Raw genomic sequence first — 56,923 nt, 5'->3', positions numbered from 1 at the left:
GCGCAGCCTCGGTGCGAGAGAGGCCGGGTACAACCCGTTCGGGCATCGGAGCGGCGCCGTGCGGGTCCACGAGACGGCCGTTGCCGTCGCGGGCCTCGCGGCGGCCGGATACGAGAACGAGGCGAGCGGGCTGTTGCGAGGAGTGGTCGACGCCGCCGAGGCCTTCGGCCACCGGCTGCCGGAGATGTACGCGGGGGAGCAGCGGGCCAGGGGCGGCGTGCCGCTGCCGCATCCGGCCGCCTGCCGTCCCGCGGCCGTCGCCGCCGCGGGTGCGGTCCAGCTGCTGGCCGTGCTCGCCGGGGTGCGGCCCGACGTGCCCGGGGGCAGCGTGGCGGTCCGGCCGCTGCGCAACGCCCCGCTGGGGGCCCTTCGTTTCACCGGGCTGCGCGTCGCCGGGCAGCCCTTTGCCGTCAGGATCAGCAGGCTCGGGCTCGGCATGGTCGAGGAAGCCGCCGGTGGCCTGCAGTTGGGGATGTGAGCGCCGTGCACGCCGGACTGACCGAAGGACCGCCCGCGGGCGTGGCCCAAGAGCCTGTTTATCGTCAGGCAGACGACTATGATCGCGTCATGCCCTACGACCCGTCGGCCTTTCCGCCCTTTGCCGTGACCGTCGACCTGGTCGTGCTGACCGTGCGTCGCCATGCGCTGTGCGCGCTGGCCGTGCGCCGTGGTGAGCCCCCGTTCCAGGGTCGATGGGCGCTGCCGGGCGGGTTCGTACGGGCCGACGAGGATCTGACCACGGCGGCCGCACGGGAGCTGTCCGAGGAGACCGGCCTGCATGCCCACGACCCCGCGGGCCCCGTGGTCCCGAATGCCGCGCACCTCGAACAGCTCGCCACGTACGGCGACCCCAAGCGCGACCCCCGCATGCGGGTGGTGAGCGTGGCGCACCTCGCCCTCGCCCCCGACCTGCCGGCCCCGCGGGCGGGAGGCGACGCGCGCAGCGTCCGCTGGGCGCCGGTGGAGGAGCTGCTGGATCAGGAGGCCGGCTACGGGCGCGAGGGCGAGCAGGCCGTTCCGCTCGCCTTCGACCATGCCCGCATCCTCGCGGACGGCGTCGAGCGCGCCCGCTCGAAGATCGAGTACTCCTCGCTGGCCACCGCGTTCTGCCCGCAGGAGTTCACGGTCGGCGAACTGCGCCGGGTCTACGAAGCGGTATGGGGCGTCGCGCTGGACCCGCGCAACTTCCACCGCAAGGTCACGGGCACTCCCGGCTTCCTGGTCCCCACCGGCGGTACGACGACGCGCCAGGGTGGGCGCCCGGCGCAGCTGTTCCGCGCGGGCGGGGCCACGCTGCTCAACCCGCCGATGCTGCGGCCCGAGGCGTAAGCCGCGGGGCGGCCGGGAGCGGCCTGCCCCACGGGTCCGTCCATCGGGGGTGACACACACCCCGGAAGAGCCGTCATTGCGTAGCAAATAAGACATACAGGGTTACGGTGCTGCGGTACGCCCTCCCGCCCCGCGCGCCGAGCCGGCCGTCGTGACCCCGCCGGTCACCGCTGATCCCGCGCGCCGAGCCGAATCACGTCACGCGCCCGCGAGAGAAGCCATGATCCAGGCCATCGGACTCACCAGCGCCCCCCGCCGCAACAAGCCCCTCGCCGTCGACGACCTCACCTTCGAGGCCCGCCCGGGGCGGGTCACCGTCCTGCTCGGCGAGCGGGGGGCCGGCAAGACCAGCGCACTGCGCCTGATGCTGAGGCTCGACCCCGGGCGCGGCGTCGCCCTCTTCCGCGGCCGCTCCCTGGACCAGGTGCCCCACCCCACCCGCGAGATCGGGATGCTCCTGGGCGACGTCCCCGGCCACCCCGGGCGGACGGCCCGCGGACACCTGCGCATGCTCAGTGCCGCCGCCGGGGTCCCCGCCGAACGCGCCGACGACGTCCTGGAGGTCGTCGGGCTCAGCGGGCTCGCCGACCAGCGCCTGGGCGGGTTCTCTCTCGGCATGGACCGCCGCCTCGGCCTGGCCGCCGCGCTCCTCGGTGATCCCCACACGCTGATCCTCGACGAACCGACCCACGGCCTCTCCCCCCGCGAGACCGCATGGCTGCACGGAATGCTGCGCGGCTACGCGGCCCAGGGCGGCGCCGTCCTCGTCACCTCGCGCGAGGCCATGGAAGCGGCCCGCCTCGGCGACCAGGTCGTCACCATCGACCACGGCAGGCTCGTCGCGGACCAGGAGGCCGCCGCGTTCGCCGCTTGCCGGTTGCGCCCGCGCGTCGCCGTCCGCTCGCCGCACGCCGCCCGGCTCGCCCATCTCCTCGGTGAGGAGGCGGAGGCGGCAGCGGGGCCGGGGAGCGCGCCCCCCGGCCCTCCCGTCGAGGTCGCGTTCGACGGGAGCAGCCTGCTCCACGTCTACGGCAGCAGCGGCGCGGCCGTCGGCGAGGTCGCGTACCGGCACGGCATCCTGGTGCACCGCCTGACCGAGGAGACCGGCGACACCGGCCCCGTGACCCCGCTGGAACGTGCCGACGGTCGTACCCCGGAGGTCGCGGGCGGCCCTGTCGGCGCGGACTCCGCCGGGGGCGAAGAACAGGTCGCCGACGCCTCCTCGTCCCGCACGCCTCCCCGTGTGCACAAACGCCGGGCCGCGCCCGGTCCCACCTGGCCGCTGCGCTATGAACTGCGCCGCTCCGCGGGGGTGCGCACCGGCTGGACGGTGGGAGTCGTGGCCCTGGCCGCCTCCTTGGCCGTTTCCGTGCTGCTCGCCCGTACCGGCAACCCGCCGGCGCTGCGGCTGCTCACCGGCTGGCCGCTCGCGTTCCCGCTCCCGCCGGTCGCCTTCGGTGCCGGGCTGCTGGGCGCACTCGCCTTCGGACAGGAGTTCCGCTACCCCGCCCTCGGACCGGACCAGGGTGCTGTCCCGCGCCGCCTGGGGCTGCTGGGTGCCAAGCTGACGGTCACCGCCGCAGCCGCGCTGTTCCTCGCGCTAGCCTCCGTCGGCATCGACGCCGCCGTCCTGCGCCTGCTCTTCGGGGAGCCGGTCGCGACCCTTCCGGACGACTGGGGCATCACACTGACCGGGTGGGCCGTGCTCTCGGTGGGCTGCGCCTGGGCCGGTCTCTTCGCTGCAGGGCTCTTCCGGTCCACCGGGCTGGGCCTGCTCGCCGTCCTGGCGGTGCCGGTGTTCGTGGTGCCCGTGCTGAGCGGACTGTTCGCCCGGCCCGCGGTGCGCTCACTGACCGGTCTTCCGGAGCGGCTGCGCTCGACGGCCGTCGTTCAGTGGCCGTCCGGGATGGACCAGGGCTTCACGGCGGTGCTGCGGCTGATGGCCCAGCCGGTCGGCTGGGCACTGGCACTGGCTCTTGCAGGGCTCGGAGGGGCTTACATCCTCGCCGTGTTGCGCGGGCGGCCGCGCTGAGGCTGTGCTAAAGCCGCGAGCCACGCAAGGATCCACGCAGAGTGACAATCGGTCCGGGGGTACGGAGGCCGTCGCCGGGTCATGACCGTGGCAGATGTGGCCAGGGCGCTGTCCGAGCAGCGAATCGACGAACGGGAGGCCGTGACACTCCGCATTCACTCTGCCGTGAGCAGTGCGGCCATATGTCCAATTGAGCGTCAATTGTCAGGTAATGGGCGATCACCCTTTCGTGTGCTTTTCACCAAAGACCTCAAGGGGCCAGAAGGTGTAGCCGACAAAGGAAGCGTGAGTACCCTTGCGCACACCATGATGACCGCGGCTCGCCCCGCCGATTCCGGCCTCGCCGGCCCGGGCGAGCTTGACCGCTACTCCTACGCCGAGGCCCCCGGGGCCGACCGTGGCGTCCCGCCCGCCTGGGAGGGCGAGGCGGAGCTCGGCCGCGCGGGCCGCCGTGCGGCCGGCAGCCGCGGCCGGGGCCTGCACGGCCAGCTCGTCCAGCAACTGGGCCAGATGATCGTCTCCGGGGACCTGGGCGCCGACCGCCCGCTGGTCCCGGAGGAGATCGGGCAGCGCTTCGAGGTCTCCCGCACCGTCGTCCGCGAATCCCTGCGCGTGCTGGAGGCCAAGGGCCTGGTCAGCGCCCGCCCCAACGTCGGCACCCGGGTCCGCCCGGTCAGCGACTGGAACCTGCTCGACCCGGACATCATCGAATGGCGGGCCTTCGGCCCGCAGCGGGACGACCAGCGCCGCGAGCTGTGCGAGCTCCGCTGGACCATCGAGCCGCTCGCCGCACGGCTGGCGGCGGGCCACGGCCGCGAGGACGTCCAGCAGCGGCTGGCCGACATGGCCGAGATCATGGGGCACGCCCTGGCCCAGGGCGACTCGCTCACCTTCTCCCGCGCCGACGCCGAGTTCCACTCCCTCCTGCTGCAGGTCGCCGGCAACCGCATGCTGGAGCACCTCGCGGGCATCGTCTCGGCCGCCCTGCACGTCTCCGGGGCCTCGTCCAGCGGCTGCGACCGGCCCACCGAGGCGGGCGTCGGTCAGCACCTGCGGATCGTCGACGCGGTGGGAGCGGGCGACGCGGCCGGAGCGGAGGCGGCGATGCGTCAACTGCTGGTCGCCCACCCGGAGGTCGAACGCGTCGTCCCCGCGCCGCGCGAGCACTGACCGGTCGGCGGGACCGTACGGACGGGACGGTTCAGCGCGGGACCGCTCATCCGGCGCGCGCGTACGGCCGTGCGCGCGCCGAGTGGGCCGTTCCGCGCGACTGCCGGAGCCAGGAGCGGTGATCTGCCCGATTCGGTGTCCTTTCGCTCCGTTATGGGGTGTGACTCGGGCCACGAGGATTGGGCGTAACGCTCTTTGAGGCAGCGCGATGACTAAAGAGGTGGTAGCCGCGGAGGGAATACAGGACTCCCGTGAGGCGCTGTGTTGCTCTGCACTACTGCCCGCGCCGTCGGTTCATCCTTGCCGGCGGTCGTCGGAACCGGTCGCCCGAAACGGCGGGCCGGGGCCGGAAGCCGTTTCCATCGTTCCGAGAGGTTGTTCGTGTCGGCCAGCACATCCCGTACGCTCCCGCCGGAGATCGCCGAATCCGAGTCTCTGATGGCGCTCATCGAGCAGGGAAAGGCCGAGGGGCAGATCGCCGGCGACGACGTGCGTCGGGCCTTCGAGGCTGACCAGATTCCGCCAACCCAGTGGAAGAACGTACTGCGCAGCCTCAACCAGGTCCTCGACGAGGAGGGTGTGACGCTGATGGTCAGTGCCGCAGAGGCGCCCAAGCGCACCCGCAAGAGCGTCGCAGCGAAGAGCCCGGCGAAGCGCACCGCCACCAAGGCCGTCGCCTCCAAGACGGTCACCTCCCGGCAGGCAGCACCTGCCGGATCGGCCGTCTCCGTCACGTCCGCCCAGTCGGGCGCGTACGGGGAGGACGAGGCCGGCGAGGGCGTGGCGCCCGCCAAGAAGACCGCCGCCAAGAAGGCAGTGGCCAAGAAGACGGTGGCCAAGAAGACCGCCGCCAAGAAGACGGCGGCCAAGAAGACCGCCGGCAAGAAGGATGCCGACGAGCTCCTCGAGGACGAGCTCCTCGAGGAGACCCCTGCCCCGGGCAAGGGTGAAGAAGAGGAAGAGGCCGGCGAGAACAAGGGCTTCGTGCTGTCCGACGAGGACGAGGACGACGCCCCTGCGCAGCAGGTCGCGGTGGCCGGTGCCACCGCCGACCCGGTCAAGGACTACCTCAAGCAGATCGGCAAGGTCCCCCTGCTCAACGCCGAGCAGGAGGTCGAGCTCGCCAAGCGCATCGAGGCCGGTCTGTTCGCCGAGGACAAGCTGGCGAACGCCGACAAGCTGGCCCCGAAGCTCAAGCGCGAGCTGGAGATCATCGCCGAGGACGGGCGCCGCGCCAAGAACCACCTGCTGGAGGCCAACCTCCGTCTGGTGGTCTCGCTGGCCAAGCGCTACACCGGCCGCGGCATGCTCTTCCTGGACCTCATCCAGGAGGGCAACCTCGGTCTGATCCGCGCGGTGGAGAAGTTCGACTACACCAAGGGCTACAAGTTCTCCACGTACGCGACCTGGTGGATCCGCCAGGCCATCACGCGCGCGATGGCCGACCAGGCCCGCACCATCCGTATCCCGGTGCACATGGTCGAGGTCATCAACAAGCTCGCCCGCGTCCAGCGCCAGATGCTCCAGGACCTGGGCCGCGAGCCCACCCCGGAGGAGCTGGCCAAGGAACTCGACATGACCCCCGAGAAGGTCATCGAGGTCCAGAAGTACGGCCGCGAGCCGATCTCCCTGCACACCCCGCTGGGCGAGGACGGCGACAGCGAGTTCGGTGACCTCATCGAGGACTCCGAGGCGGTCGTGCCGGCGGACGCAGTCAGCTTCACGCTCCTGCAGGAGCAGCTGCACTCCGTCCTGGACACGCTCAGTGAGCGCGAGGCGGGCGTCGTCTCGATGCGCTTCGGCCTCACCGACGGCCAGCCCAAGACGCTGGACGAGATCGGCAAGGTCTACGGCGTGACCCGCGAGCGCATTCGCCAGATCGAGTCCAAGACGATGTCCAAGCTGCGTCACCCGTCGCGTTCCCAGGTGCTGCGCGACTACCTGGACTGATCCACCGGATCCGGTCTGCGGGCAGGGCCCGGTCCCTCTTCGGAGGGGCCGGGCCCTGCCCGCTTCCGGATGCGGCGACCGCTCGCGGGGACGACGCTGGGTATGCGAAGAACTCCATTCGGTCAGGAGAGGTGGGTGTATGCGTGCCCTGAGCTACCCGCTGGTCGGGACGGCCGTGCTGGTCCTGCTGGCGCCGGGCCCTGTCCGGGGGGACGACCGCGGGGTGGTCGGCGGGCAGGCGGTGAGCATCGCGGACGCGCCCTGGGCGGTGGCTCTGGCGAGTCGTGACCGGTTCGGCCCCATCCGGTCCGGGCAGTTCTGCGGCGGGGCGCTGGTGGGGCGTACGACCGTCGTCACGGCGGCGCACTGCCTGAGCCGTGAGGTGCTCGGCGGTGATCCGTCGGACGCGAAGGACCTGCGCGTCATCGTCGGCCGCACCGATCTGCGGACCCGGCAGGGCAGCGAGCTGCCGCCGAAGAGCATCTGGGTCAACCCGGGCTTCGACCCGGAGACCAACGCGGGGGACGTCGCCGTCATCACTCTGGCCACACCGGTGCCGGACAACTACCCGATCACCATGGCGCAGGCCGGGGACGGTGCCTACGCCCCCGGTACGTCGGCTGGTGTCTACGGGTGGGGGGACATGATCGGCAACGGCAACTATGCGGACGGGCTGCGGGCGTCCCAGGTGTTCGTGCTGGAGGACGAGCAGTGCCGACGGGTGTATCCGGGCGGCCAGGAGGCCGTGTACCAGTCGTCGTCGATGCTGTGTGCGGGCGTGCTGCAGGGCGGGCGGGACGCCTGCCAGGGGGACAGTGGGGGGCCGCTGGTGGCGGACGGACGGCTGGTGGGGCTGGTGTCGTGGGGCAGCGGTTGCGCCCTGCCGCAGCATCCGGGGGTGTACACGCGCATCTCCGCGGTGGCCGCCCTGGTGCAGCAGCACAGCACCGACAGCCTGCTGCGGCCGCCTGCCGTGAACCCGCAGCCCGCCGCGCCGCCCGCAGCGGTCACGCCACCACAGGCCCCGCCGCCGGCCGCGGCGCCTCCGGCACCGCCCCAGACGGCTGTTCAGGGGCCGCCGCAGCCTCCCGTGCAGGCACAGGCCGCTCAGCAGCCACAGGGCGCTCAGCCGCCCGGGAAGACCCCGCGGTGAGGGTACGAGAGCGGGCGGCCTCCCCGTGGGGCGGCCGCCCGCGGCTGTCCAGCCCTGGGTGGCGGGACCTCGCTCGTCGTGGAATGCGATGTATCAGCGTTCCGAGAGGGACTCAGTGGTCCTCGTCGGACGCAGACGCCGGGACGGCGGTGAGCCGCTCCGTCTCGTCCTGTATCTCCGCGGCGATCTTCTTGAGTTCTGGCTCGAACTTGCGCCCGTGGTGGGCACAGAAGAGCAGTTCACCGCCGCTCATGAGAACGACGCGCAGGTATGCCTGAGCGCCGCACCGGTCGCAGCGGTCAGCGGCCGTCAGCGGGCTCGCGGGGGTCAGAACAGTAGTCACGTCGCCTCTTCTCTAGCTCGACGAGCTGTCGTACCAGGGTCAACATCCAACCAGGCCGAAAACGTTCCCGCTCGTGGCTTTTCCTCGAAACTTCCTTCCGAGTGAGCCGGATCTTGACGATTTGGCGGCGAATGAGCCGTATTGCGTGGGCCTACGGTTTCACGTCGCTGGGGGTTGTCGTCCGCCCCGGCTGGCTGCCGGGTTGTTCTTGAGGACGTGCCCGGAGCCTAAATGGTTCATGCCTCCAAGGGAACGTGATGTGCACGTCACCCCGGGGAGGTATCGAACATGTGATCTAGGTCTGGATTAGCATGGCCCTGGTTACGGGTGGCGGCACAAAGGCTCTACCAGGCCTCGGTACCCTCTGAACGGCGACCCGAGCCACCCATGTGCCCGAATGCGGGCCAGACAGAAATTCAGCGAGGAGCGAACCGCGTGACCGCCGAAATGTCCGTGCCGTCCACTGCGCTGCTGACCGGAGCAGACCGGGACGGCTCCAACTACACCGCGCGGCACCTGCTCGTCCTCGAGGGCCTCGAAGCCGTCCGCAAGCGACCCGGCATGTACATCGGGTCCACGGACAGCCGTGGCCTGATGCACTGCCTCTGGGAGATCATCGACAACTCCGTCGACGAGGCCCTGGGCAGCTACTGCGACCGCATCGAGGTCGTCCTCCACGACGACGGCTCGGTGGAGGTGCGGGACAACGGCCGCGGCATCCCCGTGGACGTCGAGCCCAAGACGGGCCTGTCCGGCGTCGAGGTCGTGATGACCAAGCTGCACGCGGGCGGCAAGTTCGGCGGCGGCTCCTACGCCGCCTCCGGCGGTCTGCACGGCGTGGGCGCGTCCGTCGTCAACGCGCTGTCGTCCCGGCTGGACGTCGAGGTCGACCGCAGCAGCAGGACGCACGCGATCAGCTTCCGCCGCGGCGTCCCCGGCATCTTCACCGAGTCCGGCCCGGACGCCCCCTTCGACCCCGCCAGCGGCCTGCTCAAGGGCAAGAAGGTGCCCAAGAACCGCACCGGCACCCGCGTCCGCTACTGGGCGGACCGGCAGATCTTCCTCAAGGACGCCAAGCTCTCCCTGGAGACGCTCTACGGACGCGCCCGGCAGACGGCGTTCCTGGTGCCGGGGCTGACCATCGTCGTGCGCGACGAGCGGGGCCTGGACGGCGCCGAGGTCACCGAGGAGACGTTCCGCTACGACGGCGGCATCAGCGAGTTCTGCGAGTACCTCGCGCAGGACAAGGCCGTCTGCGACGTGCTCCGGCTGACCGGCCAGGGCACTTTCAAGGAGACCGTCCCCGTCCTGGACGAGCGCGGTCACATGACACCCACCGAGGTCACCCGTGAGCTCGGCGTGGACATCGCGCTGCGCTGGGGCACCGGGTACGACACCGCGGTCAAGTCCTTCGTCAACATCATCGCCACCCCCAAGGGCGGCACGCACGTGGCCGGATTCGAGCGGTCGATCACCAAGACCGTCAACGAGGTGCTCCGCTCGGCCAAGCTGCTCCGCGTCGCCGAGGACGACGTCGTCAAGGACGACGCCATGGAGGGGCTCACCGCCGTGGTGACCGTGCGGCTGGCGGAACCGCAGTTCGAGGGGCAGACCAAGGAGGTCCTCGGCACCTCGGCCGCCTCCCGCATCGTGGCGAATGTGGTCGCCAAGGAGCTCAAGGCGTTCCTGACCTCGACCAAGCGCGATGCGAAGCAGCAGGCCCGGGCGATCCTGGAGAAGGTCGTCGCGGCCGCCCGCACACGGATCGCCGCCCGGCAGCACAAGGAGGCCCAGCGGCGGAAGACGGCCCTGGAGTCCTCTTCGCTGCCGGCCAAGCTCGCCGACTGCCGCAGCGACGACGTCGAGCGCAGCGAGCTGTTCATCGTCGAGGGCGACTCCGCGCTGGGCACGGCCAAGCTCGCCCGGAACTCGGAGTTCCAGGCCCTGCTGCCGATCCGCGGCAAGATCCTCAACGTCCAGAAGTCGTCGGTCTCCGACATGCTGAAGAACGCCGAGTGCGGCGCGATCATCCAGGTGATAGGAGCAGGCTCCGGCCGCACCTTCGACATCGACGCGGCGCGCTACGGCAAGGTCATCTTCCTGGCGGACGCCGATGTGGACGGCGCCCACATCCGCTGCCTGCTGCTCACGCTGTTCCAGCGCTACATGAGGCCGATGGTGGAGGAGGGGCGGGTGTTCTCCGCGGTACCTCCGCTGCACCGGGTGGAGCTCATCAACCCCCGCAAGGGCCAGGACAAGTACATCTACACCTACTCCGACGGCGAGCTGCGGCAGACGCTGCTGGAGCTGGAGCGCAAGAACATCCGCTACAAGGAGAGCATCCAGCGCTACAAGGGCCTCGGTGAGATGGACGCCGACCAGCTGGCCGAGACCACGATGGACCCGCGCCACCGCACGCTGCGCCGGATCAACATCAGCGACCTGGAGGCGGCGGAGCGCACCTTCGACCTGCTGATGGGCAACGAGGTGGCCCCGCGCAAGGAGTTCATCACCAACTCCGGGGCCACGCTGGACCGCTCGCGCATCGACGCCTGACCCCCGGCGGCCGGGCCGGCGTCCACCCCCGGGTGGAGAGAGATCTCCACCCGGGCTCCACCCCGGGCCCACCCGTGCTCCGATCCCCGCCGGGAGCCGGATCCGTAGCGTCGGACGTGTCCTTCCCGCGGTCCTGCCGCGGACGTCCCCGCTCCCCGGAGGCTCCCCCATGTCCGGCCTTGTCGACGTCGCCGTCATCTGCGCCGTCATCGCGATCGTGCTGGTACGGCAGCTGAAGCCGCGCAGGCTGGCCCAGGACGCCGGGCGCTGGTGGCTGCTGCCCGCCGTGCTCGTGGTGATGGCGGTGCGCCAGCCGGGCCTGATCGACGCCGGGCACCGGGCGGCCTCGGCCGGGCTGTTGGCCGCCGGGGTGCTGGCCGGGCTCGCCACGGGAACGGCCTGGGCCTGGACCAGCCGCATATGGACCGACGCCTCGGGAACGGTCTGGGCCAAGGGCGGCAAGGCGACCGCGGCGGTGTGGGCCGGCGGTCTGGTGCTGCGGCTCGTGCTCTACGGGATAGGCACGCTGGCCGGGGTCCACCAGGGCGGGCCGGGCGTCATGGTCACCGTGGCGGCGCTGCTCCTCGCCCGCACGGGGGTGCTGGCCCACCGGGGCCGTGGGCTGGCCCCGGCGTACCGTGTCCCTGCCGGTGGCTGAGACCGGCGCCGTGGCGGAAGGACCGTACGTGCCGATGCAGAGCTGGACCGTGTGGCCGGCCCGCGAAGCGCTGTCCCCGGTGGGGGTTCCGCCGGCGCGCAGAACGATCTCGTGGGCGGTCCGGATCGTCTTCGCCTGCATGTTCCTGTGGAGCCTGCTGCACCAGGGCGTGTTCCAGGGGTGGGGTTACGGGGCCTTCGCCGCAGGTGTCCTGCTCGGCGTCGTCGCGGTCTGGCGGTACCGGCTCACGACGCTCGGGCAGCGGCTGTGGCCGTCGGTCGGGTGGCTGGGCGTGCTGTTCGCGGTGGGGGTGCTCGCCGAGGCCGGCGGGGCGCACCTCGCGGCCACCGGGTTGTGGTGCCTGTGCGGGGGCATCGCCATCGAGCGGCTCCCCCTGGCGTACGGGTTCGGTGTCGCGGCCGCCGTCATGGGGACGTACGCCCTGGTGAGCACGGGCAGTTTGGCGGGGACGGCTCTCACGGTGGGGTTGGTGGGGCTCATCGGGTACACGCTGAGGCTGGACGAGGAGGCGCGCGGGGCCGGATTCCGGCTGCTGGCCCAGGAGCGGGCCGCGCGCAGCGCAGAGGCCGAGTCGGCGGCGCTGGCGGAGCGGGCCCGGATCGCCCGGGAGATCCACGACGTGCTCGCGCACAGCCTCTCGGCGCAGATGGTCCACCTGGAGGCGGCACGCCTGCTGATCGAGGGGGGAGGGGAGCGGGAGCAGATCCTGGAGCGGGTCACCGCGGCCCGGCGCATGGCGCGTTCGGGGCTGGCCGAGACGCGGCAGGCGCTGTCGGCCCTGCGCGGCGAGATCGCCCAAGTGGAGGACTTCCTGCGGGAGGTGGCGGCTGCGGAGGGAGCGGTGCTGGAGGTGACGGGCGAGCCCCGGAGGGTGCCGGCCGAGGCCGGGCTGGCGGTGCGCAGGGTGGCGCAGGAGGCGCTGACCAATGTGCGCAAGCACGCCCCGGGGGCGCGGGTGGAGATGAAATTCGCCTATCTGGAGGGAGAGGTGGAGCTGTCGGTCCGTGACAGCGGGGCGCGTCGGCCCGTGGGCGGTCTTGCGGTCTCCGGCGCCGGGTACGGTCTGATCGGGATGCGGGAGCGTGCCGAGCTGCTGGGCGGCACGCTGGAGGCCGGGCCGGCCGGGACTGATCGGGAGGGGTTCGTGGTGCGTCTGCGGGTGCCGGCGTGACGGGTGGCACGGATGACGGTGCCGGGGGAGAGCAGCGTCGGCGGGCGCGGGTCGTGGTCGCCGACGACCAGACCGTGGTGCGCGAGGGCATCGTGATGCTGCTGGGGTTGCTGCCCGGTATCGAGGTCGTCGGTGCGGCGGCGGACGGCCTGGAGGCGGTGCGGCTGGTCGCCGAACAGGCCCCGGATGTGGTGCTGATGGACCTCCGGATGCCCCGCTGCGACGGGGTGGAGGCCACGCGCCGGATCCGTCGTGATCACCCGGGCACCCAGGTCGTGGTGCTCACCACGTTCGGCGACGACGGCTCGCTGTTCCCGGCGCTGAAGGCCGGGGCGCGGGGCTATCTCACCAAGGACGCCGGGGCGGAGGAGATCGTCCGGGCCGTCGAGCAGGTGATGTCGGGCGAGGCGGGGCTGTCGCCGAAGGTACAGATGCGGCTGCTGGAAAGCCTGTCCGCGCCGGTGGCCGAGGTGCCCGGCGCCGGGCCCGCGGCTCCCCGGGAGCTGCCGGACGGGCTGACGGTCCGGGAGGCGGAGGTCCTCTCCCTGGTGGCCGACGGGCTGTCGAACACCGAGATCGCCCGGCGGCTGCACGTGAGCACGGCGACGGTCAAGACGCACATCAACAACCTCTTCGCCAAGGCCGGGGTCCGCGACCGCGCCCAGGCCGTGCGCTACGCCTACCGTCACGGCATCGCCCGGCCCCCGGGCACGCAGGTCACTTGAGCGTGCCGGAAGGGGAGTTCAGCTCCGGACCGCCCAGGTGTAGCGGTGTTCCGGGCGGCCCGTTTCGCCGTAGCGGAGGGTGAGGTCGAGCCGGCCGGACTCCTCAAGCCGTTTGAGGTAGCGCTGGGCCGTGGAGCGGCTCAGGCCCGAGCGCTCCGCGACCTCGTGTGCGGACAGGGGGGATGCCGCGTCCGAGAGCACCCGGCGGATCAGTTCGGCCGTCGGCGCGGAGTGGCCCTTGGGCAGGGGAGCGGCGACGGCCGCGGTGCGCAGGGTGCCGAAGATCCGGTCCACCTGGTCCTGTTCGGCCTCCTGGGTGCCCTCCAGGGCCCGGCGCAGCTGGGCGTATGCCTCCAGCTTCACCCGCAGCCCCGCGAAGGTGAACGGCTTGACCAGGTACTGCAGTGCGCCGTAGCGCATGGCGGTGCGCACGGTCGTGATGTCGCGGGCCGCGGTCACCATGATGACGTCCGTGTGGTGGCCGAGCTGGCGGATGCGGCGGACCAGGGAGAGGCCCGTCTCGTCGGGCAGGTAGTGGTCGAGGAGCACCAGGTCGACGCCGCCGCCCGCGAGTTCGGCCAGTGCCTGGGCCGCGCTGTGGGCGATGGCGCGGACGCGGAAGCCCGGAACGCGGGACACATAGGCGGCGTTGATCTCCGCGACGCGGAAGTCGTCGTCCACGACCAGGACTTCGATCACCGGGCCACCTCCTGCAGCGGGACCGCCGCCCGCAGCGCCTCCGGCAGCTCCACCGTGAACACCGCACCTCCGCCGTCCCGTTCGCCCACCCGGGCTGCTCCGCCGTACCGCTCCGCCAGCCGTTGCACCAGGGGGAGCCCCAGCCCCCGCGGCCGGTTCGGGGCGGCCTGCTTGGTGGACCAGCCGTCGGTGAACACCAGCTCCCGCGCCGCGGCGGGGACCCCCGGCCCGTTGTCCGCGACCCGCATCACGACCGTCGTCCCCACCGTCCGCACCTCCACCTCCACGTATGCCCCGGCGCGCCCTGCGGCCGCGTCCAGTGCGTTGTCCACGAGATTGCCCAGCACCGTGACCAGGTCCCGGGGGTCCACCACCTGCTCGGGCAGCTGCGTCGCCCTGCTCACCCGCAGGGCCACCCCTCGCTCGGCCGCGACCGCGCTCTTGCCCACCAACAGGGCGCCGACCAGCGGCTCGTGGACCTTTTCGAGGACCTGCTCGGCCGTGGCCCGGTGCGCGCCGGTCACCTCGGCCACGAAGTCCACGGCCTCCTCGTACAGCCCCAGTTCCAGCAGTCCCACGATGGTGTGCATGCGGTTGGCGTGCTCGTGGTCCTGTGCGCGCAGCGCCTCCGCGAGGCCCCGGGTGCCGTCCAGTTCCCGGGCGAGCTGCTCCAGTTCGGTCCGGTCGCGCAGGGTGGCCACGGTTCCGCCGTCGCGGGTCTCCATCCGGTTGGCGACCAGCACGCGCCCGTTCCAGACGGTGAGCAGGTCCGTCCCCGACACCCGTCCCGCCAGTACGTCGGCGGCCCGGCCGGGCGGCAGGACGGCGTCGATCGGCCGCCCGGTGGCCCCGGGGCCGATGCCCAGCAGCCGTTGTGCCTCGTCGTTGACCAGCCGCACCCGGCCGCGCCGGTCGAGTGCGACGACGCCCTCGCGGATGCCGTGCAGCATCGCCTCGCGCTCGTCCAGGAGGGCGGAGATCTCGGAGAGTTCGATGCCGTGCGTCCGGGCGCGCAGCCGCCAGGAGACGGCGAACACGGCCAGCGCACCGACCGCGAGCGCGGCTCCCGCGTACGTCAGGATGCCGGGGAGCGCCCTGATCACCCCGCCGCGTACGTCGTCGTAGGCGATGCCCACCGACACGGCGCCCACGATGGCGCCCTCGGTGTCGCGCAGCGGCACCTTGCCGCGCGCGGAGCGGCCCAGGGTGCCGTTCTCGATGCCCGTCCACTCGCCCCCTGCGAGTGCGGGCCCCGGATCGCTGCCGACGTGGCGGCCGATCTCCCCGGGCGTGGTGTGCGACCAGCGGATGCCCCGGGTGTCGACCACCACGACGTAACGGGCGCCGGTGGCCAGGCGGATGCGTTCGGCGGCGGCCTGCACCGGGCCGTCGGGGTCCGGCCGTCCGGCGAGGATGTCGTGGGCGATGCCCGGCTGGGCGGCGGTGGCCTGCGCGATCGCCAGCGCCCGGCGCTTGGCCTGTTCGTCGAGCTGGGACTCCAGCGGAGCCAGGAGCAGTCCGGTGGTGAGCGCGATGACCCCGGTGGTGATCAGCAGTTGCACGGACAGCACATGGGCGAAGACGCGGCGGGGCCACCGGGGGCGCATGTCGGTCCCTTTCGTCTCGGCACCACCCCGTAGCGGTTGTTGCAGGGTGTCGCATTCCATCCGTTCCGTTGCGCTGCGATGCAGCAGCATGAACCGAACGTAGCCGGATCACACGGCTTCCTCAGCCCCTGTGGCGCTTTGTTGTCCTGACTGTTGTTCTAACGCGCGCAAAACGAGCAGAACAGGGTTCGTGCACTCAAGCCGCACAGCGCTCACAAGGCTGCCCCTGTGCCCTGGGTCACTCCTAGCCTCCACCTCCGGCCGCCCCGTCACGGAGCGCGGGGCCGGACGGCCGGTGCAAGGTGTGCAAGGAGGCGGACGTGAACAGCGGCAATCGGCCGGGCAATGTCCCGGCGATCGAGCTGCGCGGTGCGAGCAAGGTGTTCCGGACGCCGTCGGGCGGGGTGCACACGGCTGTGCGCGATCTCGATCTGACCGTCGGGCGGGGCGAGTTCGTGGCCGTCGTGGGTCCCACGGGGTGCGGGAAGTCCACCACGCTCACCCTGGTCAGCGGGCTGGAGGAGCCGACCGAGGGTGAGGTGCTGATCGACGGCGGGTCGGTGGAGGGGATCCGGCCGGAGGTCGGTTTCGTCTTCCAGCAGGACGCGGTCTTCCCCTGGCGGACGGTGCTCTCCAACGTGGCGGCGGGCCCCCGGTTCCGCGGCGTGCCCAAGGCGGAGGCCCGGGCGCGGGCCCGCGACTGGCTCGGCCGGGTGGGGCTCGCCGCCTTCGCCGACCGCTATCCGCACCAGCTCTCCGGCGGCCAGCGCAAACGCGTGGCCCTGGCCCAGACGTTCGTCAACGACCCGGCGATCCTGCTCATGGACGAGCCCTTCTCCGCGCTCGACGTGCAGACCCGCGCGCTGATGTCGGACGAACTCCTGGAGCTGTGGGGCGGATCCCGCGGTTCCCGCCCCGGCGCGCAGGCCGCCTCCGTCGTCTTCGTCACCCACGACCTGGAGGAAGCGATCGCGCTGGCCGACAAGGTCGTGGTGATGACCGCGGGACCGGCCACCGTCAAACAGGTCTTCCCCATCGGCCTGCCGCGCCCCCGCAAGGTCGAATCCGTGCGTCTGGAACCGCAGTTCATCGAGCTCTACCGGGAGATCTGGGCCTGCCTCGGCGAGGAAGTCCGCATCACCCGCGAAAGGGGTGCCGCCCGTGTCGCCTGAAGCCGTCTCCGCCGCCGTGGCCGTCCGGGGAAGGAAGGAGGGCCGCACGGAGGCCCGGGCGCGGGCCGCCCGGCAGTACCGGCTGCTGGTCCTCGGTGCCCGGGTGCTGCTGCTGGCCGCCGTCCTCGGTGCCTGGGAGGTCCTGGCCCGCACCGAGGTCATCGATCCCTTCAACTTCTCGATGCCGTCGAGGATCTGGGACCGGATCGTCCAGTGGACGACGCACGGCACCGCTCAGGGATCGCTCGGCGAGCAGATCTGGTACACGCTCCAGGAGGCCCTGCTCGGCTGGGGCATCGGGGTCGCGGGCGGCGTGGTGCTCGGCATCGTGCTCGGCCGGATCCGCTTCCTGGCCGATGTCCTCGGCCCGTACATCAAGGTCCTCAACGCGCTGCCGCGTATCGTGCTCGCACCGATCTTCATCATCCTCTTCGGCCTCGGGCCCGCCTCCAAGGTCGCCTCGGCCGTGGTGCTCGTCTTCTTCCCGGTCTTCTTCAACGCCTTCCAGGGCGCGCGCGAGGTGGACCGCAACCTGGTGGCCAACGCCCGCATCCTGGGCGCCAGTCACCGCCAGGTCACCCTGCAGGTCGTGGTCCCGTCCGCCACTTCGTGGATCTTCACCAGCCTGCATGTCAGCTTCGGCTTCGCCCTCATCGGCGCGATCGTCGGCGAGTACCTCGGCGCGACCAAGGGCATCGGTCTGCTGGTCGCCGCGTCACAGGGGACGTTCGACACCGCCGGCGTCTACGCGGCGATGGCGGTCCTCGCCGTCGTGGCGCTGCTCGCCGAGGGACTGCTGACCTTCGCCGAGAAGCGGCTCTTCCGCTGGAAGCCCGGTGCGCCGGGCGACGCGCACTGAAACGGTTCCACCGACGGCCCCCCACCGGCCGGACCCACCCCACCCCCCTGTACGGGCAACTGCCACCGACTTTCTGACCGTGAGGAACGTGTGATGCGTACGTTCGGCAAGTGCACCAAGGTATCCGCGGCGGCCGTCGCGGGGGTGATGTGTCTCGCGCTGTCCGGCTGCGCCGACGACGCGTCGGCCGGCAGCAACAAGGCGGGCAACGAGGCGCTGAAGGGCGAGGCCGTCAAGATCATGGTGGGCGGCCTGGACAAGGTGATCTACCTGCCGGTGGTGCTCACCCAGCAGCTGGGCTACTTCGAGAAGGAGGGCCTGACGGTCAAGCTGCTGACCGAGCCGGCCGGTGTGCAGGCCACGACCTCCCTCGTCTCCGGCGATGTGCAGGGCGCGGTGGGCTTCTACGACCACACCCTCGACCTGCAGGCCAAGGGCAAGCAGGTGGAGTCCGTGGTCCAGCTGGCCCAGACGCCGGGCGAGGTGGAGATCGTCTCCAAGAAGGCGGCGTCCGAGGTCGCTTCGCCGAAGGACTTCAAGGGCAAGAAGCTCGGGGTGACCGGACTCGGCTCATCCACCGACTTCCTGACGAAATACCTGGCGGTGAAGAACGGGCTGACCACCAGCGACATCACGCCGGTCGCCGTCGGCGCGGGGCAGACCTTCCTCGCGGCGCTGCAACAGGGCTCCATCGACGCCGGCATGACCACCGACCCGACCGTCGCCCAGGCCCTCGCCAAGGACCTCGGCACGGTGCTCGTCGACATGCGCACCCCCGAGGGTTCGCGGGCGGCGCTCGGCGGGCTCTACCCGTCGTCGAGCCTCTACATGAACACCAGTTGGGTCGAGAACAACAAGGACACCGTCCAGAAGCTGACCAACGCACTGGTGAAGACGCTCAAGTGGATGTCCTCGCACTCGCCGGAGGAGATCGCGGCGAAGATGCCCGAGGACTACGCGAAGGGCGGCAAGGAGCTCTACGTCAAGTCGATCGAGAGCACCCTGCCGATGTTCACCAAGGACGGCGTGATGCCCGCCGACGGGCCGAAGACCGTCCTGGAGGTCCTCAAGTCCTTCAACCCCGCCCTCAAGGGCGCCTCGGTGAACCTGGAGAAGACCTACACCACGGAGTTCGCCAAGAAGGCCGTGGGCTGAGGCCGGGCGAGCGGGGCGACGGACACGACGTCCATCCGGGCCGGCGAGCCCGGCGCCTTGCCACAGCTCTCCGGGCGCGGCGTCTCGGCGGCGCCCTGCTCGACGACCGCCTGCCAGGCGCGGCCGTCGGTGTGGGCGACGGTGACGGTCCAGCGGGGAGCCGCGCCCTCGGCCGCCGTGACGTCCAGGGCGTCCGCGCGCTCTTCGCCGGTCAGGTCGCGGACGGCCAGCTCTGCGGCCTGGGCGGGCCGCTCCCAGGCGGAGCGGCCCCGGCAGCCCGTGGTCGTGATGCGGCCGTCGCGGGCCGCCTCCAGGGCTTCCTTGACGTCCTGCGCGGTGGCCCGCCCGTACGCGTAGCCGTAGGGGAGCACCATGAGGGTCGGGGCGAAGCGGTGGCCGCCGAGGTGGGTGATCTCCCAGACCTCGCCGCAGGCCGAGGCGGCGAGCTCCGCGGCGAGCGGCCGGCCGAGCAGGGCGCAGCAGCGGTCGCGCCTGCCGTTGGTGCACACGAGGGCGAGCGGATCGCCCTCGTACGGCTCCCACAGGCCGCCGTGCCCGCCCGCGCCGAGCGCCACGAAGTCCAGGCCGGGCAGCTGCGCGGGGTCCGTGACGACCGCCGTGCGGATCCAGGAGTTGCCGGGTGCGGTGTGCGCGGCGAAGACGCGCCGCCCGGCGGGTTGATGGCAGTCGGCGTGCCGTCCGGGGCGGCGGATCAGTGCGATCCGCACGCCGGTGCCCGCGACCGCCTCGTCCAGGGCGCGGCTCACGGCCGGGTCGAGGTGGCTGGAGGCGAGCGCGTCGGAGCCCCACGGCCCGGGCTGCTCGATCAGCAGCCACGTGCGGGCGGTGGCGGCGGTGCCGGCCAGGGGTTCGGCCAGAAGGCGGGATGCGCTCGCGCAAGTGCTCACGTAGGTGAGCCTAACCTGGCCCGGCGGAGTTGCCGCATCGGACCTCAGGGCAGCGGTTGCGGGGGCCGGGGCCCGCAGTATTCGCCGGACGGGCGCAGCCGCATCGGGCGCTCGGCGTACTCCTCCAGCGCGTGGGCGATCCAGCCGGCCGTGCGGGCCACCGCGAACACCGTCTCCCCGGCCTCGGGCGGCATGCCCGCGGAGACGGACAGGACGGCGAGCGCGAGGTCCACGTTGGCGTGCAGGGGCGTGTGCCGGGCGGTGGTCGTCTCCACCTCGCGGGCTGCGGCCAGGGCCTGCGCCGCGGCGGGCACGGACTCCAGCCGGGCGAACAGCGCCTCGGCCCGCGGGTCCGGCCCCGGGTAGAGCCGGTGGCCGAGGCCCGGCACCCGCCGGCCGCCGCGCAGGTGGTCCGCCACCACCGCGGCCGCGCTGCCCCGCTGCAGCACCTCGGTCAGCATCCTGTGCGCCAGGCCGCTGGCCGCGCCGTGCAACGGGCCGTCGAGGGCGCCGAGCCCGGCCGAGACGACGGCGTACGGGTGGGCCTGTGACGACGCCGCCACGCGCGCCGCAAGGGTCGACGTGGCGAGGTCGTGGTCGATGAGCAGCACAAGTGCCGCCTCCAGCACGGACAGTGCCGCCTCGTCGGGTGTCTGCGGGCTCAGCCGCGACCACAGCCGCCACGCGAGCCGCCCGTCGCCGCGGTGCGGCTGCCCGGCGGGCGGCAGCGCGTCGACCAGCGTCGGGATCAGGCCCCGGGCGGTGCCCAGCACGGCCTCGGGCGACAGGTCGAAGCGCAGCGGGTCGGCCGCCGCCGCGGCGATCGCGGCCACCCGCAGCCGGTCGACGGTCCCGCTGTGCGCGGGCAGCGCCGCCACCGCGCTGCGGGCGGCGGCCAGGGTCTCGGCGGGGGAGACGAACCGGACGCCGCGGTGCAGTTCGCCGGTCCACAGCCAGTCGGCGACCTCCTCGTAGCCGTACCGCTCGGCGAGCGCGGTCGCGTCCACGCCGCGGTAGTAGTGCCGGTCCGCGGTGATGAGGGTGACGCCCGTGCGGATGGCGCTCTCGCCGCCGAAGGAGGGCTCGCGGCGGGTGCCGCCGCGGCGCACCAGCGCCTCGACCTCGCGCGGGTCGAAGGTGCTGCCCCTGCCGCCCGGGCCGCGGCGGGCGGTGAGCCGGCCCCGGCTCACGTACGCGTAGACCGTCTCGGGCTTCACCCCGAGCCGCTCGGCGACCTCGCGCGTGGTCAGCCGCTCCCTGTCCGGGGGCTCCGGTCCCGTCCCCTGCTCCACCATGCGCTCACGGTAGTCCATGCTCTTATGTTGATTCAATCAATATTGACACCGATCGAGTCAAGCATGGACAGTCGCCATCAAGTTCAAGGGAGCAAGTTCGAAGCAGCAAGTTCGAAGAAGCAAGGAGGCACGAGATGACCCTCACCGAGGTGCCCCGCGGGCTCGCGGGCGTCGTCGTCACCGACACCGCCCTGGGCGACGTCCGCGGCCGCGAGGGCTTCTACCACTACCGCCAGTACTCGGCCGTCGAGCTCGCGCAGAGCCGTACGTTCGAGGACGTCTGGCACCTGATGTTCCACGGCCGGCTGCCGGACGCGGCGGAGTCCGCGGCCTTCGCGGCACGCACCGCCGCGCTGCGCCGACTCCCCACGGACGTCCGCGCGGCCCTGCCCGGCATCGCCCGCGCCTGCGCCGAGGCGGGACCGCTCGCCGGGCTGCGCGCCGCCCTCTCGCTGCTCGGCGGCGCCCACGGGATGCGTCCGCTGTACGACATCGGCCCCGCCGACCGCTCCACCGACGCCCTGGCCGCCTGCGCCGCCGTGCCCGTGCTGCTCACCGCGCTGCACCGGCTGGGCCGCGGCCTGAAGCCCGTCGAACCGCGCGACGACCTCCCGTACGCCGCCAACTACCTGTACATGCTCACCGGAGAGGAGCCGGACGCGCGGCGTGCCCGTGCCGTCGAGCAGTACCTGATCTCCACCATCGACCACGGCTTCAACGCCTCGACCTTCACGGCCCGCGTCATCGCCTCCACCGGAGCCGACCTCGCCGCCTGCCTGTGCGGAGCGATCGGCGCCCTGTCCGGCCCGCTGCACGGCGGCGCCCCCAGCCGGGCCCTGGACACCCTGGACGCCATCGGCACCCCCGACCGCATCGGCTCCTGGGTCCGCGAACGGGTGCTCGCCGGCGAGCGGATCATGGGCTTCGGGCACCCCGTCTACCGCACCGAGGACCCGCGCTCGCGGATGCTGCGCGGCATCGCGCAGGAATTCGGCGGCCCGCTCGTGGAGTTCGCCGTCGAGGTCGAGCGGCAGGTCGAGGGGATCCTGGCGGAGCTCAAGCCGGGGCGCGAACTGCACATCAACGTGGAGTTCTACGCCGGGGTGGTCATGGAGCTGTGCGGACTGTCCCGGGAGATGTTCACCCCGACGTTCTGTGCGGCCCGGACGGTCGGCTGGAGCGCCAATATCCTGGAGCAGGCGGAAGACTCCAAGATCATCCGCCCGGCGGCCCGCTACGTCGGCCCGCCCCCGCCGCAGCCGGTGCCCACCGCGCTCGGCTGACGACGCCCGCACGACGAGGAGGCGCCCCCGTGGCCAAGCGACAGATCCCGGTCATCGTGCTCGCAGGATTTCTGGGATCGGGCAAGACCACCCTGCTCAACCACCTGCTGAGCAGAAGCGGGGGCAGCCGGATCGGCGCGGTCGTCAACGACTTCGGCAAGATCGAGATCGATGCCATGAGCATCGCGGGCCAGGTCGACTCCATGGTCTCGCTCGGCAACGGCTGCCTGTGCTGCGCCGTGGACACCAGCGAACTGGACGTATTCCTGGAGAAGCTGGCCCGCCCGTCCGCCCGCCTCGACGTCATCGTCATCGAGGCCAGCGGACTGGCCGAGCCGCAGGAGCTCATCCGCATGATCCTCGCCAGCGAGAACCGCAACATCGTCTACGGCGGCCTGGTCGAGGTGGTCGACGCGGCGGAGTTCGAGCGCACCCGGACCACCCACCCCGAGCTGGACCGGCACGTGGCCATCGCCGACCTGGTGGTCCTCAACAAGGCCGACCGGGTCGCGGACGACGCCCGTGACCGGCTCCTGGAGACGCTGGGGGAGCTGAGCCCCGGGACCCCCGTCGTCCCGGCCTCCTACGGGCGCATCGACCCCGAGCTGCTCTTCGACCGCAAGCCCCGCGAGGAGCACCTGGAGGCGGTCCGGCAGCTGTCCTTCGAGGACCTCTGCCGCGGGGACCACGAGGACGGTCATGAGGACGGTCACGACCACGGCCACCACGGCCACCTCCACGCGGCCTACGAGAGCGTGGAGTTCGTCTCCGACGAGCCCGTGGACCCGCGCCGGCTGATGGCGTTCCTCGACAGCAGGCCCGAGGGGCTCTACCGCATCAAGGGCTTCGTCCACTTCGGGATACCCGGCCACCGGCAGAAGTTCGCCGTCCATGCCGTGGGCGACTTCCTGCGGTTCTACCCCTCGTCGTGGTCGCGCGGGGAGAAGCGCGTCACCCAACTGGTGATGATCGGGCGGGGGATCGATGCCGATGCCCTCCGGGGGGAGCTGGACGCTTGCCGGGGCGGCGGTGCGCCGCAGGATGCCGACCCGAACAGCATGTGGGGGGTTCTGCGGTACGCGCAGTCCTGACCGTCTGTGGCCGGTCGCGCCGTTCCCCGCGCCCCTTACGGGCGCGGGGACGGTCGTTGTCTACACCGGTCCCGCCACCGACAGCACCGGCTTTGCGAGCGGGACGCCCGAGCCGTCGCGGCGCGGGTCCATGGGCGGCAGTTCGGCCGGGACGCCGCCCGCCTGTGCCGCGCGGGCCGGTGCGGTGCCCGCCCAGCCCAGGACCAGGCAGTCCTCGCCCTTGAGGAAGCGCTGGCAGCGCACGCCGCCCGTCGCCCGCCCCTTGCGCGGGTACTGGTCGAAGGGCGTCAGCTTCGCCGAGCCCATCGAGGCCGCGCCGGGCAGGCCGCCACGGGCGCCGGCCACCGTGAACACCACCGCGTCCTCCGCGGGATCGACGGCCGTGAACGAGATGACCTTCGCGCCGGACGACAGCTTGATGCCCGCCATGCCGCCCGCCGGGCGGCCCTGCGGCCGGACCTGGGAGGCCTGGTAGCGCAGCAGTTGGGCGTCGTCGGTGAGGAAGACCAGATCCTCCTCGCCCGTGCGCAGTTCGACTGCGCCGATGATGCTGTCGCCCTCCTTGAGGGTGATGACCTCCAACTCGTCCTTGTTCGCCGGATAGTCGGGGACCACGCGCTTGACGACGCCCTGTTCCGTGCCGATCGCCAGGCCGGGCGAGGACTCGTCCAGCGTGGTCAGGCACACCACCCGCTCGCCGTCCTCCAGCGACAGGAACTCCGAGACCGGGGCGCCGCCCGACAGATTCGGCGCGGCCGCCGTCTCCGGCAGCTGCGGCATGTCGATGACCCGCATCCGCAGCAGCCGGCCGCCCGAAGTGACCGCGCCGACCTCGCCCAGGGCCGTCGCCGGAACCGCCGACGCGATCACGTCGTGCTTGACGCGCTTGGCCTCCTCGGCGCCCGCGAACGGCTCGCCCGTGGCCGTACGGGCCAGCAGGCCCGTGGAGGACAGCAGCACCCGGCACGGGTCGTCCGCCACCTGCAGCGGCACCGCGGCCGCCGGCGCACCGGCCGACTCCAGCAGCACCGTGCGCCGGTCGGTGGCGAACTTCTTGGCCACGTCGGCCAGTTCGGCGGAGACCAGCTTGCGCAGCTCCGCGTCGGACTCCAGGATCTCGGTGAGGCGCTCGATCTCCTCGGTCAGCCGGTCGCGCTCGGCCTCCAGCTCGATCCGGTCGAACTTGGTCAGACGGCGCAGCGGAGTGTCGAGAATGTACTGGGTCTGCACCTCGGAGAGCGAGAAACGTTCGATGAGTGAGGCCTTCGCCTCCGCGGCGTTCTCGCTCGATCGAATGATTCTGATGACCTCGTCGATGTCGACGAGCGCCACCAGCAGGCCCTCGACCAGGTGCAGCCGGTCGCGTCGCTTGCCGCGCCGGAACTCGCTGCGCCGGCGGACCACCTCGAAGCGGTGGTCGACGTAGACCTCCAGGAGCTCCTTGAGGCCCAGCGTCAGCGGCTGGCCGTCGACCAGCGCCACGTTGTTGATGCCGAAGGACTCCTCCATCGGCGTCAGCTTGTAGAGCTGCTCCAGCACGGCCTCGGGGTTGAAGCCGTTCTTGACCTCGATGACCAGCCGCAGGCCGTGTGCGCGGTCGGTGAGGTCCTTCACATCGGCGATGCCCTGGATCTTCTTGGAGCCGACCAGATCCTTGATCTTGGAGATGACCTTCTCCGGGCCCACCGCGAAGGGCAGTTCGGTGACCACCAGGCCCTTGCGGCGGGCGGTCACGTTCTCCACGGAGACCGTTGCGCGCATCTTGAACGTGCCGCGGCCCGTCTCGTACGCGTCGCGGATGCCGCTCAGCCCCACGATGCGGCCGCCGGTGGGCAGGTCCGGGCCGGGGATGAACCGCATCAGGGTGTCGAGGTCGGCACCCGGGTGCTTGATCAGGTGCCGGGCGGCGGCGATCACTTCGCCCAGGTTGTGCGGGGGCATGTTCGTCGCCATGCCGACCGCGATCCCGGACGAGCCGTTGACCAGCAGGTTGGGATAGGCGGCGGGGAGGGCGACAGGCTCCCGCTCGCTGCCGTCGTAGTTCGGGGCGAAGTCGACGGTGTCCTCGTCGATCGACTCCGTCATCAGCGACGAGGGCGCCGCCATACGGGCCTCGGTGTACCGCATGGCCGCGGGCGGGTCGTCGTTGCCCAGCGAGCCGAAGTTGCCGTGGCCGTCGACCAGGGGCAGCCGCATGGAGAAGGGCTGCGCCATGCGCACCAAAGCGTCGTAGATCGAGGCGTCGCCGTGCGGGTGGAGCTTGCCCATCACCTCGCCGACGACGCGGGCGCACTTCACGTGGCCCCGCTCGGGGCGCAGGCCCATCTCGTTCATCTGGAAGAGAATGCGGCGCTGGACGGGCTTGAGACCGTCGCGGGCGTCGGGCAGGGCGCGGGAGTAGATGACGGAGTAGGCGTACTCGAGGAAGGAGCCCTGCATCTCGTCGACGACGTCGATGTCGAGGATGCGCTCCTCGAACTCTTCCGGCGGCGGGGTCTTCGTGCTGCGGCGGGCCATCGCGGCTGCTGCTCCTTCGATCGGTTGCCGGTGCGGGTGTGCTGACCCCGACCATTGTGGACCGCGCCACCGACAACGCCGACCGCGACCCGTCCGCAGGGAGTGAGGCGGCCGGGAACTTCGCCAGAAGCCGACGCGCTTGCATACAGTGACAGGACTGTTCATCACGCGCGCCGCCGCGAGGCACCGCGGGATTTTCGAGCAATCGAAGGGACGTACATGCCCATGGGTCACACGGCCACGCAACAGGCCGGCTCCGGCGGCCTGAAAGCGACCGAGCACCGCCTGGCCAACGGCCTGCGGGTGGTGCTCTCCGAGGATCATCTGACCCCGGTCGCCGCCGTCTGCCTCTGGTACGACGTCGGCTCGCGCCACGAGGTCAAGGGCCGCACCGGCCTCGCCCACCTCTTCGAACACCTCATGTTCCAGGGCTCCGCCCAGGTCGAGGGCAACGGCCACTTCGAGCTGGTGCAGAACGCGGGCGGCTCGCTCAACGGCACCACCAGCTTCGAGCGCACCAACTACTTCGAGACCATGCCCACCCACCAGGTGGAGCTGGCCCTGTGGCTGGAGGCCGACCGGATGGGCTCGCTGCTGGCCGCCCTGGACGACGAGTCCATGGAGAACCAGCGCGACGTCGTCAAGAACGAGCGCCGCCAGCGCTACGACAACGTGCCCTACGGCACGGCATTCGAGAAGCTGACGGCCCTGGCCTACCCCGAGGGCCACCCCTACCACCACGTGCCCATCGGCTCCATGGCCGACCTGGACGCCGCCTCCCTGGAGGACGCGCGCGCGTTCTTCCGCACGTACTACGCGCCCGGCAACGCCGTGCTGTCGGTCGTCGGCGACATCGACCCGGAGCAGACGCTCGCCTGGATCGAGAAGTACTTCGGCTCCATCCCCGCGCACGACAGCAAGCAGCCCCCGCGCGACGGCAGCCTGCCCGACACCATCGGCGAGGAGCTGCGCCAGGTGGTGGAGGAGGAGGTCCCGGCCCGCGCGCTGATGGCCGCCTACCGCCTGCCGCACGACGGCACGCGCGAGTGCGACGCCGCCGACCTGGCGCTGACCATCCTGGGCGGCGGCGAGTCCTCCCGCCTGCACAACCGCCTGGTGCGCCACGACCGCTCGGCCGTCGCCGCCGGCTTCGGCATCCTGCGGCTGGCCGGTGCCCCCTCGCTCGGCTGGCTGGACGTCAAGGCCTCCGGTGGCTTCGAGGTGCCCGCGATCGAGGCGGCCGTCGACGAGGAGCTCGCCCGCTTCGCCCTGGAGGGGCCGACCCCGGAGGAGATGGAGCGCGCGCAGGCCCAGCTGGAGCGCGAGTGGCTGGACCGGCTGGCCACCGTCAGCGGCCGGGCCGACGAACTGTGCCGCTTCGCCGTGCTGTTCGGTGACCCGCAGCTCGCCCTGACCGCCGTGCAGCGTGTCCTGGAGATCACCCCCGAGGAGGTGCAGGCGGTCGCCAAGGCCCGGCTGCACCCGCAGAACCGCGCCGTGCTCGTCTACGAGCCCACCGGCCAGGCCGACGGCGACGCCGACGAGAACGCAGACGCACCCGCAACCGAAAGCGAGACGGACCGGTGAGCGACACCGCAGCCGCGAACGGCACGGACACCGCAGCACCCACGATGCAGTTCCACCCGCAGCCCGCGCCGGGCACGGCGACCCCCTGGGCCTTCCCCGCCCCCGAGCGCGAGGCGCTGCCCAACGGCCTGACCGTGCTGCGCTGCCACCGCCCGGGCCAGCAGGTCGTCGCCGTCGAGGTGAACCTGGACGCGCCCCTGGACGCCGAGCCCGAGGGCCTCGACGGCGTGGCCACGATCATGGCCCGGGCCTTCTCCGAGGGCACCGACAAGCTCAGCGCCGAGGACTTCACGGCCGAACTGGAGCGCTGCGGCGCCACCTTGGACTCGCACGCCGACCACCCCGGCGTCCGGCTCTCCCTGGAGGTCCCCGCCTCCCGGCTGGCCAAGGCCCTCGGCCTGCTCGCCGACGCCCTGCGCGCCCCGGCCTTCCCCGACGACGAGGTCGAGCGGCTCGTGGGCAACCGCCTGGACGAGATCCCGCACGAGCTGGCCAACCCCGCCCGCCGGGCCGCCATGGCGCTCTCCGCGGAGCTCTTCCCGGCCGGCTCCCGGATGTCCCGTCCCCGCCAGGGCACCCAGGAGACCGTCGAGCGCATCGACGCCGCCGCCGTGCGCGCCTTCTACGAGGCCCACGTGCGCCCGGCCGCCGCCACCGTCGTCGTCGTCGGCGACTTCACCGGCGTCGACCTCGACCAGGCCCTCGCCGACACCCTCGGCGCCTGGACCGGCTCCGCCGCCGAGCCCCGGCCCGTGCCGCCGGTCGCCGGGGACGACACCGGCCGCGTGGTGATCGTGGACCGCCCCGGCGCCGTCCAGACCCAGCTGCTCATCGGCCGCACCGGCCCGGACCGGCACGACCGCGTCTGGCCGGCCCAGGTGCTCGGCACCTACTGCCTCGGCGGCACCCTCACCTCCCGCCTGGACCGGGTGCTGCGCGAGGAGAAGGGTTACACCTACGGCGTGCGCGCGTTCGGCCAGGTCCTGCGCTCCGGGCCGGACGGGACGGGCGCCGCCATGCTGGCCATCAGCGGCTCGGTGGACACCCCCAACACCGGCCCCGCGCTGGAGGACCTCTGGACGGTGCTGCGCACCCTCGCGGCGGAGGGCCTGACGGAGGCCGAGCGGGACGCGGCCGTGCAGAACCTCGTCGGCGTCGCACCGCTGAAGTTCGAGACGGCCGCCGCCGTCGCGGGCACGCTGGCGGACCAGGTCGAGCAGCACCTGGCGGACGACTTCCAGGCGCGGCTGTACGAACGCCTCGCGGACACCGGCACGGTGGAGGCCACGGCGGCCGTCGTGAGCGCCTTCCCGGCCGACCGTCTGGTGACCGTCCTCGTCGGCGACGCGGCACAGATCGAGGAGCCGGTCCGGGCCCTGGGCATCGGCGAGGTCACCGTGATCCCTGCCTGACGGACCGTCAGAAACAGGCGCAGTGAGGGAGGCGCGCGGGTCCGCACGGGCCTGCGCGCCTCCCTTATGTCCAATTTCGGGCAGAGGTTGCATGTTGACGGTGTGGCGTACGTCATAAAACCCGGCTTCTGTTTGCCGTTCGAATCTGACGGCGATTAGCGTCGGGGCGGCAGTCCGTCAGACCGGAACCGCAACCGCGGCTCCCGGACCGCCATCGCCGAGTCCCCGTACGGCGCGAGCCAGGGGAGCCGGGGAACCACCGTTCCCTTGGGGTGAATCGGGTCCCTCTCGCGAGGGAGCCGTAGGAGACCTTCCTGCTCCGAACCCGTCAGCTAACCCGGTAGGCGAGAAGGAAGGAAAGGAAAAAGCCTCAGCATGGCGTTCACCCGTCCCACCGGGAAGCACCGCCGTCCGAGCCGCGCCGTCCGTTCCGGCGCCAACGTCGCCGGCATAGCCACCCTCACCATGGGCGGTGTGGTCGCGGGCTTCGCCGCCCCGGCGATCGCCGCCGCGGACGAGGCGCACCGCACCGAGGACACCGGCCTCACCCAGGCCATCGTGATGAGCGACGCCATCTCCGGCAACGTCGACGCCCAGGCCCAGACGCAGCGCAGCGCGGCCGACGAGGCCAGCGTCCGGCAGCAGGCCGAGAAGGACGCCAAGCAGCGGGCCTCCGAGGCCAAGAAGCGCGCGGACGAGGCCCAGCGCAAGGCGGACGCCGAGCGCGCCGAGAAGGAGCGCGCGGCCCGCGAGGAGGAGCGCAAGCGCCTCAACCTCTTCGTGATCCCGATCGACGGCTCCTACGTCTCCACCCCGTACAAGGCCTCCAGCGGCCTGTGGTCCTCCGGCAGCCACACCGGCGTCGACTTCCATGCGGAGTCGGGCACTTCGGTGCACGCCGTGGGCGCGGGCACCATCGTCGAGGCGGGCTGGGGCGGCGCCTACGGCAACAACATCGTCATCAAGATGAACGACGGCACGTACACCCAGTACGGTCACCTGTCGTCCATCGGCGTCTCCGTCGGCGACACGGTCACCGTCGGCCAGCAGATCGGCCTCTCCGGCGCCACCGGCAACGTCACCGGACCGCACCTGCACTTCGAGGCCCGTACGGCCCCGACCTACGGCTCGGACATCGACCCGGTCGCCTACCTGCGCTCCCACGGCGTCAGCCTGTAACGGCCCGCTCCGCAGACTTTCGGGACCCCGGCTCCGGCTGGGGTCCTTTGCGTCGGCGCGCAGCCCGGCTGGCCAAAACATGTCCATGGCTGCAGCGGCGCCATCGGAAACCGGATGCGATTGCCATAGAGTCGCCGGACATGAACGGAGACGGCGGAGAGACGCGCGAGGGCGGCCGTATTTCCACGCACGCGGTCTGCACCGCGATCCGCGACGACATCGTCTCCGGCACCTTTCCGCCCGGCAGTCGGCTCATCGAGGAACTCCTCGCCCGCCGTTACGGCGTCTCCCGGGTCCCCGTGCGCGAGGCTCTGCGCACGCTGGCCTCCGAAGGCTTCGTGACCACCCGCCGGCACGCCGGGGCGTGCGTGGCCGAGCCGACCGCCCAGGAGGCCGCCGACCTGCTCGAAGTACGGGCCCTGCTGGAGCCGTTGGGCGCCGCGCGGGCCGCACAGCGCCGCACGGAGGCGCATCTGAAGGTGCTGCGCGGCCTCGTGCGCCTCGGGCAGGAGCGGGCGCGCGCCGGGCGCACGGACGAACTGCGGCCGCTGGCCGACTGGTTCGACGAGACCCTCGCCCAGGCCTCCTGCAGCCTCAGCCTCACCACGCTGCTGACCCAGCTGCGCCGCAAGATCGCCTGGGTGTACGCGGCCGAGCCGCCGGCGCGCCCGGTGGAGACCTGGGAGGCCTACGGGGCCTTGGTGGACGCCGTCGCCCGCGGCGACGCGGAACGGGCGCGGGCGCTGGCCGCCGCCCGTACGGACCGGGCGCCGGGCGCCTACCGGCTGCGGCGGCCGGTGCTGCAGGCCGTGCCGGGCGCGAAACCGTCCGCAAGCACGGCGGGCGCACGCGCCTAGGGCCTGCCCGGCGGATCTTCGCCCGTGGGTGCGGTGCGCCCCGTCAGGGGCGCGGGGAACTGCGCGACAAGCCACCGACGGCCTGCAGCCGACGCATTGCCCCTGGGGTCCGGGGCGAAGCCCCGAGTACCTCGACTGTGGGCGCGTCGTGGCTGATCGCGCAGTTCCCCGCGCCCCTGACGGGGCGCTGCGGTGCCGCGCGACGAAGATCCGCCGGACAGGCCCTAGGGCCTGCCCGGCGGATCGTGCAGCGCCCCAAAGGGGCGCAGACCCTAGGCGACAGTGGGGCCGCGGCCGCCTCGGTCGGCGGCCGCGGCCCCACTGCAGGGAAACCGGTGGATCAGACGGTCTCGGGGAGCTCCTCGAGCCCCTCGGCGACCAGCTTGGCCAGACGGTCGAGCGCGGCCTCGGCACCGTCCGCCTCGGAGGACAGGACGAGCTCCTCGCCACCCTGGGCGCCCAGGCCCAGCACGGCCAGCATCGAGGCGGCGTTGACGGGGCTGCCGTCCGCCTTGGCGACGGTCACGGGGACGCCGGCGGCGGTCGCCGCACGGACGAAGATCGACGCCGGGCGGGCGTGCAGGCCCTCGGCCCAGCCGACGTTTACGCGGCGCTCAACCATGGTGTTGCCCTTCGAGTCGTGAGCGGTTGTCTAGACCAGTGTCGCACGCGCCGTGCGGTGCTCGGTCGCACCCGTCGCGCTGGTCGCGTTGGCCGTGCTGTCAGGGCCTCGCCGTACTCTGGCCCCATGCAGACGCCGTCCGAGCACGCGTACCCGACGCACTGGGAAGCCGATGTCGTGCTGCGCGACGGCGGCACCGCGCAGATCCGCCCCATCACCGCCGACGATGCGCAGCGCCTGGTCAGCTTCTACGAACAGGTCTCGGACGAGTCCAAGTACTACCGCTTCTTCGCCCCCTACCCCCGGCTCTCCGACCGGGACGTGCACCGCTTCACCCACCACGACTACGTGAACCGGGTCGGCCTCGCCGCCACCGTCCACGGCGACTTCATCGCCACCGTGCGCTACGACCGCGTGCCCGCGTCGGGCGCCACCGACGAGGCCGAGGTCGCCTTCCTCGTGCAGGACGCCCACCAGGGCCGCGGCGTCGCCTCCGCCCTCCTGGAGCACATCGCGGCCGTCGCGCGCGAGCGCGGCATCCGGCGCTTCACGGCCGAGGTGCTGCCGGCCAACACGAAGATGATCAAGGTCTTCACCGATGCGGGCTACACCCAGAAGCGCAGCTTCGAGGACGGCGTCGTGCGCCTCGAGCTCGACCTGGAGCCCACCGACCGCTCCCTGGCCGTCCAGCGCGCCCGCGAGCAGCGCGCCGAGGCCCGCTCCGTCCAGCGCCTTCTCGCCCCCGGCTCCGTCGCCGTCGTCGGCACCGGCCGCGAGCCCGGCGGCATGGGCCGCACCGTCCTGCGCAACCTGCTCGCGGGCGGCTTCACCGGGCGTACGTACGCGGTCAACCACGCCTTCCCCGAAGGGCTTTCGAGGCTGGAGCCCGAGGGTGTCCCCGCCCACCGGTCGGTGCGCGCCATCGAGGAGCCGGTCGACCTGGCGGTCGTGGCCGTGCCCGCGGAGCAGGTGCCGTCCGTCGTGGCCGACTGCGGGGAGCACGGGGTGCAGGGCCTCGTCGTCCTCTCCGCCGGGTACGCAGAGAGCGGCCCCGAGGGCCGCGAGCGCCAGCGCGAGCTCGTCCGGCAGGCCCGCTCGTACGGGATGCGGATCGTCGGGCCCAACGCCCTCGGTCTGATCAACACCGCCGGGGGCGTCCGGCTCAACGCCTCCCTCTCGCCCGAACTCCCCGCCGCCGGGCGGCTGGGGCTCTTCAGCCAGTCCGGCGCCATCGGCATCGCCCTGCTGGGCGGGCTGCACCGGCGCGCCGCCGGTCTGGTCGGCATCTCCACCTTCGTCTCCGCCGGCAACCGTGCGGACGTCTCCGGCAACGACTTCCTCCAGTACTGGCACGACGACCCGGAGACGGACGTCGTCCTGATGTACCTGGAATCCATCGGCAACCCCCGCAAGTTCACCCGCCTGGCCCGGCGCACCGCCGCCCGCAAGCCGGTCGTGGTCGTCAAGGGCGCCCGGCACGGCGCCGCCGCCCCCGCCGGGCACACGGTGCCCACCACCCGCATCCCCGACGCCACCGTCTCCGACCTGTTGCGGCAGGCGGGCGTCATCCGCGTAGACACCGTCACGGAGCTGGCCGACGCCGGGCTGCTGCTCGCCTCCCAGCCCCTCCCGGAGGGTCCGCGCGTGGCGATCCTGGGCAACTCCGAGTCCCTCGCGCTCCTCACCTACGACTCCTGCCTCACCGAGGGCCTGCGGCCGCTGCCCCCGCACGACCTGACCACCGCCGCCACGCCGGAGGACTTCCGCACGGCCCTGGCCGAGGCCCTGGAGGACCCGTCCTGCGACGCGGTCGTCGTCACCGCCATCCCCTGGGTCGGCGACACCTCCGCCGAGGACCTGGCGTCCGCCGTCCGCGAGGCGGCGACCGCGGCTGCGGCCGCGAAGCCGGTGGCGGTCGTCCACCTGGAGATCCCGGGCCTGGCCGAGGCGCTGGCGGCTCCGCCGGACCGCCTTGCGGCGGAGCCGGGTGCGGCTGCGCCGCAGGCGGGGGGTGCGCCGGGTGCCCCGGCTCGCCCTGCGGCGGAGCAGGGGCGTGGCCCGCTGCCGGAGGACGTCGCACCGGCTGCGCCGGACCGTCTTGCGGCAGAGCCGGCGTCGACGGGCCGTGGATTGCAGACGGAGGAGTGTGCGTCGGGTGCGGGGGGCGGGCCTGCGGCCGAGTCGGCCTCGCTGGGCCGGGACGCGCCGCAGACGCGGGATGCCGCGGCTCGCCGTGCGGCGGAGCCGGGGGCGTCGGGGCGGGAAGTACCGCAGTCGTCGGGTGCCGCGTGGGCGGCCGTTGCGTCTCCCGGCGCACAGGCCGGAGTTGTGCCTGCGGCGCCGGGACGGCCGATGCCGGGGGCGTCGCCCGAGGCCGCGCCCGGGGCGAGGCGGCCGGAGTCCGGCGCATCGGCCGGGGCCATGCCGCCCGGGTCGGGCCGGTCCGATGCGCCGGGTGGCGCCGTGCCTGCTGCGTCGGGGCGCCCGGCGTCCGGCGCATCGGCCGGGACACCGGGGCGGGGCGAGGAGGGCGGAGCGCCGACCGGGTGGGCGGCGTCCGGCGGTGGTGTGCCGCGTTCCCCCGGCGGCGACCGGTCCGCCCCCGGCACCGCCGGCCCGGCGCAGGCCGTCCGTGCGGACCGGTCCGCACGGATACCGGCCTATCCCGCCGCCGAGCGTGCCGTCCGGGCCCTCGCGGAGGCGGCGCGGTACGCGTGGTGGCGGCGGCAGGCCGCCGAGCCGGGGCGGGTGCCGGAGTTCGAGGACGTCGACGAGGCGGGGGCCGCCGCCGACATCGAGGTGCTGCTCGAAGCCCACGGGGCCGGCGCGGAGCGGGCCGTCACCCTGTCCGCCGCCGACACCCAGCGCCTCCTGGCGCGCTACGGCATCGCCGTGCTGCCCGCCGTGCCCGCGCCGGACCCGGAGACCGCGGTCCGCGCCGCGCAGCGCCTCGGCTTCCCCGTCGTCCTCAAGCCGACCGCCCCGCATCTGCGGCACCGCGCCGACCTCGGCGGCGTCCGGCTCGGCCTGGGCAGCGAAGCGGAACTGCGCCGCGCCTACGGCGAGTTGACCGGGCTGTTCGGCCCGGGCGAGGAGTCCCGGCTGGTCGTGCAGGCGATGGCCCAGCGCGGCGTCGACACCGTGGTCCGGGCCGCCATCGACCCCGCCGCCGGTGCCGTGCTCTCCTTCGGCCTGGCCGGAGCGCCGTCCCTGCTGCTCGGGGACACCGCCCACCGGCTGGTCCCCGCCACCGACCGGGACGCCGCCGAGATCGTCCGCTCCATCCGCACCGCCCCGCTGCTCTTCGGCTGGCGCGGCGCCGCCCCGGTGGACACGGCGGCCCTGGAGGAGTTGCTGCTGCGCGTCTCGCGCCTGGTCGACGACCACCCCGAGGTCGTCGGTGCGGACCTGGAGCCCGTGATCGTCGCGCCGCGCGGGGTGCACGTTCTCGGCGCCTCCCTCCGGCTCGCCCGGCCGCCCGCCCGGACGGACCTGGGCCCGCGCAGTCTGCCGCACTACTGACGCCCGTCGACGGCAAGGGCCCGGCGGCCGGGCCCCGTACGCCCCGTAGGATGGGCGTATGGCGAAGACCGGTACGACGACCCAGGGGCTGCGCGCAGCCATTGAGCGCAGCGGCTACTACCCGGCCCTCGTGGCCGAGGCGGTGGAGGCCGCCGTGGGCGGGGAGCCGGTCGTGTCGTACCTGGTCCACCAGGAGACGACCTTCGACGCCAACGAGGTCCGCCGCCATGTGACGGTCCTGGTCCTCACGGGCACCCGTTTCATCGTCAGCCACACCGACGAGCAGGCCGCCGACAACACCTCCCCCTCGCCGTACGCCACCACGTCCACGGAGTCCGTCAAGCTCGACCGGATCTCCTCGGTCGTGGTCAGCCGCGTCGTCGCCAACCCCGAGTCCTACACCCCGGGCATGCTGCCCCGCGAGGTCGTCCTGACCATCGGCTGGGGCGCGGTCTCCCGGATCGACCTGGAGCCCGCCGCCTGCGGCGACCCCAACTGCGACGCCGACCACGGCTACACCGGCTCGTCCACCGCCGACGACCTGAGCCTGCGGGTCAGCGAGGCGGGCGACGGCCCGGACAGCGTCCGCCAGACGCTCACCTTCGCCCAGGCCCTGTCCGAGGCGACCGTGGTGACCGCCCGCTGATGCATCAGCCGACCACCGCGGGCTCCGGCTGGCACGAGCCGGTCCCGCTCGACCCCCGCACCGCCCCGCTGCCGCGCTACGGCACGGGCGCGCTCGCGGACCTGCTGCCGGCCGTCGCCTCCGGCATGGGCGTGCCCGGGCTCACGACGGGCCTGGAGCTGGCGCCCGCCGACCGGGTCTGCGTCTTCCTGATCGACGGCCTGGGCTGGGAGCTGCTGCGCGCGCACCCGGCCGAGGCGCCGTTCCTGCACTCGCTGATGGCGAGTTCGATGAACGGCACCGGTGCGCCGATGACCGCCGGCTTCCCCTCCACCACGGCCACCTCGCTCGCCTCGGTGGGCACGGGCCTGCCGCCCGGCGCCCACGGCCTGGCGGGGTACACGGTCGCCGACCCGGGCACCGGGCAGCTGATGAACCAGCTGCGCTGGCGGCCCTGGACCGACCCGCACGTCTGGCAGCCCTACCCCACGGTCTTCCAGCTCGCCGACGCGGCCGGGGTCGCCACCTGCCAGGTCTCCGCACCGGACTTCCAGCACACCCCGCTGACGAAGATCGCGCTGAGTGGGGGCACCTTCCACGGCCGCCTCTCCGGCGAGGAGCGGATGGACTTCGCCGCCGACCGGCTGGCGGCCGCCGACCGCGCGCTCGTCTACACCTACTACAGCGAGGTCGACGGCAAGGGCCACCGCTTCGGCGTCGACTCCGACGAGTGGCGCGGCCAGCTGATGTACGTCGACCTGCTCGCCCGGCGGCTGGCCGAACAGCTGCCGCCCCGCTCGGCGCTCTACGTCACCGCCGACCACGGCATGATCGACATCCCGTTCGACCCCGAGTCGCGCATCGACTACGACGAGGACTGGGAGCTGCGCGCCGGCGTCGCCCTGCTGGGCGGCGAGGCCCGGGCCCGGCACGTCTACGCGGTGCCCGGCGCGGCGGCGGACGTGCTGGCCGTGTGGCGCGAGGTTCTCGGCGAGCAGATGTGGGTCGCCGGGCGCGACGAGGCCATCGAGGCCGGGTGGTTCGGACCGCCGGGCACAGGCGTCGACGACCGGGTGTACGCCCGCATCGGCGACGTGGTCGCCGCCGCGCGCGACGACGTCGCGGTGGTCGCCACGGAGACCGAGCCCAACGAGTCCGCGATGGTCGGGCTGCACGGCTCGATGACGCCCGTCGAGCAGCTCGTACCGCTGCTCGAAGTGCGCTCCTGACGGCGCGCAGGACCGTTCCCCACACCCTCAGCACCCCCCCATGCAAGTCCCCACGACCGAAAGGCAGTCGGCCTTCCCATGCCCGAGCTGGTGTTCTTCTCCGGAACCATGGACTGCGGAAAGAGCACCCTCGCTCTGCAGATCGAGCACAACCGCTCGGCCCGCGGCCTGCAGGGCCTGATCTTCACCCGCAACGACCGCGCGGGCGAGGGGAAGCTGTCCTCCCGGCTCGGCCTCGTCACCGACTCCGTGGAGGCGGGCGAGGGGTTCGACTTCTACGCGCACGTCGTCGCCCGGCTGTCCGCGGGCGGCCGGGCCGACTACGTCATCGCCGACGAGGCGCAGTTCCTCGACCCCGAGCAGATCGACCAACTGGCCAGGATCGTCGACGACCTCGAACTCGACGTCTTCGCCTTCGGTATCACCACCGACTTCCGCACCCGGCTCTTCCCGGGCTCCCGGCGCCTGGTCGAACTCGCCGACCGGATCGAGGTCCTCCAGGTCGAGGCCCTGTGCTGGTGCGGGGCGCGGGCCACCCACAACGCCCGTACGGTCGGCGGGCAGATGGTGGTGGAGGGCGCGCAGGTCGTCGTCGGCGACGTCAACCAGCCGCAGACCGAGGTCGGTTACGAGGTGCTGTGCCGGCGCCACCACCGCCGCCGGATGACGGCGGCCGCGGCCCATGCCGCCGCCCTCTCGCCCGACGTGCTGCCGGTGGACCCCGACGGGCCGTCCGCCTGACGGTCCGCACGGTCAGCGGCCGGACTGCAGAAGGGTGAAGACCGCGCCTTCGAGGTCCTCGACCGTGGCCTGTCGTCCCGCGGGGCCCCGGTGCGGGGCCTCGTCGATCCGTCCGCCCAGCTCCACGACCCGGCGGGCGGCGGCGTCGACGTCCGTCACCTCGAAGTACGTCATCCACAGCGGCATCCGCAGCTCCGGGCCCGCACTGCGGATCGCCGCGACCGGGCGGCCCTCCAGGTGCAGGGTGAGCGTGTCGGACTCCAGGCCCCCCGAGGCCTTGGTCTCGTAGCCGAACAGGGACTGGTAGAACTTGACCACGCTGGTGCCCTGATGGGTCACCAGTTCGTGCCAGACCGGGACGCCCGGCGTGCCCGCGGGGCCCTGGCCCACCAGGTCCTGGCCCTGCCAGACGCCGAAGAGCGCACCGGCCGGATCGGACGCCAGTACCAGCCGCCCGGCGTCGTCCGCCGCCAGCGGGCCCACGCCGACCGTGCCGCCGCAGCAGCGGATCCACTCCGCGGCGGCGTCCGCATCGTCGCTCGCCAGATAGGTGGTCCACGCGATGCGGAGTTGACGGTCCGGCGGCAGCTCGCCGATGCCGGCCACGTCGCGTCCGTCGATCGTGGCACGTACGTACGGGCCCAGTTGACGCGGACCCGGGTTGTAGTAGTCCCAGCCGAACAGGCCGCTGTAGAAGTCCTTGGTGGCCTCCAGGTCGTGCACCAGGAGGCTGGTCCAGCACGGCGTGCCCGGTGCGTGCCGCGTCTCCTCCTCGTGGCTCTCGGAGAATCCCCATACCTCGGTCATCGTCACTCTCTCCTCGGCCATTCGCGGCGGCAGCGCGACCACGGCGATCCGCGGCGCGCGGGGGTGGTACGGGACGGTGCCCGACCAGATGCTTGCACCACCCGTCGCGGCGCGCTCCCCGGCCGCGCCGAAAGTCACGGGTTCGCGCAGGAGAATGCCCGAAATCGCGTTTCGCTTCCGTTTCCGCGGCATTGCCGTCCAGTATCTGTCCGTCAGGTGCCCTCTCGCCAGGGGGCCATGGGACGTAGAGCCCTCCGGTCCGTCTGCGCCAGGATGGTGGCCATGGATGCGATCATCACGGCAAACCGGTGGGCGGGCGAGGCGGCGGGGGAGCGGCCGCCGACGCTCCTGGACGTCCGCTGGGAAATGACCCTCACGAAAGCGGGCGGCCCGTCGGCGGGGCCGACGGGCCGGGCCGCGTACGAGGCCGGGCACCTGCCCGGCGCGGTCTTCGTGGACCTGGACGCCGAGCTGGCCGGCCCTCCGGGGCCGCAGGGCCGTCACCCGCTCCCGGACCTCGCGGTGTTCGGGGCGGCCATGCGGCGGGCCGGCGTCTCCGCGGACCGGCCGGTGGTCGTGTACGACGGCGGCCAGGGGTGGGCCGCGGCGCGCGCCTGGTGGCTGTTGCGCTGGGCGGGGCACCCGGACGTCCGCGTCCTGGACGGCGGCGTCGTGGCGTGGACCGCGGCCGGTGGCGCGCTGACCACCGGGGTTCCGGCGGTGCCGGAGGGCGACTTCGCGCCCCGGCCCGGGGCGCTGCCCGTGCTCGACGCGGACGGCGCGGCGGCGCTGGCGCGCCGGGGCGTGCTGCTGGACGCGCGGGCGGGGGAGCGGTACCGGGGCGAGGCGGAGCCGGTCGATCCGGTCGCCGGGCACATCCCCGGGGCGGTCTCGGCCCCGACGACGGAGAACGTGGCCGCGGACGGGCGCCTGCGCCCCGCGGCGGAACTCGCCGCCCGCTTCGCCGCCCTGGGCGCCGGCCCGGACGCCGAGGTCGGCGTCTACTGCGGCTCGGGCGTCTCGGCCGCCCACGAGCTCCTGGCCCTGACCGTGGCCGGGGTACCGGCGGCGCTGTACGTGGGCTCCTGGAGCGAGTGGTCGGCCGCGGGGCGGCCGGTCTCCACGGGGGCCGAGCGGGGCTGAGGGCTTCACGCCCCGTAAGGGGCGCGGGGAACTGCGCGACAAGCCACCGACGGCCCGCAGTCGGCGCACTGCCCCGGAGTCCGGGGCGAAGCCCCGGGGCAACATGTCATCTGCGGGTGCGTCGTGGCTGGTCGCGCAGTTCCTCGCGCCCCTTACGGGGCGCGACCCGACCGGAGGTCACTCCGGTTTCTTGCGCCGTGTGCCGAACACGATCTCGTCCCAGCTCGGCACCGCCGCCCGGCGCCCGGGGCGGACGCCGTCCGCCTCGGCCTGGCGGTCCGTGGTGCCGACGAGACGGTCCCGGTGCCCGGCGACGGAGCGCGGCATGAGCACGTCCGCATAGGCGGACCCCGCACTGGCCGCCGGGGCCGGCGGCTCCGCGGCCTCCGGCTCGTCCGCCGGCGACTCGGGCGCGGTGGACGGGGTCTCCGGCACGATCATGTCGCCCCGGAAGCTGGGCACCGCTTCGAGCAGGCTCGTCAGGGAGTCCCGCTCCTTCTCCGGCGGCTCCTCCGAGGAGGAGTCCGCACCGGAATCCGGGGCGGCGGAGGCCGGCTGGCGGTCGCGGTCCAGCGGCCGGTCCCGCGGCAGCCGCGCGATGCGCGGCACGAAGGGGAAGCTCGGCTCGGGGGTGTCCTCGGCCTCGCCGATGAGCGCCCGTGCCTCGTCGTCCAGCGCCTGAACGATCCGGCGCGGCGGGTCGTACGTCCAGCTCGCCGCGCGCGGCTCGCCGGAGGCGCGGTAGACGAGGAGCACCTCCCAGGTGCCGTCGTCGCGCCGCCAGGAGTCCCACTGCGCGCTGTCCTTGTCGGCGCCGCGCACGATCAGCCGCTCGGCGACCGTCTCGCCCAGCTGCGGCCCGGTGCTCTCGCCGGGGCGGCGGACGGGCGTCTTGCGGGCCCGCTCCGCCATGAAGGCGCGTTCGGCGAGCACGGGGCCCTCGAAGCGCCGGACCCGCTCCACGGGGATGCCGGCGTGCTGGGCGACCTCCTCAGCCGACGCACCGGCCCGGATGCGGGCCTGGATGTCGCGGGGCCGGAGATGGCTCTCCACCTCGATCTCGATCTGGCCCAGCCGTGCACGGTCGTTCCGCACGGCGGCGCGCAGCCGCTCGTCGATGGGAAGCGTGTACTCCGTGCTGTCCGCAGCCTTGAGCACCAGACGTGTGCCGTCGTTGGAGACTGCCACGACACGCAGTTCGGGCATGGGGACCTCCCGGGTGGTGCCTGCCGACGTCACCTGCGTCGCTGCTTCCGCTAGTCGAGTGTGGCCTGCCCGGGTAGCAGCCTGCCACAACATTGCCGAGTTGACGGGGCGAGAGCCGCCCGGGCCCCCTCCCGTTGGGTCCGGGCAGCCGGACGGGATATTGGGGCCAGGGCTCGTCACAGTACTCCATTCGGGCCACTGGGCGTGGATCGGCGCGCCAGCGAAGTTCACGTGCCTCAAGGGAGTTGAGTGCGCGCCTCGGACCGTAGGACGTCGTCGCAGGTGGCGAGGTTCACACAATCGCCCGATTCGGAACTGTTCGTTACTCTCGAATGTCCCTTCTAGCTGCAAGACGGCACGAAAGGACCGACAGAGGCGGGAGATGGACGACAAAGCCGAAACTGAGGCAAAAGCCAAGGGCAGGCGGCTGGACCTGAGCGTTGCGCAGGTGGCCGGTAGTGCCCTTGCGGCGGTCGTCGCCGCCATGCTCGCGGGCAAGCTCGGCGTGTATGGCACGGTGATCGGCGCCGGTGTCGTCAGCGTGGTCGCCACCACGGGTGGAACGGTCTTCCAGCACGTGTTCAGACGTACGGGCGAGCAGGTGCGGGAGGCGACCACCCAGGCGGCCAAGCCCAAGCTGCGCCAGGTTCCCGTCGGGGAGGCCGGCCGGGCCGTGGGGCGCGGTGGGCCCGACCTCGACCGCACCCAGCTCCTCGGCCAGGTCGACGCGACGCGGGCGCTGCCCGTCGACGCGGACCGTACGCAACTGCTGCCCCAGGCGGCACATCCGGAGGACGGCCCGGCGCAGCCCGGGGCGCACGCCGGTGCGCGCCCCGGCGTGCGGGACGCGGCGTACACCGATCAGTACTCCGGGGAATACACGGACGGCACAACGCACGGCACCAGGCTGCGCGGCTGGAAGCGCACGCTGCCTGCCGCCGGTGCGATCTTCGCGCTGGCGATGGGCGCCGTGACGACCGTCGAGCTGGTCTCGGGCTCCAGCGCGGACGGCAGCAAGGACGGCACGACGGTCGGCCGGATCTTCAACCCGGGCTCGGACGGGAAGAAGCAGGACCCGGGCCCGTCGAGGTCCCCCGAGCACCGCCCGCAGGACGACACGGGCGACGGCGGCAAGGGCGGTACGACACCGTCCCCCGACGCCTCCCCGCAGGGCGGCGGTTCGGGCAAGCAGAGCCCGGGCCCGACGCCGACGCCGTCCTCCGGCGGCTCCTCGCCCTCGCCGCAGCAGCCGACCCCCGGCCCCAGCGGTTCCCAGGGCGGCGGCAAGGGCGACGACGGCAAGACCGGCGGCACGACCGGCGGCCAGGGCACCGGCGGCCAGGGCGGGGCGAGCCAGCCCCCCGCGCAGGGCGCCGCGGCCGGTGCGGCCGGCACGGGCACCGGCCCGGTCTCGTAGGGCCTGTCCGATGGGTCAGTCGCCCAGGACGCGCCGCAGGTAGTCGTTGCCGAAGACGCGGTGCGGGTCCAGCCGGTCCCGCACCGCGGCGAACTCCGCGAAGCGCGGATAGGCCTCCGCCAGGTAGGCGGCGTCCCGGGTGTGCAGCTTCCCCCAGTGCGGGCGCCCGCCGTGGGCCGTCATGATCCGCTCGGCGGCCGTGAAGTACGCCCGGTGCGGGGTGCCCCGGTACATGTGGACGGCGATGTAGGCGGTGTCCCGGCCGGAGGCGGTGGACAGCGGGATGTCGTCGGCGGGCGCGGTGCGCACCTCGACGGGGAAACCGACCCGCAGCCGCATCCGCTCGATCGTGGCCCGCAGCTCGTGCAGCGCCGTCATCGCCGCCTCGCGCGGCAGCGCGTACTCCATCTCCAGGAAGCGGACGCGGCGCGGACTCGTGAAGACCTTGTAGGGGACGTCCGTGTAGCTGCGGGCGGACAGGGCGCTGCCGCTGACCCGCGCCAGCCCCGGAACCGTGGCGGGGACGGCCCGGCCCAGGGCGCAGACGGCGGCGAAGAGCCCGTTGGAGAGCAGCTCGTCGTCCACCCAGGCACCGATGCGGCCCAGCGGATCCGCGGGGCCCGCGCTGCGGTTGTTGCGCTTGGTGATGCAGTTCTCGGTGTGCGGGAACCAGAAGAACTCGAAGTGCTCGTTCTCGTCGGTCAGTTGTCCGAACTCCGCCGTGACCCGGCCGAGCGGCATCGGTTCCTCCTGCGCCCGGAGCAGGAACTCCGGCTCCACCGCGAAGGTCACCGCGGTGATCACGCCGAGCGCGCCGAGGCCGGTCCGGGCCGCCGCGAAGACCTCGGGGTTCTCCTGCGCGGAGCAGGTCAGCACGGAGCCGTCCGCCGTCACCAGCTCAAGGGCCCGGATCTGGGCGGCGATCGCGGCCGAGTCGCGACCGGTGCCGTGGGTGCCGGTGCTGACGGCGCCGGAGACGGTCTGTTCCATGATGTCGCCCATGTTCGTCAGCGACAGACCGTGCGTGGACAGCGTCTCGTTGAGCCGTTTGAGCGTGGTGCCGGCGGCGACCGTCACCGTTCCGGCGGCGCGGTCGACGGCGCGGACGCCGGTCAACCGGTCGGGGCGGACGAGGAGTCCGTCGGTGACGGCCGCGGTGGTGAAGGAGTGGCCGCTGCCGACCGCCTTCACCCGCAGCCCGTCCTCGGCGGCCGATGCGACCGCTGCGGCCACCTCCTCCGCCGAGGCGGGAGCCACGGTCCGCCGGGGCCGGGCGGTGACGTTCCCCGCCCAGTTACGCCAGGTGCTGCTCGTTCCGGTCGCTCTGCTCGGTGCGGTGGTGCCGGTCTTTCCCGTCATACGTGTCGGACCCTCCCCTTGCCAGCGGCACGGATACCTCCGCCCGCTCCGGCGCCGGCCGCAGCCGGCGGTATCCGAGGAACGCGACCGCCGCCGCGAGCACACCCGCCGCGCCGGGCACCGCGTACCCCGCGCGGGCGCCCGCGGCGTCCACCACCCATCCGGCGGCCGACGACCCGAGCGCCACGCCGACCGCGAGCCCGGTGCTCGTCCAGGTCATGCCCTCGGTCAGCTTCGCGCGCGGTACGTGCTGCTCGACGAGGGCCATCGTGGTCACCATCGTGGGTGCGATGGACAGGCCCGCGACGAAGAGCGCCACGGCCAGGAGCGGCAGGTTCCCGACCAGTTGGAGGGGGATCATACTCACGGCCATCGCACACACGCCCAGTACCCAGCGGCGTGCCGGATCGCCCTTGAGGTGCAGCAGTCCGAAGACCGCGCCGGCCAGACAGGAGCCCAGCGCGTAGACGGCGAGGACCAGGCTCGATGCAGCCTTGTGCCCCTGCGCCTCGGCGAAGGCCACGGTCACCACCTCCATCGAGCCGAAGAGCGCACCCGTGGCCACGAAGGCCACCACCAGCACCTGGAGCCCAGGCGCGCGCAGCGCCGAGCCGCTGCTGTGCTCGCTGCGCGGGTGCGGGACGGGCTCGGTGGCGCGCTGTGCGGTCAGCCAGAAGACCCCGATGCCCAGGAAGCACGCGGCCAGCAGCGGCCCGGCTTCCGCGAACCAGGCCGTGGACAGCCCGATCGACAGGATGGGGCCGAGGATGAAGACCACCTCGTCGACGACGGACTCGGCCGAGTATGCGGTGTGCAGCATGCGCGGGGACCCGGCGTAGATCGCCGCCCACCGCGCCCGCACCATCGAGCCCACGCTCGGCACGCAGCCGACGCCCGCGGCGAAGACGAACAACGTCCAGTCGGGCCACCGCTGCTGAGCACTCACCAGCAGTCCGGCGACCGCGGCCAGCGAGATCAGCGTCGCCGGGCGCAGCACGCGCCCCTGCCCGTGCCGGTCGACCATCCGGGAGACCTGCGGGCCGATGAGCGCGGCGGACAGCGCCAGCGCCGCGGAGACCGCGCCGGCCAGCCCGTACCGCCCGGTGAGCTGGGAGATCATGGTCACGACACCGATGCCCAGCATCGACAGCGGCATGCGGCCGAGCAGGCCTGCCGCGGAGAACCCCTTGGCACCGGGGGCGGCGAATATCGCGCTGTAGGGACTGGACAAGACCGGCTCCGCTGACGTGGACGAGAGGGACGTGACGAGGGTGCCGTAAGGCGCGTAGGTGGCCGATACAGCTTACGACCGGACGTCCGTACGACGCACGGCATTTCCCGGCTGTCAGTGCCGGGTGGCAGGATCGGAGCCATGCCGGATCAGCCAGCCCATGCCCCGTACGACGCCCTGTTGCTGCTCTCCTTCGGCGGACCGGAGGGCCCGGACGACGTCGTCCCGTTCCTGGAGAACGTGACGCGCGGCCGTGGCATCCCCCGCGAGCGGCTCAAAGAGGTCGGGCAGCACTACTTCCTCTTCGGCGGCGTCAGCCCCATCAACGACCAGAACCGGGAGCTCCTCGCCGCCCTGCGCAAGGAGTTCGCCGCGCAGGGCACGGACCTGCCGGTCTACTGGGGCAACCGCAACTGGGCGCCCTACCTGACCGACACCCTGCGCGAGCTGGTGGCCGACGGGCACCGCCGCGTGCTCACGCTCGCCACGAGCGCCTACGCCTCCTACTCCGGCTGCCGCCAGTACCGGGAGAACCTGGCGGACGCACTGGCCGCCCTGGAGGCCGAGGGCCTGCCGCTGCCGCGCATCGACAAGCTGCGGCACTACTTCAACCACCCGGGCTTCGTGCAGCCGATGGTGGACGCCACGCTCGCCGCCCTGGCGGAACTGCCCGAGGACGTGCGCGCGGGAGCCCGGTTGGCCTTCACCACGCACTCCATCCCCACCGCCGCGGCCGGCACCTCCGGCCCGCCGGAGGCCCACGGCGACGGCGGGGCCTACGTCGCGCAGCACCTGGAGGTCGCGGGGCTGATCGCCGATGCCGTCCGCGAGGCCACGGGCACCGACCGGCCGTGGGAGCTGGTGTACCAGTCGCGCAGCGGCGCCCCGCACATCCCGTGGCTGGAGCCCGACATCTGCGACCACCTGGAGGCCGTGCACGCCGAGGGCGCGCCTGCCGTCGTCATGGTCCCCATCGGCTTCGTCTCGGACCACATGGAGGTCAAGTACGACCTCGACACCGAAGCCATGGCCAAGGCGGAGGAGCTGGGCCTGCCGGTGGCCCGGGCGGCCACGGTCGGGGCGGATCCGCGGTTCGCCGCCGCTGTGCGCGAGCTGGTGCTGGAGCGCGCCGCGAGCGAGCGCGGCGAGCGGCCGGAGCGGTGCGCGCTGGGCGCCCTCGGCCCGTCCCACGACCTCTGTCCCGTCGGCTGCTGCCCGGCCCGGGCCCCGCGCCCGGCCGCCGCCGGTGCCGACAGCCCGTACGCGTAAGGAGCACCCCGCACGTGACTGTGAACGCCGAGAACGCAGCCGAACTGCTCGCCGTGGCCCTGGAGGCCGCCGACCGGGCCGGCACCCTGCTCAAGGACGGCCGCCCGGCCGACCTGGGCGTCGCCGCGACCAAGACCAGCCCCATCGACGTCGTCACCGAGATGGACATCGCCGCCGAGAAGCTCATCACCGGCTTCCTGGCCGAGCGGCGCCCGCACGACGGGCTGCTGGGCGAGGAGGGCGCCAGCACCGAGGGCACCAGCGGGGTGCGCTGGGTGATCGACCCGATCGACGGCACGGTCAACTACCTCTACGGGCTGCCCTCCTGGGCCGTCTCCATCGCCGCCGAGATCGACGGCGAGGCGGTCGTGGGCGTCGTGGCCGCGCCCATGCGGGGCGAGACGTACCGCGCCCTGCGCGGCGAGGGCGCCTTCGCCGGGGACCGGCGGCTGGAGGCGCGGCCCGCGCCCGCGGGCGGGCTCGCCCAGGCGCTGATCGGCACCGGCTTCGGCTACCTCACCGAGCGCCGGGCCGCGCAGGCGCGGGTGCTGCACACCCTGCTGCCGGAGGTGCGGGACATCCGGCGCGGGGGGTCGGCGGCGATCGACCTGTGCGACGTGGCCTGCGGCCGGCTGGACGGGTACTACGAGCGGGGGCTCAACCCCTGGGACTTCGCGGCGGGGGCGCTCATCGCACGGGAGGCCGGCGCTCTGACGGGCGGCCGGCCCGGGGCCCCGGAGTCGGGGGAGCTGACGGTCGCGGCTGCGCCGGGGGTCTTCGAGCTGCTGCAGGGGAGGCTGGAGGAGCTGGGGGCCTGGCACGACTAGGCGCTCCGCAGGAAGCACAGCGCGTCGACTGCGGGTCCGTCGTGGCCGGTCGCGCAGTTCCCCGCGCCCCTGACGGGGCACGGCACCCCCAGTGATCGCGCCCCGAAGGGGCGCGGGGAACTGCGCGAGCAACCACGGCCGGCCCGCAGCAAAGGGGGCGCCCCCGGCACCGCCAGGACGGCGGTATCGGGGGCGCCCCGCAGCGATGGGTCAGGCGCTGACTCGTACGCCGTGTTCCGCCGCCAAGCGGTGGAGGTCGGCCAGTTCGGCCTCCTCGACGTCGGCGAGAAAGTCGTCGCCGCTGCGGCGGGCTCGGTCGAGGTCGGTCCGGGTGTTCTCTATGCGCTGCAGAATGCCAGCGGTGAACGCGTCCATGGTGCTGCGCCCCCTTGTCGTGGGTCGGCGGCACGGGGGTGTGCCACGGCAGAAACGATCACGCCCGAGGGGTTTCCGGGTACACGCGTACCCCGGGGGAGCGTGATCGCGGGTGTGCAGACGTCTTCCCCACCCCCGTCCGGTGGGAAACCTGTGACCGCCGGGCAATCCGGAACCGGGCCTCTTACGGCCGGTTTATCGACGTTCAGGGCAGGATGGAGGGACCCACAGGAGTCTCGAAGGAAGGACCAGCGCCGTGCGCGTACTCGTCGTCGAGGACGAGCAGCTGCTCGCCGATGCCGTCGCCACCGGACTGCGCCGGGAGGCCATGGCCGTCGACGTCGTGTACGACGGGGCCGCGGCACTGGAGCGGATCGAGATCAACGACTACGACGTCATCGTGCTCGACCGCGACCTGCCGGTCGTCCACGGTGACGACGTCTGCCGCAAGGTCGTCGAGCTCGGCATGCCCACCCGCGTCCTGATGCTGACCGCCTCGGGCGACGTCAGCGACCGCGTGGCGGGCCTGGAGCTCGGCGCCGACGACTACCTCCCCAAGCCGTTCGCCTTCAGCGAGCTGGTGGCCCGGGTCCGGGCCCTGGGCCGGCGCACCACCGTCGCCCTGCCGCCCGTCCTGGAGCGGGCCGGCATCAAGCTGGACCCCAACCGCCGCGAGGTCTTCCGCGACGGCCGGGAGGTGCAGCTGGCGCCGAAGGAGTTCGCGGTGCTGGAGGTGCTGATGCGCAGCGAGGGAGCCGTGGTCTCCGCCGAGCAGCTGCTGGAGAAGGCCTGGGACGAGAACACCGACCCGTTCACCAACGTCGTCCGGGTCACCGTCATGACCCTGCGCCGCAAGCTGGGCGAGCCCGCCGTCATCGTCACCGTGCCCGGTTCCGGATACCGGATCTGATCCGCGATGCCGACGACACCCCCCACCCCCGCCCCGCCGGCCGGGGCGCCCGCGGCGCCCCCGAAGCCGACCTGGGACCCGCGCCAGCCGGTCGTCCGGCCGTTCCCCTGGCTGCGTCCGACGATCCGCATAAGGCTCACGCTGCTGTACGGCGGCATGTTCCTGATGGCGGGCGTGCTGCTGCTGACGATCATCTATCTGCTGGCCGCGAACGCGCTGAGTACCGGCAGCCAGCCGCTGATCAAGCTGATCGAGGGCAGCAAGGTCCAGGTCACCGGCGACACCTGCCCGGACCTCAAGAGCCCCGGACTCAGCGCCGACCAGGCCAACGGCATCCTCACCGCCTGCATGTCCCACCAGCGCAGCCTGGCCCTGGAGGGCCTGTGGCGGCGCTCGCTGTTCGCGCTCCTCGGCCTCGCCGTGATCGCCTTCGCCTTCGGCTACGCGATGGCCGGCCGGGTGCTCTCGCCGCTGGGCAAGATCACCAGGACGGCCCGCCGGGTGGCCGGCACGGACCTGTCCCGGCGCATCGAACTGGGCGGCCCGGACGACGAGTTGAAGGAGCTCTCGGACACCTTCGACGAGATGCTCGACCGGCTGGAGCGGGCCTTCACCGCGCAGCAACGGTTCGTGGCCAACGCCTCGCACGAGCTGCGCACCCCACTGGCGATCAACCGCACGCTGCTGGAGGTCAGCCTCTCCGACCCAGGAGCGTCCCCGGAGCTCCAGCAGCTCGGCAAGACTCTGCTGGCCACCAACGAGCGCAGCGAGCAGCTCGTGGAGGGCCTGCTGCTGCTCGCCCGCAGCGAGAACGAGATCGTCGACCGCAAGCCCGTCGACCTGGCCGAGGTGGCCTCCCAGGCCATGGACCAGGCCCGGAGCGAGGCCCAGGAGCGCGGCGTGGAGCTCCGGGGCACCCGGCAGCCCGCGGTCGTCCAGGGCAACGGCGTGCTGCTCGAGCGGATCGCGCTGAACCTGGTGCAGAACGCCGTGCGCTACAACGTCCCGGACGGCTGGGTGGAGGTCACCACGCAGATCCGGCCGGGCCAGGCGGTGCTGGTGGTGGAGAACACCGGCCCGGTCGTCCCGGCCTACGAGGTGGACAACATCTTCGAGCCCTTCCGCCGCCTGCGCACCGAGCGCACGGGCAGCGACAAGGGCGTCGGCCTGGGGCTCTCCATCGTGCGCTCCGTGGCCCGCGCGCACGGCGGGCGGATCACCGCGGAGCCCCGCGAGGGGGGCGGACTCGTGATGCGGGTGGTGTTCCCGCTTTAGTTCTCTGGGAGAATAGGGCGCCAACAGGTTCGCTTTGGGCGGAATTCATCCAGTCCGCCCGGCGCTGTGGGTGTGTGTGATCGATCACATGCGGCCGGTTCAGGCCATCTACTCTCCGTGACCATGTCGGCCGCCGGAACGCCGGGAAAATGCGGGTTTCCGGCAGCCTTGATCACGGGAAGTACACGGGATGGCGTTGCAGCACCCCGTACCGGGACCGTGTACGGTCCCCTTCGCCACCCCACCCCATCACCTCTTCAGGTGTGCGGTTGGGTGTCGATTGAGTAACAGACCTTGATGTGAGGCAAAATCTCCGCCTCGGGTCGGGCACAAGTCCGGCCTCTCATGCGTTACGTGCGCTGGAGATACCGCAACCACCCAGAGGGGGAGAGCGACATGGCAACGGACTACGACACCCCACGCAAGACCGATGACGACGTCGATTCCGACAGTCTTGAAGAGCTGAAGGCCCGGCGGAACGACAAGTCGGCGTCGTCCGTCGACGTGGACGATTTCGAGGCTGCGGAGGGCATGGAGCTGCCCGGCGCGGACCTCTCCAACGAGGAGCTGGCCGTCCGGGTCCTGCCCAAGCAGGCCGACGAATTCACCTGCATGAGCTGCTTCCTGGTGCACCACCGCAGCCAGCTGGCCCGCGAGAAGAACGGTCAGCCGATCTGCCGCGACTGCGATTGAGGCAGGGTCTGCCATGGCAGGCTCGACCCCGTTCCGGAAACGGCGCTCCCGCAGGCCCGGCCCGACCACCGGGGCCGCCGGGGGCGCCGCTTCGCCGACGGATGACATCGCCCCCGCAGTGCTGACCGGCGGCCCGGTCGAGGCGGACGCCGGGCGGGGCCGCACGGCCTCGCTCGTCGCAGCCGTCGGCCGCGGTGCCAGGAAGGGCGGCCGGGGAGCGAGGGCGGGCCTGTCCGCCGTCGCCGACCGGATCATCGCGAACGCCCCGCGCATCCCCGTGCGCGACCTCGCGACCCTCCGCGCCCAGTTCCCCGGTCTCGGCCCGGAGGAGCTCGCGGACAAGCTGGTGGCGGGTGCCGCGCACGGCACCTCCACCGTCGGCGCCGGAATCGGTGCTGCGGCCATGCTCCCGGTGCCGCCCGCCCTGCCGGCCGAGCTGGCGGCGGAGGTCGTCGGCGTCGCCGCCGTGGAGCTCAAGCTGATCGCCGAGCTGCACGAGGTCTACGGCCTGCCGGCCTCCGGCAGCCCGGTCCAGCGGTCCATGGCCTATCTGGGCGCCTGGGCCGACGAGAGGGGCATCGATGTCACGGTCCCGTTGACGATCAATGCGGCGCTCGGCGTCCAGATGCGCCGCGAGCTGCGCCAGCGCGTCCTCAAGCGCACGTTCCGCAGCCTGCCCAACGTCACCCCCTTCATGATCGGGGCGACCGTGGGCGCGGTGATGAACCGCCGGGACACCAGGCGTCTCGCCGAGAAGGTGCGCAAGGACCTGCGCGCCCGGCAGATCCCCTGGGACGCCCTTACCGACCGGCCCTGACGGCTTCCAGCGCCGCGGCCAGCCGCTCGGGGGAGCGGGTGGAGAGGTACACGTACGGGGTGGGGTCCGCCGGGTCGGTGACCTCGATCTTCACCGCCGTCGGGATGTAGCCGCGCAGCAGCATGAACGCCCGGGTGTCGGCCTTGAACGTCCGCCAGGCCCGCGCCTCCTCCGCGTCCAGGATCTCGGGCGCCCCCAGCGCCTCCGCCGGGATGCGCGCCTCGCCCGCGACGAGCGCACCCCCCACCACCCGGATCCGCACGGAGCCGTACGAGCTGACCGCCACCGAGGCCAGGGCCGCACCGCCGATGAGCCCGCCGAGCATCGGCAGCGAGCCCAGGGGCAGCAGGATCAGCGCCATCGCGACCCCGACGAGGACCGCGATGAACCACCAGGAGCGAGGTGCGGTCAGGCGTTCTTCGTAAGGCTGCATGGGTCCAAGCTTGGCACGGGCGGGACCGGGTGCCGTCGGCGCGGGTAAGGTCAGCCCCTGTGAGTGGACGAACGACATCGCTGACACCGCCGGCCGGCGCCCGGCCTCCGGTGCGGCACCCCGAAGCCCCCGCGCCCGGAGAGATCATCGGGTCGCACTACGAACACTGCTTCGGCTGCGGCGGCGGCCAGCCGCACGGGCTGCACCTGGAGACGCGGGCCCGTGAGGGCGTGCGCGTCACGGCGGAGTTCCGGGTCAAGGAGGCCCACCAGGGTGCTCCCGGCCTGGCGCACGGCGGCGTGCTGGCCACCGCCCTGGACGAGACGCTGGGCGCGCTGGGCTGGATGCTGCGGGTGATCGCGGTGACCGGGCGGCTGGAGACCGACTTCCTGCGGCCCGTCCCCGTGGACACCGTGCTGCACCTGGACGCCGAGGTGCTCGCGGTGCAGGGCCGTAAGATCTTCTGCACGGCCACCGGCCGGATCGGCGGCCCCGAGGGCCCGGTCGCGGTGCGCGCGGACGCGGTGTTCATCGAGGTCAAGATCGACCACTTCATCGAGAACGGCCGGTCCGCCGAGATCCAGGCCGTGCTGGCCGACCCCGACCAGGTCAAGGTCGCACGAGCCCTAGAGGTGAACCCGTGAGCGGCGCACGCGAGGCCGCCGGGCTGCAGACGACAGCGAACCCGCAGGTGCGCCTCGCGGGCGGAGAAGCGAACAGGAAGACTCAGTTGCGCGAGCCCGTCGACGTCCTGATCCGCCGCACGGACCCCGAGGTCCCCGTCCCTGCGTACGGGCACCCCGGTGACGCCGGGTGCGACCTGGTCACCACCGAGGCCGCCGTGCTGGCGCCCGGCGAGCGGGCGGTGCTGCCCACCGGTATCTCCATCGCGCTGCCCGACGGCTACGCGGCCTTCGTGCACCCCCGCTCGGGGCTGGCCGCCCGGTGCGGGGTCTCCATGGTCAATGCCCCGGGGACCATCGATGCCGGGTACCGTGGAGAGATCAAGGTGATTGTGGTCAATCTGGACCCGCGCGAGAGCGTGCGGTTCGAACGGTTCGACCGCGTCGCCCAGTTGGTTGTCCAGCAGGTCGAGAAGGTCCGCTTCCACGAGGTGGCGGAGCTTCCCGGCTCGGCGCGGGGCGACGGGGGCTTCGGGTCCACCGGTGGCCACGCTGCCGTGGGGAATGGATTCGCTTCGGTCGTAGCCGACCGGGAAGGACAGTGACGTGTTCGGTCGTCGCCGCAAGCGCAGCGAGGACGCCGTCGACCAGGTCGACGGTGTGACCTCCGAGGAGTTGGCCGAGAGCGGGGAGACCACCGCGGACGCCGCGGACGCCGGGCGGGTCCGGCTGGAGCCGGAGCCGCGCCCCGACGGGCCGTGGGACGTCTCCGAGGTGTCCGACCCCGCCGAGGGCCGGGTGGACCTGGGCGGGCTGTTCGTGCCCGGCGTCGAGGGCATGGAGCTGCGGGTCGAGGTGGCCGGCGATGCGATCGTCGCCGCCACGGTGGTGCTGCGCGACAGCGCCGTCCAGCTGCAGGCGTTCGCCGCACCCAAGCGCGAGGGCATCTGGGGCGAGGTGCGCGCCGAGATCGCCGAGGGCATCACCCAGCAGGGCGGTGCCGTGGAGGAGGTCGAGGGGCCGCTCGGCTGGGAGCTGCGGGCCCAGGTGCCGGTGGCGCTGCCCGACGGCACCAACGGCGTGCAGCTGGTGCGGTTCGTCGGCTGTGACGGTCCGCGCTGGTTCCTGCGCGGTGTGATCTCCGGCCAGGGGGCCGTGCAGCCGCAGACCGCCGGGCTGCTGGAGCAGATCTTCCGGGACACGGTCGTCGTGCGCGGCGAGTCCCCGATGGCGCCCCGCGACCCGATCGTGCTGAAGCTCCCCGACGACGCCCAGATGGTCGCCGAGGGGCTGCAGCAGGAGGAGCAGGGCTCGCGCTTCGCGGGCGGCGTGGACCGTCTGCAGCGCGGCCCGGAGATCACCGAGGTCCGCTGAAAAAGGCCGTGAAAACGGCCGAAGAAGGTGTCCACAACGGCTTGAACAAGCCGTTTCGCTGGGCCGGAACCCGTATACCGGGTTCCGGCCCAGCGGCGTTTTCGCAGGTCCGAGCCATTCGCGTATGAATCCCGTCAAGGGGGCGCTAATGGCCGTAAGGGAGACGTCAACGAAACCTGTACCCGCCGGTAACGGAGGTTTCCTCTAGAGGTCCGTTCATCCGAACCTCTCTAGGAGCACACGATGGCCGACGTGGCCTTCGTCGTCACCACGATCGCGGTCTTCGCGTTGGTGGCTCTCGTCGCCAAGGGGGTGACCAAGCTGTGACCGTCGAGAACATCGTCGGCCTGGTCGTGGCCGTCGCCCTGCTGGGCTACCTGATCCTCGCCCTCGTCTTCCCGGAGAGGTTCTGAGCACCCTTATGAGCCCCGTCCTCTCCGGCGTCCTCCAGCTGATCGCGCTCATAGCGGCGCTCGTGCTGGTCTACCGTCCGCTCGGCGACTACATGGCCGCCGTGTACACCTCCGAGAAGCACCTGCGCGGCGAAAAGCTGCTCTACCGCCTCATCGGTGCCGACCCGAACGCGGAAATGCGCTGGCCGGCCTATCTGCGCGGCGTCCTCGCCTTCTCCGCGATGAGCCTGCTCTTCCTCTACCTGCTCCAGCGGGTCCAGGGCGTGCTGCCGCACTCGCTGTCGCTCGGCTTCCACGCCATCAGCCCGGACCAGGCCTTCAACACCGCCGCGTCGTTCGTCGCCAACACCAACTGGCAGTCGTACTCGGGCGAGCAGTCCATGGGCCACGCGGTCCAGACGCTCGGCCTCGCGGTGCAGAACTTCGTCTCCGCCGCCGTGGGCATGGCCGTCGCCGTCGCCCTGGTCCGGGGCTTCGCCCGGTCCCGCACCGGCGACCTGGGCAACTTCTGGGCCGACCTGGTGCGCGGCACGATCCGCATCCTGATCCCGATCTCGGTGGTCGGTGCGCTGATCCTGGTCGCCTGCGGTTCCATCCAGAACTTCTCGGGCATCCACGAGATCGGCCAGCTCGCCGGCGGCACCCAGCAGGTCAACGGCGGCGCCGTGGCCTCGCAGGAGGTCATCAAGGAGCTCGGCACCAACGGCGGCGGCTACTTCAACGCCAACTCCGCCCACCCGTTCGAGAACCCGAGCGCCTTCACCAACCTCTTCGAGATCTTCCTGATCCTCGTCATCCCGTTCGCGCTCACCCGCACGTTCGGCAAGCTGGTCGGCAACGTCAAGCAGGGCTACGCGATCCTCGCGGCCATGGGCGTGATCTGGCTCGGCTTCACCGTGCTGATGATGTGGAGCGAGTTCGCCCACCACGGTGCGGCGCTCCAGGCGGCCGGCGGCGCGCTGGAGGGCAAGGAGCAGCGCTTCGGCATCGGGGCCACCTCGATCTTCGCCACCTCCACCACGCTGACCTCGACGGGTGCGGTGGACGGCTTCCACTCCTCGTTCACCGGCTTCGGCGGCGGCATCGCGATGCTGGGCATGATGCTCGGCGAGATCGCGCCCGGCGGCGTCGGATCCGGCATCTACGGCATGCTCGTCATGGCGATCATCGCGGTCTTCATCGCGGGCCTGATGGTCGGCCGTACGCCCGAGTACCTCGGCAAGAAGATCGGCACCCGCGAGATCAAGCTCGCCGCGTGCTACATCCTCATCACCCCGACCCTGGTCCTCGGCTTCACCGCCGTGTCGATGGTGATGCACACCCCGCCGAACTCGATCCTCAACGGCGCGGCCAACTCCGTGAACGACAGCGGGGCCCACGGCTTCTCCGAGGTCCTCTACGCCTACACCTCCGGCGCCAACAACAACGGCTCGGCCTTCGCCGGCCTGAACGCCAACACGCAGTGGTACAACACCACGATCGGCCTCGCCATGCTGCTCGGCCGCTTCCTGCCGATGGTCTTCGTGCTGGCGCTGGCCGGCTCGCTCGCCGAGCAGAAGCCCGTCCCCGAGACCGCCGGCACCCTGCGCACGGAGAAGCCGCTCTTCGCCGGTCTGCTCGTGGGCGCGATCCTGATCATCACCGGCTTGACCTACTTCCCGGCCCTGGCCCTTGGCCCGATGGCGGAGGGACTTTCATGAGCACCACCACCCCTGTCCGTACGGAGTCCGAGGACCCCAAGGACGAGCAGTCGCACGGTTCCGGGGAGTCCGGCCGGGTCTCCGGCGGTCTCTTCGACCCCGCGCAGCTGGTCAAGTCGCTGCCCGACGCCTTCCGCAAGCTCGACCCGCGGGTGATGGTCAAGTCCCCCGTGATGTTCGTGGTCGAGATCGGCTCGGTCATGACCACCGTGCTGGCGCTGAAGAACCCGGGCGACTGGTTCGGCTGGGCCATCACGGTCTGGCTGTGGCTGACGGTCGTCTTCGCCAACCTCGCGGAGGCCGTCGCCGAGGGCCGCGGCAAGGCCCAGGCCGACACCCTGCGCAAGGCCAAGACGGACACGGTCGCGCGGCGGCTCAACGGCGACGCCGAGGAGTCGGTGGCAGGCACCGAGCTGCGCGTGGGCGACCTGGTCGTCTGCGAGGCGGGCGACATCATCCCCGGCGACGGTGACGTCGTCGAGGGCGTCGCGTCGGTCGACGAGTCGGCGATCACCGGTGAGTCCGCGCCGGTCATCCGGGAGTCCGGCGGCGACCGTTCGGCCGTCACCGGCGGTACGAAGGTGCTGTCCGACCGCATCATCATCAAGATCACGACGAAGCCGGGCGAGACCTTCATCGACCGGATGATCAACCTGGTCGAGGGCGCGGCCCGGCAGAAGACGCCGAACGAGATCGCCCTCAACATCCTGCTGGCCTCGCTCACGATCGTCTTCCTGCTGGCCGTCGTCACGCTGCAGCCCTTCGCGATCTACGCGAAGGCCGAGCAGACGATGATCGTGCTCGCGGCCCTGCTGGTCTGCCTCATCCCGACCACCATCGGTGCCCTGCTCTCCGCGATCGGCATCGCGGGCATGGACCGCCTGGTGCAGCGCAACGTCCTGGCCATGTCCGGCCGGGCCGTCGAGGCCGCAGGCGACGTCTCCACGCTGCTGCTCGACAAGACCGGCACCATCACCTACGGCAACCGCCGCGCCTCCGAGTTCGTCCCGGTCAAGGGCACGATGGCCGCCGAGGTGGCCGACGCCGCCCAGCTCTCGTCGCTCTCCGACGAGACGCCCGAGGGCCGCTCGATCGTCGTCCTCGCCAAGGAGAAGTACGGCCTGCGCGAGCGCCACGAGGGCGAGCTCGTGGGCGCCGAGTGGATCCCCTTCACCGCCCAGACCCGCATGTCGGGTGTGGACGTCGACGGGCGCAAGGTCCGCAAGGGCGCGACCGGTTCGGTCATCGCCTGGGTCGAGGAGCGCGGCGGCAGCGTCGCCGAGGACGCCCGTACGCTCACCGACGAGATCTCCCAGGCTGGTGGCACGCCGCTGCTGGTCGCGCTGGAGGACGAGAAGGGCGCGCGCGTCCTGGGCGTCATCCACCTCAAGGACGTCGTCAAGGAGGGCATGCGCGAGCGGTTCGACGAGCTGCGCGCCATGGGCATCAAGACCGTCATGATCACGGGTGACAACCCGCTGACGGCCAAGGCGATTGCGGAGGAGGCGGGGGTCGACGACTTCCTGGCCGAGGCGACGCCCGAGGACAAGATGGCCCTCATCAAGCGCGAGCAGGCCGGCGGC

General features: G+C 72.5%; 50 protein-coding genes and 1 riboswitch (1 of these 51 cut by a window edge). Of the genes, 37 read left to right on the top strand and 13 right to left on the bottom strand.

Annotated features, from left to right (window positions below):
• The 6 genes from ACWD4B_RS03445 to ACWD4B_RS03420 form a co-directional block, all read left to right on the top strand.
• On the top strand, positions 1-478 hold the 3' end of the coding sequence (locus tag ACWD4B_RS03445) for a glycogen debranching N-terminal domain-containing protein (RefSeq protein ID WP_451419194.1). 1,610 nt of this gene lie to the left of the window's left edge; only the last 478 of its 2,088 coding nucleotides appear in the window; its start codon lies off the left edge, out of view; it ends in the stop codon at positions 476-478.
• An 89-nt stretch (positions 479-567) separates the two neighbouring features.
• Entirely contained in the window at positions 568-1,329 is a 762-nt protein-coding gene (locus ACWD4B_RS03440; protein ID WP_451419193.1) for an NUDIX hydrolase, read from the top strand.
• Between the two features lie 220 nt (positions 1,330-1,549).
• Positions 1,550-3,361 (top strand): ABC transporter ATP-binding protein, encoded by a 1,812-nt coding sequence (locus ACWD4B_RS03435; RefSeq protein WP_451419192.1) that lies wholly within the window; start codon positions 1,550-1,552, stop codon positions 3,359-3,361.
• 285 nt (positions 3,362-3,646) lie between these two features.
• Positions 3,647-4,531 carry a FadR/GntR family transcriptional regulator gene (locus ACWD4B_RS03430; protein ID WP_451419191.1) on the top strand — a complete coding sequence of 295 codons (885 nt, stop codon included), beginning with the start codon at positions 3,647-3,649 and terminating at the stop codon, positions 4,529-4,531.
• A 381-nt stretch (positions 4,532-4,912) separates the two neighbouring features.
• Positions 4,913-6,481 carry an RNA polymerase sigma factor gene (locus tag ACWD4B_RS03425; RefSeq protein ID WP_451419190.1) on the top strand — a complete coding sequence of 523 codons (1,569 nt, stop codon included), beginning with the start codon at positions 4,913-4,915 and terminating at the stop codon, positions 6,479-6,481.
• A 139-nt stretch (positions 6,482-6,620) separates the two neighbouring features.
• Positions 6,621-7,634: a S1 family peptidase gene (locus ACWD4B_RS03420; RefSeq protein WP_451419189.1), complete on the top strand. Its 1,014-nt coding sequence runs from the start codon at positions 6,621-6,623 to the stop codon at positions 7,632-7,634.
• 112 nt (positions 7,635-7,746) lie between these two features.
• On the opposite strand, the gene ACWD4B_RS03415 is transcribed toward ACWD4B_RS03420, so the two are convergent.
• Positions 7,747-7,977 carry a DUF7455 domain-containing protein gene (locus tag ACWD4B_RS03415; RefSeq protein WP_086567216.1) on the bottom strand — a complete coding sequence of 77 codons (231 nt, stop codon included), beginning with the start codon at positions 7,975-7,977 and terminating at the stop codon, positions 7,747-7,749.
• 435 nt (positions 7,978-8,412) lie between these two features.
• Between ACWD4B_RS03415 and ACWD4B_RS03410 the strand changes: the two genes are divergently transcribed.
• The 4 genes from ACWD4B_RS03410 (at position 8,413) to ACWD4B_RS03395 (ending at position 13,108) form a co-directional block, all read left to right on the top strand.
• Positions 8,413-10,533, top strand: coding sequence for a DNA gyrase/topoisomerase IV subunit B (locus tag ACWD4B_RS03410; RefSeq protein WP_451419188.1), 2,121 nt, complete (start codon positions 8,413-8,415; stop codon positions 10,531-10,533).
• 169 nt (positions 10,534-10,702) lie between these two features.
• A complete protein-coding gene (locus tag ACWD4B_RS03405) occupies positions 10,703-11,191 on the top strand; it encodes a DUF1453 domain-containing protein (RefSeq protein ID WP_451419187.1) in 489 nt (162 codons plus the stop codon).
• A 28-nt stretch (positions 11,192-11,219) separates the two neighbouring features.
• The gene (locus ACWD4B_RS03400; protein ID WP_451419237.1) at positions 11,220-12,383 is read left to right on the top strand and encodes a sensor histidine kinase; all 1,164 of its coding nucleotides are present in this window, start codon (positions 11,220-11,222) and stop codon (positions 12,381-12,383) included.
• Positions 12,380-13,108: a response regulator transcription factor gene (locus ACWD4B_RS03395; protein ID WP_451419186.1), complete on the top strand. Its 729-nt coding sequence runs from the start codon at positions 12,380-12,382 to the stop codon at positions 13,106-13,108. Before ACWD4B_RS03400 ends, ACWD4B_RS03395 begins: the two co-directional genes overlap by 4 nt.
• 18 nt (positions 13,109-13,126) lie before the next feature.
• Here ACWD4B_RS03395 and ACWD4B_RS03390 read toward each other — a convergent pair whose 3' ends face one another.
• Positions 13,127-13,807 (bottom strand): response regulator, encoded by a 681-nt coding sequence (locus ACWD4B_RS03390; protein ID WP_451419185.1) that lies wholly within the window; start codon positions 13,805-13,807, stop codon positions 13,127-13,129.
• Complete coding sequence (locus ACWD4B_RS03385) at positions 13,804-15,414, bottom strand: ATP-binding protein (protein WP_451419184.1); 1,611 nt, start codon at positions 15,412-15,414, stop codon at positions 13,804-13,806. The genes ACWD4B_RS03390 and ACWD4B_RS03385 overlap by 4 nt, the downstream gene beginning before the upstream one ends.
• 320 nt (positions 15,415-15,734) lie before the next feature.
• Between ACWD4B_RS03385 and ACWD4B_RS03380 the strand changes: the two genes are divergently transcribed.
• From ACWD4B_RS03380 to ACWD4B_RS03370, 3 genes are all read left to right on the top strand, one after another.
• Positions 15,735-16,586, top strand: coding sequence for an ABC transporter ATP-binding protein (locus tag ACWD4B_RS03380; RefSeq protein ID WP_451419183.1), 852 nt, complete (start codon positions 15,735-15,737; stop codon positions 16,584-16,586).
• Positions 16,576-17,445 carry an ABC transporter permease gene (locus ACWD4B_RS03375; protein ID WP_451419182.1) on the top strand — a complete coding sequence of 290 codons (870 nt, stop codon included), beginning with the start codon at positions 16,576-16,578 and terminating at the stop codon, positions 17,443-17,445. The genes ACWD4B_RS03380 and ACWD4B_RS03375 overlap by 11 nt, the downstream gene beginning before the upstream one ends.
• 93 nt (positions 17,446-17,538) lie before the next feature.
• On the top strand, positions 17,539-18,600 hold the full coding sequence (locus tag ACWD4B_RS03370; protein ID WP_451419181.1) for an ABC transporter substrate-binding protein: 1,062 nt from the start codon (positions 17,539-17,541) through the stop codon (positions 18,598-18,600).
• Here ACWD4B_RS03370 and ACWD4B_RS03365 read toward each other — a convergent pair.
• The gene (locus tag ACWD4B_RS03365; protein ID WP_451419180.1) at positions 18,564-19,508 is read right to left on the bottom strand and encodes a sucrase ferredoxin; all 945 of its coding nucleotides are present in this window, start codon (positions 19,506-19,508) and stop codon (positions 18,564-18,566) included. The genes ACWD4B_RS03370 and ACWD4B_RS03365 overlap by 37 nt on opposite strands.
• Positions 19,509-19,552: 44 nt before the next feature.
• Positions 19,553-20,821, bottom strand: coding sequence for a citrate/2-methylcitrate synthase (locus ACWD4B_RS03360; protein WP_451419179.1), 1,269 nt, complete (start codon positions 20,819-20,821; stop codon positions 19,553-19,555).
• Positions 20,822-20,937: 116 nt separating this feature from the next.
• Between ACWD4B_RS03360 and ACWD4B_RS03355 the strand changes: the two genes are divergently transcribed.
• Positions 20,938-22,086: a citrate synthase/methylcitrate synthase gene (locus ACWD4B_RS03355; protein WP_451419178.1), complete on the top strand. Its 1,149-nt coding sequence runs from the start codon at positions 20,938-20,940 to the stop codon at positions 22,084-22,086.
• A 29-nt stretch (positions 22,087-22,115) separates the two neighbouring features.
• Positions 22,116-23,177: a CobW family GTP-binding protein gene (locus tag ACWD4B_RS03350; RefSeq protein WP_451419177.1), complete on the top strand. Its 1,062-nt coding sequence runs from the start codon at positions 22,116-22,118 to the stop codon at positions 23,175-23,177.
• A gap of 60 nt (positions 23,178-23,237) precedes the next feature.
• Here ACWD4B_RS03350 and ACWD4B_RS03345 read toward each other — a convergent pair whose 3' ends face one another.
• On the bottom strand, positions 23,238-25,694 hold the full coding sequence (locus ACWD4B_RS03345; protein ID WP_451419176.1) for a DNA gyrase/topoisomerase IV subunit A: 2,457 nt from the start codon (positions 25,692-25,694) through the stop codon (positions 23,238-23,240).
• 225 nt (positions 25,695-25,919) lie between these two features.
• On the opposite strand from ACWD4B_RS03345, the gene ACWD4B_RS03340 reads away from it, so the two are divergent.
• The 4 genes from ACWD4B_RS03340 to ACWD4B_RS03325 all read left to right on the top strand — a co-directional run bounded on the left by ACWD4B_RS03340 (position 25,920) and on the right by ACWD4B_RS03325 (position 30,729).
• A complete protein-coding gene (locus ACWD4B_RS03340; protein WP_451419236.1) occupies positions 25,920-27,281 on the top strand; it encodes a M16 family metallopeptidase in 1,362 nt (453 codons plus the stop codon).
• Positions 27,282-27,325: 44 nt separating this feature from the next.
• Positions 27,326-28,693: a M16 family metallopeptidase gene (locus ACWD4B_RS03335; RefSeq protein ID WP_390778461.1), complete on the top strand. Its 1,368-nt coding sequence runs from the start codon at positions 27,326-27,328 to the stop codon at positions 28,691-28,693.
• Between the two features lie 205 nt (positions 28,694-28,898).
• Positions 28,899-29,054, top strand: a riboswitch (cyclic di-AMP (ydaO/yuaA leader).
• Positions 29,055-29,068: 14 nt separating this feature from the next.
• Entirely contained in the window at positions 29,069-29,872 is an 804-nt protein-coding gene (locus ACWD4B_RS03330) for a M23 family metallopeptidase (RefSeq protein ID WP_451419175.1), read from the top strand.
• A 140-nt stretch (positions 29,873-30,012) separates the two neighbouring features.
• On the top strand, positions 30,013-30,729 hold the full coding sequence (locus tag ACWD4B_RS03325; RefSeq protein ID WP_451419174.1) for a GntR family transcriptional regulator: 717 nt from the start codon (positions 30,013-30,015) through the stop codon (positions 30,727-30,729).
• A gap of 340 nt (positions 30,730-31,069) precedes the next feature.
• Here ACWD4B_RS03325 and ACWD4B_RS03320 read toward each other — a convergent pair whose 3' ends face one another.
• A complete protein-coding gene (locus ACWD4B_RS03320; RefSeq protein ID WP_336412754.1) occupies positions 31,070-31,351 on the bottom strand; it encodes an HPr family phosphocarrier protein in 282 nt (93 codons plus the stop codon).
• A 126-nt stretch (positions 31,352-31,477) separates the two neighbouring features.
• On the opposite strand from ACWD4B_RS03320, the gene ACWD4B_RS03315 reads away from it, so the two are divergent.
• The 4 genes from ACWD4B_RS03315 to ACWD4B_RS03300 all read left to right on the top strand — a co-directional run bounded on the left by ACWD4B_RS03315 (position 31,478) and on the right by ACWD4B_RS03300 (position 37,468).
• Positions 31,478-34,873, top strand: a complete 3,396-nt coding sequence (locus ACWD4B_RS03315) for a bifunctional acetate--CoA ligase family protein/GNAT family N-acetyltransferase (protein ID WP_451419173.1) — start codon at positions 31,478-31,480, stop codon at positions 34,871-34,873.
• A gap of 58 nt (positions 34,874-34,931) precedes the next feature.
• A complete protein-coding gene (locus tag ACWD4B_RS03310; RefSeq protein WP_451419172.1) occupies positions 34,932-35,519 on the top strand; it encodes a DUF5998 family protein in 588 nt (195 codons plus the stop codon).
• Entirely contained in the window at positions 35,519-36,727 is a 1,209-nt protein-coding gene (locus ACWD4B_RS03305) for an alkaline phosphatase family protein (RefSeq protein WP_451419171.1), read from the top strand. The genes ACWD4B_RS03310 and ACWD4B_RS03305 overlap by 1 nt, the downstream gene beginning before the upstream one ends.
• Positions 36,728-36,805: 78 nt before the next feature.
• A complete protein-coding gene (locus ACWD4B_RS03300; protein ID WP_451419170.1) occupies positions 36,806-37,468 on the top strand; it encodes a thymidine kinase in 663 nt (220 codons plus the stop codon).
• Between the two features lie 12 nt (positions 37,469-37,480).
• Here ACWD4B_RS03300 and ACWD4B_RS03295 read toward each other — a convergent pair whose 3' ends face one another.
• Positions 37,481-38,275, bottom strand: a complete 795-nt coding sequence (locus tag ACWD4B_RS03295; RefSeq protein ID WP_451419169.1) for a VOC family protein — start codon at positions 38,273-38,275, stop codon at positions 37,481-37,483.
• A gap of 282 nt (positions 38,276-38,557) precedes the next feature.
• On the opposite strand from ACWD4B_RS03295, the gene ACWD4B_RS03290 reads away from it, so the two are divergent.
• A complete protein-coding gene (locus ACWD4B_RS03290) occupies positions 38,558-39,418 on the top strand; it encodes a sulfurtransferase (protein ID WP_451419168.1) in 861 nt (286 codons plus the stop codon).
• A 177-nt stretch (positions 39,419-39,595) separates the two neighbouring features.
• Here the strand turns inward: ACWD4B_RS03290 and sepH are convergent, their stop codons facing one another.
• Positions 39,596-40,624 carry a septation protein SepH gene (gene sepH, locus ACWD4B_RS03285; protein ID WP_451419167.1) on the bottom strand — a complete coding sequence of 343 codons (1,029 nt, stop codon included), beginning with the start codon at positions 40,622-40,624 and terminating at the stop codon, positions 39,596-39,598.
• Positions 40,625-41,072: 448 nt separating this feature from the next.
• On the opposite strand from sepH, the gene ACWD4B_RS03280 reads away from it, so the two are divergent.
• A complete protein-coding gene (locus ACWD4B_RS03280) occupies positions 41,073-42,041 on the top strand; it encodes a hypothetical protein (protein WP_451419166.1) in 969 nt (322 codons plus the stop codon).
• 15 nt (positions 42,042-42,056) lie between these two features.
• Here the strand turns inward: ACWD4B_RS03280 and ACWD4B_RS03275 are convergent, their stop codons facing one another.
• Both ACWD4B_RS03275 and ACWD4B_RS03270 read right to left on the bottom strand, forming a co-directional pair.
• Positions 42,057-43,400 carry a D-arabinono-1,4-lactone oxidase gene (locus tag ACWD4B_RS03275; RefSeq protein WP_451419165.1) on the bottom strand — a complete coding sequence of 448 codons (1,344 nt, stop codon included), beginning with the start codon at positions 43,398-43,400 and terminating at the stop codon, positions 42,057-42,059.
• Positions 43,336-44,631 (bottom strand): MFS transporter, encoded by a 1,296-nt coding sequence (locus ACWD4B_RS03270; RefSeq protein WP_451419164.1) that lies wholly within the window; start codon positions 44,629-44,631, stop codon positions 43,336-43,338. The genes ACWD4B_RS03275 and ACWD4B_RS03270 overlap by 65 nt, the downstream gene beginning before the upstream one ends.
• A gap of 141 nt (positions 44,632-44,772) precedes the next feature.
• Between ACWD4B_RS03270 and ACWD4B_RS03265 the strand changes: the two genes are divergently transcribed.
• Complete coding sequence (locus ACWD4B_RS03265; RefSeq protein ID WP_451419163.1) at positions 44,773-45,900, top strand: ferrochelatase; 1,128 nt, start codon at positions 44,773-44,775, stop codon at positions 45,898-45,900.
• 14 nt (positions 45,901-45,914) lie between these two features.
• Complete coding sequence (locus ACWD4B_RS03260; protein WP_451419162.1) at positions 45,915-46,727, top strand: inositol monophosphatase family protein; 813 nt, start codon at positions 45,915-45,917, stop codon at positions 46,725-46,727.
• A 210-nt stretch (positions 46,728-46,937) separates the two neighbouring features.
• Here the strand turns inward: ACWD4B_RS03260 and ACWD4B_RS03255 are convergent, their stop codons facing one another.
• Positions 46,938-47,102: a hypothetical protein gene (locus ACWD4B_RS03255; protein WP_171083094.1), complete on the bottom strand. Its 165-nt coding sequence runs from the start codon at positions 47,100-47,102 to the stop codon at positions 46,938-46,940.
• Positions 47,103-47,358: 256 nt separating this feature from the next.
• On the opposite strand from ACWD4B_RS03255, the gene ACWD4B_RS03250 reads away from it, so the two are divergent.
• The 4 genes from ACWD4B_RS03250 (at position 47,359) to ACWD4B_RS03235 (ending at position 50,797) form a co-directional block, all read left to right on the top strand.
• Positions 47,359-48,012 carry a response regulator transcription factor gene (locus ACWD4B_RS03250; protein ID WP_171083092.1) on the top strand — a complete coding sequence of 218 codons (654 nt, stop codon included), beginning with the start codon at positions 47,359-47,361 and terminating at the stop codon, positions 48,010-48,012.
• Between the two features lie 6 nt (positions 48,013-48,018).
• Positions 48,019-49,287, top strand: coding sequence for a sensor histidine kinase (locus tag ACWD4B_RS03245; protein ID WP_451419161.1), 1,269 nt, complete (start codon positions 48,019-48,021; stop codon positions 49,285-49,287).
• A gap of 396 nt (positions 49,288-49,683) precedes the next feature.
• Positions 49,684-49,980 carry a DUF4193 domain-containing protein gene (locus tag ACWD4B_RS03240; RefSeq protein ID WP_109284094.1) on the top strand — a complete coding sequence of 99 codons (297 nt, stop codon included), beginning with the start codon at positions 49,684-49,686 and terminating at the stop codon, positions 49,978-49,980.
• 13 nt (positions 49,981-49,993) lie between these two features.
• On the top strand, positions 49,994-50,797 hold the full coding sequence (locus ACWD4B_RS03235; RefSeq protein WP_451419160.1) for a hypothetical protein: 804 nt from the start codon (positions 49,994-49,996) through the stop codon (positions 50,795-50,797).
• On the opposite strand, the gene ACWD4B_RS03230 is transcribed toward ACWD4B_RS03235, so the two are convergent.
• A complete protein-coding gene (locus ACWD4B_RS03230) occupies positions 50,781-51,230 on the bottom strand; it encodes a DUF3093 domain-containing protein (RefSeq protein ID WP_336412738.1) in 450 nt (149 codons plus the stop codon). The two genes, ACWD4B_RS03235 and ACWD4B_RS03230, sit on opposite strands and share 17 nt — an antisense overlap.
• A 59-nt stretch (positions 51,231-51,289) precedes the next feature.
• Between ACWD4B_RS03230 and ACWD4B_RS03225 the strand changes: the two genes are divergently transcribed.
• The 6 genes from ACWD4B_RS03225 to kdpB form a co-directional block, all read left to right on the top strand.
• Complete coding sequence (locus ACWD4B_RS03225) at positions 51,290-51,874, top strand: PaaI family thioesterase (RefSeq protein ID WP_451419159.1); 585 nt, start codon at positions 51,290-51,292, stop codon at positions 51,872-51,874.
• 86 nt (positions 51,875-51,960) lie between these two features.
• Entirely contained in the window at positions 51,961-52,458 is a 498-nt protein-coding gene (gene dut / locus ACWD4B_RS03220) for a dUTP diphosphatase (RefSeq protein WP_336412736.1), read from the top strand.
• A gap of 1 nt (position 52,459) precedes the next feature.
• Complete coding sequence (locus ACWD4B_RS03215) at positions 52,460-53,227, top strand: DUF3710 domain-containing protein (RefSeq protein WP_451419158.1); 768 nt, start codon at positions 52,460-52,462, stop codon at positions 53,225-53,227.
• Between the two features lie 323 nt (positions 53,228-53,550).
• Positions 53,551-53,640 carry a K(+)-transporting ATPase subunit F gene (gene kdpF, locus ACWD4B_RS03210; RefSeq protein ID WP_116214304.1) on the top strand — a complete coding sequence of 30 codons (90 nt, stop codon included), beginning with the start codon at positions 53,551-53,553 and terminating at the stop codon, positions 53,638-53,640.
• Between the two features lie 8 nt (positions 53,641-53,648).
• Positions 53,649-55,340, top strand: a complete 1,692-nt coding sequence (gene kdpA / locus ACWD4B_RS03205) for a potassium-transporting ATPase subunit KdpA (RefSeq protein WP_451419157.1) — start codon at positions 53,649-53,651, stop codon at positions 55,338-55,340.
• Positions 55,337-56,923: potassium-transporting ATPase subunit KdpB (gene kdpB / locus ACWD4B_RS03200; protein ID WP_451419156.1), on the top strand; the 1,587-nt coding region annotated here is incomplete at its 3' end. The genes kdpA and kdpB, both read left to right, overlap by 4 nt.

This window comes from Streptomyces sp. NPDC002536 (assembly GCF_053594995.1).
Note: the sequence above shows the minus strand (reverse complement) of the source record. Positions and strands in the feature narration are given on the sequence as shown.

What these genes read in the sequence shown, in the direction of transcription:
- ACWD4B_RS03335 (WP_390778461.1), top strand. Translation starts at nt 27,326, where the DNA reads ATGCAGTTCCACCCGCAGCCCGCGCCGGGCACGGCGACCCCCTGGGCC.
- ACWD4B_RS03265 (WP_451419163.1), top strand. Translation starts at nt 44,773, where the DNA reads ATGCCGGATCAGCCAGCCCATGCCCCGTACGACGCCCTGTTGCTGCTC.
- ACWD4B_RS03240 (WP_109284094.1), top strand. Translation starts at nt 49,684, where the DNA reads ATGGCAACGGACTACGACACCCCACGCAAGACCGATGACGACGTCGAT.
- ACWD4B_RS03290 (WP_451419168.1), top strand. Translation starts at nt 38,558, where the DNA reads ATGGATGCGATCATCACGGCAAACCGGTGGGCGGGCGAGGCGGCGGGG.
- ACWD4B_RS03230 (WP_336412738.1), bottom strand. Translation starts at nt 51,230, where the DNA reads ATGCAGCCTTACGAAGAACGCCTGACCGCACCTCGCTCCTGGTGGTTC.
- ACWD4B_RS03255 (WP_171083094.1), bottom strand. Translation starts at nt 47,102, where the DNA reads ATGGACGCGTTCACCGCTGGCATTCTGCAGCGCATAGAGAACACCCGG.
- ACWD4B_RS03330 (WP_451419175.1), top strand. Translation starts at nt 29,069, where the DNA reads ATGGCGTTCACCCGTCCCACCGGGAAGCACCGCCGTCCGAGCCGCGCC.
- ACWD4B_RS03325 (WP_451419174.1), top strand. Translation starts at nt 30,013, where the DNA reads ATGAACGGAGACGGCGGAGAGACGCGCGAGGGCGGCCGTATTTCCACG.
- ACWD4B_RS03345 (WP_451419176.1), bottom strand. Translation starts at nt 25,694, where the DNA reads ATGGCCCGCCGCAGCACGAAGACCCCGCCGCCGGAAGAGTTCGAGGAG.
- ACWD4B_RS03420 (WP_451419189.1), top strand. Translation starts at nt 6,621, where the DNA reads ATGCGTGCCCTGAGCTACCCGCTGGTCGGGACGGCCGTGCTGGTCCTG.
- ACWD4B_RS03405 (WP_451419187.1), top strand. Translation starts at nt 10,703, where the DNA reads ATGTCCGGCCTTGTCGACGTCGCCGTCATCTGCGCCGTCATCGCGATC.
- ACWD4B_RS03300 (WP_451419170.1), top strand. Translation starts at nt 36,806, where the DNA reads ATGCCCGAGCTGGTGTTCTTCTCCGGAACCATGGACTGCGGAAAGAGC.
- ACWD4B_RS03355 (WP_451419178.1), top strand. Translation starts at nt 20,938, where the DNA reads ATGACCCTCACCGAGGTGCCCCGCGGGCTCGCGGGCGTCGTCGTCACC.
- ACWD4B_RS03275 (WP_451419165.1), bottom strand. Translation starts at nt 43,400, where the DNA reads ATGACGGGAAAGACCGGCACCACCGCACCGAGCAGAGCGACCGGAACG.
- ACWD4B_RS03340 (WP_451419236.1), top strand. Translation starts at nt 25,920, where the DNA reads ATGGGTCACACGGCCACGCAACAGGCCGGCTCCGGCGGCCTGAAAGCG.
- ACWD4B_RS03305 (WP_451419171.1), top strand. Translation starts at nt 35,519, where the DNA reads ATGCATCAGCCGACCACCGCGGGCTCCGGCTGGCACGAGCCGGTCCCG.
- ACWD4B_RS03385 (WP_451419184.1), bottom strand. Translation starts at nt 15,414, where the DNA reads ATGCGCCCCCGGTGGCCCCGCCGCGTCTTCGCCCATGTGCTGTCCGTG.
- ACWD4B_RS03315 (WP_451419173.1), top strand. Translation starts at nt 31,478, where the DNA reads ATGCAGACGCCGTCCGAGCACGCGTACCCGACGCACTGGGAAGCCGAT.
- ACWD4B_RS03360 (WP_451419179.1), bottom strand. Translation starts at nt 20,821, where the DNA reads ATGGACTACCGTGAGCGCATGGTGGAGCAGGGGACGGGACCGGAGCCC.
- ACWD4B_RS03370 (WP_451419181.1), top strand. Translation starts at nt 17,539, where the DNA reads ATGCGTACGTTCGGCAAGTGCACCAAGGTATCCGCGGCGGCCGTCGCG.
- ACWD4B_RS03245 (WP_451419161.1), top strand. Translation starts at nt 48,019, where the DNA reads ATGCCGACGACACCCCCCACCCCCGCCCCGCCGGCCGGGGCGCCCGCG.
- ACWD4B_RS03435 (WP_451419192.1), top strand. Translation starts at nt 1,550, where the DNA reads ATGATCCAGGCCATCGGACTCACCAGCGCCCCCCGCCGCAACAAGCCC.
- ACWD4B_RS03320 (WP_336412754.1), bottom strand. Translation starts at nt 31,351, where the DNA reads ATGGTTGAGCGCCGCGTAAACGTCGGCTGGGCCGAGGGCCTGCACGCC.
- sepH (WP_451419167.1), bottom strand. Translation starts at nt 40,624, where the DNA reads ATGCCCGAACTGCGTGTCGTGGCAGTCTCCAACGACGGCACACGTCTG.
- ACWD4B_RS03310 (WP_451419172.1), top strand. Translation starts at nt 34,932, where the DNA reads ATGGCGAAGACCGGTACGACGACCCAGGGGCTGCGCGCAGCCATTGAG.
- ACWD4B_RS03235 (WP_451419160.1), top strand. Translation starts at nt 49,994, where the DNA reads ATGGCAGGCTCGACCCCGTTCCGGAAACGGCGCTCCCGCAGGCCCGGC.
- ACWD4B_RS03440 (WP_451419193.1), top strand. Translation starts at nt 568, where the DNA reads ATGCCCTACGACCCGTCGGCCTTTCCGCCCTTTGCCGTGACCGTCGAC.
- kdpA (WP_451419157.1), top strand. Translation starts at nt 53,649, where the DNA reads ATGAGCCCCGTCCTCTCCGGCGTCCTCCAGCTGATCGCGCTCATAGCG.
- ACWD4B_RS03295 (WP_451419169.1), bottom strand. Translation starts at nt 38,275, where the DNA reads ATGACCGAGGTATGGGGATTCTCCGAGAGCCACGAGGAGGAGACGCGG.